Source organism: Corynebacterium sp. MSK218, assembly GCF_030232655.1.
Classification (GTDB): Bacteria; Actinomycetota; Actinomycetes; order Mycobacteriales; family Mycobacteriaceae; genus Corynebacterium.
Genome location: NZ_JASPGN010000013.1, coordinates 1 through 57325, shown reverse-complemented (window position 1 = coordinate 57325; position 57325 = coordinate 1). Strand labels below are relative to the sequence as shown.

Sequence of the window (57325 nt, the reverse complement as noted above, 5' to 3'; positions counted from 1 at the left end):
TGCGGTACACGCCAATCAGCAAGCCCATGAGCGCGAAGAGAGCACCAGAGGCGCCCACCGTGGGCGTGCCGAAATCCATCCACAGCACTGCAGCGGATGAGCCCACAATGGAGACGAGATAGGCCGCCACATACAGCGCGCTGCCGAGGGCGCGTTCTACTTCCCTGCCCACAAACAGCAGCATCACCATGTTGACCAGGAGGTGCCCGGCGTCGAGGTGCATAAAGCCCGCGGTAATGACAGTTATGGGGTGCTCGGACACCTCAGGGCCCCACAGCGTCCAGTCTTGGGCCAAGGTGCTGAGATAGTAGGGCGTGGAGAGGGATCGGGCTTGAATGGCCGTGGCCAACCAGGCACCGATGCACAGGACCATGAGCACCAGGGTGGCCGGTGCTGATTTCAGATAGTTCTTCACACAAGCTCCTTATACGCACCAAGCCCGCCACCACATGTCGTGGCAGCGGGCTCGGATGAAAAGCTATGAACGCTTAGGCGATCTCGATGGACTCGATGACAACGTCCTCAGCGGGACGGTCCATGCGGTCGGTGGAGACCTTCGCAATCTTGGATACAACCTCCTGGGAGGCGGCATCGGTAACCTCACCGAAGATGGTGTGGTGGTTGTTCAGGTGCGGGGTCGGCGCCACGGTGATGAAGAACTGGGAGCCGTTGGTGCCCGGGCCGGCATTAGCCATGGCCAGCAGGAACGGACGGTCGAACTGCAGCTCCGGGTGGAACTCGTCTTGGAACTGGTAGCCAGGGCCGCCACGACCGGTGCCGGTCGGGTCGCCACCCTGGATCATGAACTGGTCAATGACGCGGTGGAAAATAGCGCCATCGTAGAACGGGCCGGACTGCTCGCCCTTTGCGTTCTGGGTAGTGTAGTCCTTCTCGCCCTTAGCCAGGCCAATGAAGTTCTCCACGGTTACCGGTGCGTGGTTACCGAACAGGTCGATAACAATGTCACCGTAGTTGGTGTGCATCGTTGCAGTTGCGGTCTTCTGAGTCATGCCTGCCATTGTATGGAAATTTCGCCCAGCGCGTCGTTCCGGCGCGACGCTGTCAGCGATCTGCGTAGTGTGTCAAGCATGATCCGCGCTGTTCTCTTCGACCTTGATGACACCCTCATGGACCACACCGCTGCCATGCATGCGGCTGTGGAGGACTGGCTTCCGGGCGGGCATCAGGAGCGTTTTGCCGAAATAGAAAAGAAGTGGTTCGCCGCCTACGAACGTGGCGAGGTCACCCATCAGGGCCAACGAGTGGAGCGTTGCCGGGAGTTCCTGGGCCGGCCGGAGATGTCGGAACAGGAAGCTCTGGCGGAATATAGCACGTATCTGGCTGCGTACGAGAAGCACTGGTGCGCGGTGGACGGCGCGCGGGAAGCATTGGAGTACGTTCTGAGTTTAGGTCTCAAGGTCGGCATTCTGACGAACGGTGCACGAGACATGCAGGAAGGCAAGCTGCGCGCAGGCGGGCTCGACCTGCCTGGGATAGAGCTCTTTCCCACCGTGGAAATGGAGCATCCGAAGCCGCACCCGGAGGCCTACCTCGAAGCTTGTCGACGTATGAGCGTGGAGCCAAGCTCCACACTCATGGTGGGCGATTCTATAGCCAATGACGTCGAAGGCGCACGAGCGGCGGGGCTCAAGGCGCTGCACTTCGATAGGGACAAAAACGGAGACATCGCCGCGCTCAGTGAGCTCACGGCGATGAACGGTTTAAATCCAGAGATTTAAACCCCTAGAGGCTAGAGAGAACCTCGTCGCGGGCTAGGACCAGGTTACGCAGAGAGGCCTCAGTCTCCTCGTAACCGCGGGTCTTCAGACCGCAGTCCGGGTTGACCCACAGGCGCTCGACCGGCACGTTCTTCAGAGCGGCGCGGATGAGCTCGGCCATCTCTGCCACGGACGGGATGCGCGGCGAGTGGATGTCGTAGATGCCCGGGCCGATCTCGGAGTGGAACTTCTCATCGATGTCCTCGAGCAGCTCCATGCGGGAGCGGGCCGCCTCAATGGAGGTGACGTCGGCGTCGAGACCAGCGACGGCGTCGATAATCTGGCCGAACTCCGAGTAGCAAAGGTGGGTATGAATCTGGGTGGTCGGCTTGGCCTCAAGTGCTACGAGGCGGAAGGAACGCACGGCCCAATCCAGGTAAGCCTTGCGGTCCTGCTCGCGCAGCGGCAACAGCTCGCGCAGAGCGGGCTCGTCGATCTGGATGATGTCGATGCCAGCTTCCTCGAGGTCGCGGACTTCGTCAGCCAGCGCCACACCCAGCTGGTCCGCGGAGACGGACTGGTGAACGTCATCGCGCACGAAGGACCAAGCCAGGATGGTCACCGGGCCGGTGAGCATACCCTTGACGTGCTTCTCAGACTGGGACTGAGCAAACTTCGCCCACTCAGTAGTCATGGCCTCCGGGCGGGAGATGTCGCCGACGACGATTGGCGGACGGGTGCAGCGAGAGCCGTAGGACTGGACCCAGCCGTTCTCGGTGACGACGAAGCCGTCGAGGAGCTCGGCGAAGTATTGCACCATGTCGTTGCGCTCCGGCTCGCCGTGAACGAGGACGTCCAGGCCTAGGCGCTCCTGGAGCTCGATGACGCTCTTGACTTCGTTGCGCAGGGCTTCGGTGTAGTCGGCGTCGGAAAGCTCGCCCTTGCGGTGCGCGGCGCGGGCGGCACGGATCTCAGAGGTCTGTGGGAAGGAACCGATGGTGGTGGTCGGCAGCTGCGGCAGGCCGAGGGCTTCTTGAGCCTTGTTGCGTTCGGCGAACTCCGGCTGGCGCTGGACCTGGCCCTCCGGCAGCTGCGCGGTACGATCCTGCACTGCCTGGTTGTGGGTACGGGCGGACTCAGCGCGGGTGCGCACGGCACGGTCGGCCTGTGCGTAGGCGTCCGGGGCGTCGAGCGGGCCGGCAGCAAGGGCTACGACCTCACGAACCTTCTCGTCGGCGAAGGCGAACCAGGTGGCAACATCGACCGGCAGGGAGGTCTCTGCCTCGACGGTGTGCGGGACGTGCTGCAGGGAGACGGAGGTCGTCACGGAGACGCCCTCGCCTAGGGTCTCGAGCTTCTCGCGCAGGTCGCGCAGGTTTGCGGCCCAGACGTTGCGGCCGTCGATGAGGCCGGCGGCGAGGTGGGTTGCTTCGGCGAGCTTGGCGACGCGCTCGAGGTAGGAGTTGTCCAGCGCCAAGGTGCCCACGGAGAGATCGACCTGGGCGGCCTCCGGCTTAAGCTCAGCAATGGCGTCGAGGCCCGCGTTGAGGGAACCATACGGCGTGGTCAGGTAGACCTGCGGGCGCTTCTCAGCACCGAGGATGCGGCCATAGGCGGTCTTGAGGGCGGCGGCCAGGGAGGCGTCGTCAGCTGCGGCGAGGTCAGCAACGAGGGCCGGCTCGGCCAGCTGGATCCACTCCACGTTGGCGTCGGCAAGCTGCTCCAACACGGTGAGGTAGGACTCCACCAGCTCATCGAGGCGGTCGAGCGGCTGCTTCGTAGCGCCCTCAGCCTGCTTGGACAGTGCCAGCAAGGTAACCGGGCCCACGAGGACCGGGCGCACAGTGTGGCCGGCCGCGCGGGCCTCCTCCACAATCTTCAGTACGCGCTGCGGGCGGGCGGTGAAGGGCTGGTCATCGGTGATTTCCGGAACGATGTAGTGGTAGTTGGTGTCGAACCACTTGGTCATCTCCAGCGGCGCGGTGTCCTTATTGCCACGGGCCAGGGTGAACTCGTCATCGAGGCTCTCGCCCTCGACCGCACCCACGGTCAGCGCGGTCTCGAGGACGTGGTCGTAGTAGGCGACGTCGGCCGGGATAGCGTAATCCTCAGTGAGACCCAGCTCCTTGAGTCGAGCATAGGTATCAAGGCGCAGGGAGTGCGCGGCGGACTCGAAGGTCTCGGCGTCAATCTTGCCGGACCAGTAAGACTCCAGCGCGCGCTTGAGCTCGCGATGAGCGCCAACGCGCGGGTAGCCCTCAATCGTGGCCTTAGGGAAGGATGCGGTCATGGGGTGACTCCAATTCGATTCAGCAGGTCAGTCGTAATGTCAGGATTGTTGTGTGTGTAGATGTGCAGTCCATCGGCACCGGCGTTCAGCACGGATTGCGCCAATGAGGCTGTAATCTGCATGCCTATTTCTTGTTCTTCCTCGGGGGAGGTCGCTGCCGCGAGCCGGTCAAGGACCTTTGTCGGCCCATCCAGCCCGGACAGCTGGCACATTCGCTCCACCCGAGCACGACTAGTCATAGGCATGATCCCGGGGATGAGCGGAATGCGCACGCCCGCCAGCCGGGCGCGCTGGGCAAAGCAGACGTAGTCCTCCGCGTCGAAGAAGAGCTGGGTAATGGCGAAGTCCGCGCCGAGGCGCTGCTTGGCCAAAAGGACGTCGATGTCCTCGTCCGGCGTGGCGGACTCGGCGTGGCCGTTGGGGTAACAGGCCACACCGACCGCCAAGCGGCCCGCAGCCAAACGCGCCACGCGAGCGGATTCCCAGCGGCGGATAAGCCGGACGAGGGAGTCTGCATGCGGCAGGTGGCCTTCGGGCATGCCCTCCTCCGGGAGGTCACCGCGGAGGGCGAGGAGGCCGCGCACGCCGGCGTCGACAAGCGTGTCGATCCAGTTCACGAGCTCCTGCTCGGTACCGGCGGTGCAGGCCAGGTGAGCCAGCGGACGCATCGCGGTATCGCGGGAAATCTTCTCAATGAAGGCCGCGGTGCCCTTTAGCCAGCCAGAGCGCTGGGAGCTGGTCACAGCAATGTAGTCCGGGGTATACGCGGACAGGGTGGCGAGCAGGCGGTCGATTTTGGCGGCATCGGCGTCGTGACGCGGCGGGATCACTTCGAAGGAAAGCGCGGTGCGCTCAAGACGCCTAGGTGTATCTTCGCTGATTTGGTCTAGTGGCGCGGATGCGGAGAGTCGCGGGGACATGGTCACCTCCTCTGCAGGTTATCGGGGTAAGCCTTCGTTGCTGTTGATGAAAACGTACCAAGCTGTCCATTTTCACGGGAAGCATTTGACGATTGGTGATATCTTTCTACGCCAGCCAGCTGCACCGTTAGCAAAACCCGAGGTGAATAAAATATTCTCGATCCGTACAAAGCTGTCTATTTGGGGCGTACTGCTTAGCGCTCCCCACACTCAGTGGCGGGGCATGGCCGGCGCCACTACGCTGAAAGGGAGTACCCAGCGAAATAACACCGCTCCTCCCCTAACACACGCTATGAAAAGGAGAACCACTCCCGATGAACTCCACCGCTTTGTCCACCACCATCCAGGTGGCCTCCTCCCTGTGGAACCGTTTCCAGGACTACCGCGAGGAAAAGTCCCGCGAGGCCTACTCCGTTCTTGAAACCGCTGCCGCACGTATGGACGAGCGCGACCAAGACTGGTTCCCGGAGGCCCGCCGAGAGGCTGGTGCCGTAACCAAGGCCGCCCACTCCCGCCTCGAGCGCGCCCTGGAGGAGCTCAAGGAACGCAGCGAAAACACCGCCGAGAAGCTAGCCGCTGCGGCCGAAGACGCCCAGGACAAGGCCTCCACGCGCCTGAGCAAGGCACAGAAGCAGGCCGAAAAGAAGGCCGCCTCGCTGCGCAAGCAGACTGAAAAGAAGGCCTCCAAGGCAGACAAGAAAGCCCGTAAGAAGGCAGCTCAGGTTCAGAAGAAGGCCCGCAAGGCCACCGGCAAGGAGAAGAAGGGCTCAAAGGTATGGCTCATCTCCGCACTTGTGGCCGCAATTGGCGCCATCGCCGGTGGTGTGTACTACTTCTTCACCCAGAAGAAGAAGGAAGAATCCAAGGTTCCGCCGCGCGTGGAGGACTTCACCACCCCGTCTACCTCTGCACCGCAGGGCTCCACCTTGGTCTACACCTCCACCACCGAGGATGACGCTAAGGTCCCGGCGCAACAAGGCTCCGACTTGGCTGAGGATGGCGTCGTCGAGCGCGATGAGGAGCTGCTGGGTTCCCTCGATGAGCAGCTGGCCAAGCACCGCGAGGAAGAAACCGCTATCCAGGACGCCGTGGAAACCGAAATCGAGGTCAGCAACGCTGACAGCGAGGGCGTTGACACCTCCCGCATTACCGATGACCACGAGTCTGAAGGCAAGCACCGCCTGCGCACCGAGGATGAGAATTAATCCCTTCGCCAGCTAGGCCACCCTACCTAGCTCACACCTCAGGAACCCTCTCCCCCCGACTTTGGGGGAGAGGGTTTCGTTGTCTTGATCTCACTGCTTTGCCCCCGCGCGCGCGACCTGCTTGAATCGATCGATAATTGGCATCGATTGCCCAACGATCGGTGCCCGCGCGTTGTTTTCGCGCTGGAGTTTTAGTGGTAGCAGCACCCCCAAGGAGATTAGGACATGAGCTTCGAATCACTCATTGTCAAGCTCAAAGGTGGCGACACCTTTTACTTCCCCGCAGGTGCCGTCGCGGGCGACCCCTCCTCCCGCGTAGATAACCTGCGCTTCGCCATTGAGAATGGCACCCAATTCAACTCTGTTGACGACTACGGCGTGGAACGCGAGTTCAACGGCTACGACGTGGACAACTACCACCTCTCCTAAAAACTGTTATCTAAGTCACCATACATCGCTGCGGGGTAATAAGATGAGTCTTTATGACTCACTATCCGCGCATGAAGACGTGGTCGTGGTACCTTCCCGATGAACCACCTACGGGGGAGGTTTCTCTCACCGACACCACCGACTTCTCCCGCCCAGCTAAAGCCACATGGCGGCTGCTCGGTGCGCAGCGCACCGGCGTTATCGGCATCTTCATAGCCACCTTTATCAACGCCCCGCTGGGCGCGTTGGTCTCCGTTATCATCGGCCAGACCACGCAGTATGCCTTCTCCGATCCCTCCTGGCGCACCGTAGCCCTGCCGCTTGCGGCCACAGCGGTCATCCTCTACATCGCCTACATTTGCGAAGCCACGGCGGATGCGTTTACGGATCTGAGCCAGGCACGCACTACCCACACGCTGCGCCTTAATCTGCTGGATAAGTTGTTAGAGGCCTCGACCGCCGGGATTAATCCGGGCCGGCTTCTCAACACGATGGATGAGGATTCGCATTACGTCGGCCAGCTCAAGCAAATCCTCAACTTCCCGCTGGTCATGGTGGGCTACCTCTTAGGCGCAATGGTTAGCCTCGCCCCGATTTCCTGGCAGGTCTCCTGCGCGCTCCTCCTCGGCGCGCTCGCCACATCGTTGGCGTCCTGGGCCACGGCAAAGCCGCTGACTAAGGTAGCTGCGCGCCGCCGCCAGCTGGAAAACACCGCACTCTCCCTCGCCACGGACTTTGCGCAAGGCTCCCGCGTCATTAAGGGCCTCGGTGCCAAAGATATTGCCCGCCAGCGTTTTTCCGATGCCGCTCAGGACGCGCTGACCGCCATGCTCAAGGAAGCACAACGTGCATCCATCATGGCGTGGATTCGCCAGATGGTTCCCGCCGCCTTCGCCGTGGGCATTCTTGCGTGGACCTCCTGGGAAACCTTTGAGGGCCGCATTGCCCCCGGCGGCATGATGGCGATTACCATGCTCGTGCCGCCAGCACTGACCGTGTTGGGAGTCTCCCTGGGCCTACTTACTGAGAACTGGGCCAGGGCACAGGCCTCCGTGGAGCGCGTTGGCGAACTACTCGGTGACCTCTCCGCCAACACCACCGATACCGCCAGCGCGCCCATCGAGCTCTCCCCCGGCCTCCACGTGTGGATGCCCACCACCACTGAAGGTCGCACCACTGTGGACTCCTGGGCGCGTTACCTCAACGACCACGGCGCCTTGTGCCCACCGCACCGCATCTCCGTGCTGGAGGGCACCCTGCAGGACAACGTCGATCCCCTCCGCAGCGCTAGCACCGCACAGCTTCACGACGCCCTCCACGCCTCCGCCTGCGAGGACATCGTTATCCGTCTCGGTGGCTTCGGCCCCAACGGTGAGCTCCCCTCCGCTCCCATTGGCGAGGCCGGACTCAACCTTTCTGGTGGCCAGCGCCAACGCGTCGCCCTTGCCCGCGCACTCGCGCTCGACCCCGATGTCCTCGTGCTCGACAACCCCACGACGGGACTGGATTCGTTGACCCTGGCGGACGTCGCCAAGCGCGTGCGTGACTTGCGCGCCGGCAAGACCACCGTGATCATTACATCCGCCTCCACGTGGGCCGCCAACGCCGATGAGGTGGTGGAACTATGAGCACCGCACAAAAGAGCGCCACCATAGATCGCGCCGACGCCCTCGCCCCCGCTTCCCCACAGGAATGCCTGCGCTTCCTCAAGACCCTGCCCAGCGCGCCCAGCAGACTCGGCATCGCCCTCTTCTTTGGACTGTTTACCGTGACTGTCATCATGATGAACCTGGTTTCCCAAGTTCTCGGCCGCGTCGTGGACATCATCCAGGGCGTGGAGCTGCCCGTCCTCGGCACGGGGCGCAGCGCCATGGTGGGCGCACTTATCATCATTGCCGTGGGCTACCTCGTGGAGGTCACCGGCCGCACCCTGGGCCGCTACCTGGTCACCTCCACCACCCGCCGCCTCTCGGTGGATCTACGCACCTCAGCGCTGGATTCCACCCTCGGCGCTCCCGTGCCCGCCGTCATGGAGCTGGGCACCGGCAACGTCATCACGCGCCTGTCCAAAGACATCGACACCGTGGTGATGACCATCTCCATGATGGGTGACCGCCTCGTTCTCACCCTCTTCATGCTGCCACTAACTGCGGTCATGATGGTGTTCATCCACCCTGCCTATGCCCTGCTCTTCATCGCGGTAGGCTGCCTGCTCTACCCCTTTATCCGCGGCACCATGCGGGATATCCCCGCCGTGGCCAACGAAGTCTCCTCCGTGGAGGCCTACCGCAACAACGTACTGCTGGACACCATCCGCGCACTGGAAACCCTCCGCCAGTTCACGCTCAAGGACTGGGCGCATACCCGCATGGAGCGCTACTCCTGGGACACTGTGCAGGCCTGGGGCAACAAGGTCCCGCTCATTAACCGCATCGTCGGCCAGGGCGCCCTCGCCTTCGCGGTGCTGCTGCTGGGCTCAGTAGCCATGTCCGTGCCCATGGTCATGGCCGGCTGGCTTACCCAAGGCCAAGCCACTGCCGCGGTTCTGCTCGTCATGCGCCTCGAAGTCCACGTGTTCAACATCCTCTTCTTCGCCGGCGAGATCCAGCATTCCGTGACCTCCCTCGGCCGTGCCGTCGCTCTCGCCACCCTCGATGACACCGCCGGCACCACCAGCACCTACGGCGAAGGACACCACCAGGACACCCCGCGTCTCACCCACGCCCCCACCATCACCATTAAGAACCTCTCCTACAACTACCCGGGTGGCGCGCCTGTGCTTCGCGACGTCTCCCTCACCCTCACCGCCGGCACCACCACCGCCCTGGTGGGTACTTCCGGTGCGGGTAAATCCACCCTGGCGTCCCTCGTCGCCGGTCTGCAGTACCCTACCCAGGGCAGCATCAGCCTCGACGACATTGACACAGCCACCGTCCCCAACACGTGGATCACCGAGCACGTCGCGCTCATTACCCAAGAGGTGCACCTCTTCTCCGGCTCGCTGCGCAATGACCTTCTGTTGGCCAAGCCCGGTGCCAGCGATGAAGAGCTGTGGGCGGCACTCCACACCGTGGGTTTGGACGAGCACTCCCGTTGGCTGCCCCAGGGCCTCGACACCCTCATCGGTGCCGGCAATGAGGAAATTGGCGCGGAAGCCGAACAGCAGCTGTCACTAGCCCGCATGATTCTGCGCCAGCCTCCAGTCCTCATCATGGACGAGGCCACCTCGGAAGCCGGCTCCGAGCATGCCGAGGTCCTCGAACATGCCGCCAAGGCCGTCACCGAAGGCCGCACCGCACTCGTCGTTGCCCACCGCCTAGACCAAGCCCGTGAGGCCGACCGCATCATCGTCATGGAACAAGGCCAAATCGTGGAAGACGGCACCCACGCCGAGCTCATCGCACTAAACGGCCGCTACGCCAAGGCTTATGCACAGTGGGAGCACGGCAGCTAAGTGAAAGCACGGCAACTAGAACCAGCTTGGGAATAAGCGCGCATCTAAGCGAAAACGGTTTTCTTGATCGCCCGTCGAATCAATTCTGACCGGCTTACCTTTTCCTTCGCCGCAACTCGGTCAAGAGTGGTTAGCTCTTCTTGCGTCAACCTTACGGCCACGACCTTGGCAGGCTCAGAACTTCTTCCGGGACGTCCACGCCCTCGCTTTTTCAACTCCTGGGGGTCATAACCGCGCTCGGCTTCTGCGACCCATGCATCCAATTGCTTATCTGAAACTTCCACAGGCATGGGACTATCGTATAACGAAAAGTTGTCTCTGCCACCGTCTCGAACGAGCATACTTTCGGTCTCTACCATAGGAACTATGCATCTTCTCCCCTTGACTGAAGCCGACCGCACCTACCTCGCCCGCCTCAACTTCCTTGCCGATACGTTTGGCGATGAGCACAAAGCACTCCCTGATGGTTTTGAGGAGGGCTTTGACTACTACCTAGGCGGCTGGGAACCTTCCCGCGGCGGATTCATCGCCTGGGAAGGACACGTGCCCGCCGGCGGTGTGTGGCTCAACTGGGGCACGGCTGAGCGCCACGGCTTTGGTCACGTGGCTGAGGGCATTCCAGAGCTCGCTCTCGCCGTCGAATCTCGCTTCCGCGGCCAAGGTGTAGGCACCGTGCTTATCGACGCTGCCACGGACCTCGCCCGTGAGATGAACGCTCCCGGCATTTCCCTCTCCGTGGCCAAAGACAATGACCGTGCCCACCGCCTCTACCTACACCTCGGCTTTGAGCCGGTCAGCGAACGCGACGGCCACATCGTCCTAGTCAAGCGTTTCAGCTAAACCCCATACGTAACATAAGTAAACTTTCTTCACTCTAGTTGCGTGTCACTAGGCTTTTTATAGCTACAACCGAGCGAGAATTAGGGGTCGAATTGTCTCCGTAGAAGGTTGTCATGCGTCGAAACAGAATAATTACACACTCGCTCGCTGCCCTCACGCTTGCAGTCTCCACCGCACTGCCCAGCGTTGCCACCGCAGCTGAGCTTCCCACCCTCCCCCAACCAGGAATCCCGGCACCACAACTGCCGGTGCTTCCCGATGTCCAGAAGGAAATCGACCGGTTGGAACAGGACGCCTACAACGCCCTCCCAAAGGAACTGCAAGACAACCCCGTCTTCGCCGGCTCGTCTCGCCCCCAAACCAACGAATCGAAGGCCAAGACGAAGTCCGCGAACAAGAACGACAACCAAAACGCGAACAAGCGCAAAGAACAGAACAACCAGACTCAATCCGTAGCGGATGCAACATGTTCCAACTGCGTTGCCATCACCTACGATGACGGCCCAGGTGAGCTCACGAACCAACTACTTGACACCCTCAAGGCCAAGGACGCTCACGCCAGCTTTATGGTGCTGGCACCCAATGCCTACGCACACCCGGAGCTCCTTCGCCGAATGAAGGCCGAAGGTCACACCGTGGGCAATCACACCGCCTCACACCGCGAGCTCGACAAGCTTTCGCCCGGCCAAGTTGACGGTGAAATCAAGGCAGGAGCTGCCGCCATCAAGGCAGCCACCGGCGATAGCCCACGCTGGCTCCGTCCTCCCTACGGCGCTACCAACAACACCGTCAACAATGCCGCCAAGGCCAATGGCCAAGCACAAGCTCTCTGGTCTGTCGATACCTTGGACTGGAAGGACCGCAACACCGATCACGTTTGCAGCGCCGCTGTCGACGGCGCACACCCCGGTGCCATCATCCTCATGCATGACATCCATCCCACTACTGTCGCAGCTACCAACTGCGTCATCGACGGCCTACGCGCCAAAGGATTTGAGCCCGTCAGCCTCGACCGTCTCATCCCGAACTCGGAACCAGGAAAGCAGTACCTAAATCGCTAGGTGGCACAAGATTTAGTGTGACCACGAGGGAGCTCCCAGTAACTCGCAATACCAATATAGAAAAGAAGGCTCCAGCAACTTTGGTTGGAGCCTTTACCCTTCTATGGAATCAGTCAAAGGGTTAACTGGCAGAAGGCAAGAAGCGCCCCGCCTTACGGCGGGGCGCTTCTATTGGCTTACTCCGTTAGGGGCGGAGTGCCATCAGCTACCGGGGGATTAGAACGGGAGCTTGATGTTCAGAGCCTTGGCGATTGCCGGGAAGGCAGCAGCAACTGCAGCCAGAACACCAGCGACGATGCCGAAGATAGCGAGCGGGGTCGGCTTGCCGTTGTTGGACAGCTTGTCCTTAGCGGAGCCCTTGTCGCCCTTCTTGTTGTTGTCGTCCTTGCCGTTCTTGCCAGCGTTGTCCTTGCCGTCCTTGCCGTCGGAGCCGTTGTCGCCGCCCTTGTTGTTGCCCATGTTCTCGAGAGCGTTAGCGATGCGCTCGCGATCCTTGGCTTCCTTCTCAGCGCGATCGCGGTCGGCCTTAGCCTGCTCTTCAGCAGCCTTGGAGTCAGCGATCTCCTTCTGTACACCGTTGTCAGCGTTGACAACCTGGCGGTAGGCCTCTTCGTACTCGATGTTGTAGTTGTTCGGGCCGAACCACAGCTGCTGTGCAGCAACCTTGGCTGCTAGGTAAGCGAGGCGCTCCTCATCGGTGCCGCCATTCCAGACTGCGACCGGGGTCTTGCCCCACGGACGCTCCGGGTTCACGAAGTTGGCAGGAACCTGCGGAGTCCAAATACGGTTGCCGTCAAAGTTAGCCTTGTCGGTAGCCCAAGCCTTGAACTCCTCTGCCTTAAGAATCTGAGTCTTGTAGACATCGTAGTTGTAGTCCTTCGCGTCGGAGACGATACCGTGGCCGTGCGCGATAAGGTCTGCGTAGGCCTTACGCAGGGTCACCTGCTGACCGTCGATAACGACAGTTGCGTTGTCGCCAGCCTCGCGGAGCTCCAGCTCGCGAGCACCGATTGCGAACTCTGCCTCCATAGCGCGCAGGACGCGAACCTGGGCGTTGGCCTGGTCCAGGAAGCCCTGGCGTACGAGGATGTCAGTCTTCTGGGACTCGCGGGAAGCTGCGAGAGCTGCCTTACGGGCCTCTTCCAGCTCAGCAGAATCAGCCTTGAGCTGCTCAAGGAGCATTTCAGCATCGGCGATCAGGGTCTCCACCATCGGGATGTAGTCACGAGTGATGAAGTTGTCGCCTGCCTTGTCGGCCTCACGCCAACCAGTGTAATCCAGGCGCTCCTTGTAGACCTCGATGATGCGCTCCATCTCGATCAGGTTAGCCTTCGGAGTGTTCTGAACGCTGGAGTAGTCCTCCGGGTCAATTTCCTTAAGGTTCGGGAGCGGCAGGTCGGTGATCTGGGACTTGCCGGTCTTATTGCCGGCCGGATCCACAGCAAACTCGTGCAGCTCATCGTTGACCTTGTTGGTCGCGCCGTTGGCCTTCTCCAGGTCGCTACGCAGCAGGCCGAAGTGCTTGTACTCGTCGTTACCCGGAGTGGTCGTGTCACCGACGCCGGTGCCCTTCTTGTCGCCAATGATGTTGGTAACGGTGTTGTTGTAGTCGAAGGCCTTCTCTTCGTAGTTAGCCCAAGCCTGGTCAGCAGCCTTGTCGTTCTGCAGAGCGTAAGCTACGGATGCGCGTGCAGCCTGAACGTTCTTCTCGGCCTGTGCGAGCTGCTTGGTAGCCTCGTTGGCGGCTGCCTGGTATGCCTTGTGGTCAGCCTGCTCGGAGCGGTCGAGACCATCGGTGTTAGCAGCGGCAGCTGCTTCGTAGAGCTCACGGAACTGGTTGTTGTTGACGATGTAGTTGTGGGTTGCTCCTACGAGCTTAAGGAGCTGATCCTCGGTGACGTTCTCAGCGTCAACGTCCTTAGCCAGGGATGCATCCGGCTCGTTGAAGCCGCCGCCCTGGATGTTGGTGGCGGTGGTGTCCTCAGCGAAAGCCGGGACTGCAACACCGGAAACACCGGTGGCTACTGCGATAGCACCTGCGAGAGCGGCGGTGCGAACACGGTTCTTGAACATGTAATTCCCCTATGAGAGTTGAGGTCGGACTGTGAAAATTATCTTACGATAACCGTCGTGTAGGGCGACGCTAGCAATCGTTCTTTATGAATGATCTTCACATTCTCAACGAGTAGTGCAGCTTTTGTCGCTGTAGGCAAGATTATCGGAGTTCTGTCGCTCTTTCCAGTCAAACGCAACAAGTTTCCAAAGTTTTTCCAACCCTCTGTTGGCCGTCACCGGCTAATCAGCAGGTAGATGACAATGTTTTATACGAGAGAGGCTGGTGTAACTATTTCTAACCTCTGTGAATGCTGTGAATGATTTTACCCCTATCCGGGTAATAATTACATTTATGTCATTCGATAGGGAGGCAAACGCCATGCCATTTCTGGCGCTCTTAATCAGCTTCACCTAGCCCCGGATCAACCGGGTAGACCGATTGACCTTCTGGGCCACTTCCACGCGCACGTGGATTTGAAAAAATGAAGACGCCCAGCGTCCATCGCTAGGCGTCTTCATTTTTATGCTGTGGAGCATAGGAGAATCGAACTCCTGACCTTCTGCTTGCAAAGCAGATGCTCTACCAATTGAGCTAATGCCCCATTGTTCCGTGGTGGGCCTAGCTGGAATCGAACCAGCGACCTCATCGTTATCAGCGATGCGCTCTAACCGACTGAGCTATAGGCCCGTACCGGAACGAGTAGTTACTCTACATAGGACTGGCGATCTATTACAAATCGCCAGGTCAATGGACATTTCCTACGCAGTTTTAAGCCAATGCTGTTACGATTTCTTTGGTTATCGCTGCGGCTCGTCTTGTAGTCGCACCTTGAAGCCGCCAAATACGTCAACAATGGCGTTATATATAACAGCCATGATCGGCGCCAGAATCGTCATAAGTACGGCAATAATGGCACCGAAGAGAGCAGCTGCAGAGACTACAAGGCCGAAGCTGACTTCAAAGCCTCCACCAACACCGCCCACAAGGCTGTTGAGAGAATCCCAGATTCCTGCTTGGTCGAGGCCGAGGTACAGCAGACACACTGCGATAATCCAGGCGACCAAGCCAACGAGGGACATGGCGAGACCCACGCGGAAAGCCGACATCGGTGAAATCCGCGCTAGGTGAAGCTCTCGTCCGATCATGTCTTACTCCTCAGTCTTATCGTCGGCGGCCTTTACCTTATTGTCCTTGGTATCTTCGCCCAACTTGAGATGCTCGGGCTTGACGTCTTCGACGGACTTCTCACCCTTGGCTACTGCCTGGGCATCTTCCTCGCCGTCATCCTCAACGTTGCGGTCGATGGCAAGCAACTCAACGTCATCAGCCAGGTTAACTAGTCGAACGCCCATTGTGGCTCGGGAGCTCGGGCGAATCTGGTTGACCTCGGTACGGACGACACCGCCGGCAGAGGTGATGGCGAAGATTTCGTCATCCTCGTCCACAGCAATGGCAGCGATGAGCTTGCCGCGCTTCGGGGTGTACTTGAAGGTCATAACACCCAGGCCGCCGCGACCCTGCGGGGTGTATTCCTCAATCGCCGTGCGCTTTCCGTAGCCGCCAGAGGTTGCCACGAGCAAGAACTGGCCGTCGTTGACCACGGACATGGAGAGCAGCTGGTCATCGCCACGGAAGCGCATGCCCTTCACACCGGCGGTAGCACGGCCCATCGGACGCAGTTGGTCATCATCCGCGGTGAAGCGGATTGCCTGTCCTTGCTCAGAGGTGAGCAAGATGTCATCGCCTTCGTTAACCAGCTGTGCGCCGATCAGCGCGTCGCCTTCGTTGAGATTGATGGCGATGAGGCCAGCGGAACGTGCAGACTCATAATCGGTGAGACGAGACTTCTTCACGCGGCCCTGCTCGGTGGCCAGGACCAGGTAAGGAGCGTCCTCGTAGGACTGAATCTGAATGACCTGTGCGATCTTCTCCTCCGGCTGGAACTCCAGCAGGTTGGCCACGTGTTGGCCGCGGGCGGTACGGCCCGCCTCCGGAAGCTCGTAGGCCTTGAGGCGGTAGACGCGGCCAAAGTTGGTGAAGAACAGGATCCAGTCGTGCGTGGAGCAGACGAAGAAGTTCTTGACAATATCGTCCTGCTTGAGCTCCGCGCCGCGCACGCCCTTACCACCGCGCTTCTGTGCCTTGTAGGCATCCACCTTGGTGCGCTTGGCGTAGCCAGTAGCGGTGATGGTGACAACGACATTCTCGCGGGCAATGAGGTCCTCATCGGACACGTCACCGGAAGCGGCGACGATCTGGGTACGGCGCTCATCGCCGTACTTCTCGACGATCTCCTCCAGCTCATCGTGGACGATCTGGCGCTGGCGCTCCTCGCGGGCCAGGATGTCCTTGAGGTCCGCGATGATCTCCTCGATCTCCGCCAACTCATCAATGATCTTTTGACGTTCCAGGGCGGCCAGGCGACGCAGTTGCATAGCGAGGATGGCATCGGCCTGGACATCGTCGACGTCGAGAAGCGCCTTCAGGCCCTCGCGTGCCTCATCAACCGTGGGGGAACGGCGAATGAGCGCGATGACCTCATCGAGCATGTCGAGCGCCTTGACCAGGCCGCGCAGGATGTGGGCGCGCTTCTCGGCCTCATCGAGGCGGAACTGGGTGCGGCGGACGATGACCTCAATCTGGTGAGCCACGTAGTAGCTCAGCATCTGATCCAGGCGCAGGGTGCGCGGCACGCCATCAACGATGGAGAGCATGTTCGCACCGAAGGAGGTCTGCAGCTGGGAGTGCTTGTACAGGTTATTGAGCACCACGCGAGCCACGGCGTCACGCTTCAGGGTGACCACGATGCGCATACCCACGCGGTCAGAGGACTCGTCCTCGATCTTGGCAATACCGGCAATCTTGCCGTTGACCACGGACTCCGCGATGTTGGAGATCATGTTATCCGGGTTGACCTGGTAGGGCAGCTCAGTGATCACGATGGTCTGGCGGTTGCCCACCTCCTCAATGGAGGTCACGCCACGCATGCGGATGGAGCCGCGGCCGGTGGTGTAGGCATCCTTGATGCCTTGGTCGCCCACAATGAGGCCCGCAGTCGGGAAATCCGGGCCCTTAACACGCTCCATGCAGGCAGCCAAGGCTTCTTCCTCAGAAGCATTCGGGTTATCCAGCAGCCAGTAAATGGCTTCCGCCAATTCGTTGAGGTTGTGTGGCGGGATATTGGTGGCCATACCAACGGCGATACCGCCGGAGCCGTTCATCAACAGGTTCGGAACGCGGGAGGGCAGGATGGTCGGTTCCTGCGTCTTGCCGTCATAGTTCGGCGCGAAGTCGACGGTGTTTTCGCGGATATCACGCACCATCTCCATCGCCAGCGGCGTCATACGGCACTCGGTATAACGCATAGCTGCCGGGCCGTCATTACCGCGGGAGCCGAAGTTACCTTGGCCGTCGACCAGCGGGTAGCGCATGTTCCACGGCTGGGCTAGGCGCACGAGGGTGTCGTAGATAGCGATGTCACCGTGCGGGTGGAACTGGCCCATCGTGTCCGAGACCGGGCGGGCGGACTTTACGTAGCCGCGATCCGGTCGGTAGCCGGAGTCATACATGGCGTAGAGGATGCGGCGGTGGACAGGCTTAAGACCGTCACGCACCTCTGGCAGGGCGCGGCCGACAATGACGGACATGGCGTAGTCGATGTAGCTCGACTCCATCTCCTCATTGATGTCAATTGGTTGGATGCGATCGAAAAGATCACCGTTATTGTCGCTCATAATGCCCTATCCTACCTTCTAGGACCGTCTAAGGCCGTTTGTGGCACAGCTGTGGTATCACGGTGATACCATGTCCTCTATGGCTATGACGCTGCGCCTGACCCCGGACCAAGACCATGCGCTGACCTTGTTGGCTTCCGCGCAAGGAACCTCCAAGCACGAGGCGGTGGTCCGCGCCGTTGTTGCGGCGGCCGCGCGAACCCTCACCGATGCCGCCGTACAGGAGACAGCGCGCCGGCTGCTGCCTGGGCGTTCAGAATTAGAAGCGGAGATCCGCCAGGCCCGAGGCGCACGCCGGTGAACGTAGAACAACTGCTCCTCGTCGCCCGTGAGTTTTGCCGGGCCCATCGGGTACGGATTAGTAATTTCGCCGCGCTAGCCGCTGCGGCCGCCGCGAGCACGGCCACCATTGAGGGAATTGCCGTTCATGGCAACCGCGATGCGGCGGCGGAATCACTGGAGACGGTCTTGCGTTCTGTCCCCGCGCTCAGCGGAAAGAATGAAGAATTCGCGCGATTTTGCGCCGAGGTCTATCTTTCTGTTGCAGAAGTTATGTAAGTTAAACATGATAAAGAAGTCTCTATTCCCTTGCAGGAAGGAATCCCCCTATGCCCTCGAAGTCTTTGAAGAAGTTCCTCGCCGCCGGTGTCGTGGCCACCACTCTCGCTACTGCCGCAACGCCGGCTGCGAGCGCTAAGACCGCCGACAATGACTGGCAGAAAAACCCCGACTTCAAGCAGGGCGAAGCCGGCACCACCCTCACCGGTTCCTCGCCGTTCGACATGACGCTCATCATCGGCGGTAGCATCGCCGCCGCCGCAGCACTGCTCAAACTAGTGGTGGATAACGTCCCGGCGCTGCGCGCCCAGGTAGACGAGTTTGCCGCCCAGATCGGGATGGCCGGCTCCTCCGGTTCTTCTGAGAACAGCCGCCTCTACGAAGGTGGCCTCGACTTCGACCTCGAGCGCCTGGCCCGCACCAACGGCTTCCCGGAGATTGCTGACCAGCTCGCCGCGCTCAAGGCAGGCTCCACCGCACCGGCACAGTAAGCTCGCCTGTATGACAAACCTCACCCAACTTCTCCAATCCCCTACCCGCAACGCCGTAGTGGCGGACTTGGCCACGGCCGCCGATGACACCGTCTCTTCGCTCTCCGGCATTTCCGGAATGGCCTTCAAGGGCGCTCTAGCCGCCGCAAAGAAGGCAGATTCTAAGGTCTTGTCCAAGGGAATCAACCACATGCTTCCGGAACTACTCAATAGCCTGGATTCCTACTGGAAGGAATTCGAAGGCTCTGAGCAGTCCGACTTCGGTACCTACCTGGACGGGCGCAGCGCTGAGATTACCGCCGCCATCATGGCAACCGCGGACAAGGCCGCGGAGAATGTGAACGCGCCTGGCATCGCCCGCACCTACAAGTCCCTGCGTGGCAAGGCCTTCTCGATTCTGGAGCCCAACGTCGCGACCATCGGCAGCGTTCTGCAACGCCACATGGGCACTGTCTAAGAGCGCGCGCTTGACGACGAAAAAAGGCCAGTACCTCATCTGAGGTACTGGCCTTTGCGGGTTTTGGCCTAGCGTTTAGACGTCGAGGAAGCGTACGTCCTTCGCGCGGCGGGTAATGAAGGAGCGGCGAGCAGATACGTCATCACCCATGAGGATGGAGAAGAGCTCGTCGGCGCGCTGGGCGTCCTCCAGATCCACACGGCGAAGCACGCGGGTGGTCGGATCCAGGGTGGTCTCCCACAACTCGGAGGCGTTCATCTCACCCAGACCTTTGTAACGCTGGATGCCGTCATCCTTGTTGATCTTGCGTCCCTGCTCCAAGCCCTCAGCAAGCAGCTTGTCGCGCTCGGCGTCAGAGAAGGCATAGCCCGGCTGGCCCTTGCCCCACTTCAGCTTGTACAGCGGCGGGTTAGCCAGGAAGACGTGGCCATCCTCAACCAGCTGCGGCATGAAACGGAAGAGCAGGGTCAGCAGCAGCGTAGCGATGTGCTGGCCGTCGACGTCGGCATCGGCCATGAGCACGATCTTGTCATAGCGCAGCTTGGAAATGTCGAATTCTTCGTGGATGCCGGTGCCCAGGGCCGTGATGATGGCCTGAACCTCAGCGTTCTTGAGCACCTTGTCCATGCGGGCCTTTTCCACGTTGAGGATCTTGCCGCGCAGCGGCAGGATGGCCTGGAACATGGAATCGCGGCCGCCCTTGGCAGAACCACCTGCGGAGTCACCCTCCACGATGTAGAGCTCAGAAAGCTTCGAGTCCTTGGAACGGCAATCCGCCAACTTACCCGGAAGGCCACCGAGGTCACCGGCGGACTTGCGGCGTACCAATTCGCGCGCCTTTCGCGCCGCCACACGGGCGTGCGCAGAGGACACGGCCTTGTTGATGATGACCTTGGCCTCAGCCGGGTTGGCATCGAACCAATCGTTGAGGTGCTCGTTAACGGAGCGCTGGACAAATCCTCGAATCTCCGAGTTACCCAGCTTCGTCTTGGTCTGGCCTTCGAACTGCGGATCCCCAACCTTGACGGAAATGACGGCGGCAAGGCCTTCGCGGCAATCTTCGCCGGAAAGGTTGCCATCCTTTTCCTTGAGGAGCTTGTGCTCCTTGGCATAGCGATTCATCAGTGAGGTCAGCGCCGCGCGGAAGCCTTCCTCGTGCGTGCCGCCTTCGTGAGTGTTAATGGTGTTGGCGAAGGTGTGGACGGACTGCTTGTAGCCCTGGTTCCACTGCAGCGCGATTTCCACCTCATGATCCTCACCCTTAACGTCGAAGGCAACGATGGTGGGGTGGATGGCGGTCTTGTTCTTGTTGAGGTGCTCAACATAGTCCTGCAGACCGTTTGGGTAATGGTAGGTGACTTCCTTCTTCTTTTTCTTGGGCGCTTGGTCTTCGTCACCGTCGGCAGCCTCAGTGGACTCCCCCTTCTCATCCAGGCTGCTCAGGCTCACTGGGGCATCGCCAGCCTCGGCGATCTCCTCCAGTTCGGCCTGTTCCTTAGAGATGGCGCGCTCATCGCGCAGCACGATGGTCAGGCCCTTGTTCAGGAAGGCCATCTCCTGCAGGCGGCGAGCGATCGTGTCGTAATTAAACTCGACGGTCTCAAAGATCTCCGGGTCCGGCCAGAAACGGATGGTGGTACCAGTACCGCGAGCATTATCGCCTTCCACGAGTTCATCCGGGATGGCGTTGTTGAAGTTCTGGTACCAGTGCTTGCCGTCGCGCTTGATATCTGCCTCGACGCGGGTGGACAAAGCATTGACCACAGAGATACCCACGCCGTGGAGGCCGCCGGAAACGGCATAGGATTCGGAGTCGAACTTACCGCCGGCATGCAGCTGGGTCATGACCACCTGGACGGTAGGAACGCCAGAGGCGTGCATCTCCACCGGGATACCACGGCCGTTATCGATAACTTCGATGCCGCCGTCTTCGCGGAGGGTGACGATGACCTTGTCGGCAAAGCCCGCCATCGCCTCATCGACGGAGTTGTCAACGATCTCCCAGATCAGGTGGTGCAGGCCACGGGCACCGGTGGAACCGATGTACATGCCGGGGCGCTTACGGACGGCTTCGAGGCCCTCCAGAATTGTGATTGACCCCGCATCATATGCGTGTTGTTCAGCCACGGATTCGTGTTCTCCTTTTGGCTAGAGCTAAATCTAAGACTCTAGCCATTCTACACTGTGTCCCCCCACGCAAGGGCACTGCACGCCCGTGAGAGCCCCAAATTTGCGTGAATTTCGCGGTCACCCAGAATCAGCCGTACGTATCTTGCGAACCTTGCGGCTTGACCCATTGACGGCCCTCATAGTTGCGGTGCTGCTTGGGGCCCTGAATGTGCAGCTTAACCACCACGTCTGGGCCGAGGCGATCTGCAATCTTCTGCAAAATGGGGCGCTGCAGGTAGCGCAACTCGGTGGCCCAGCTGGAAGAATCGCACGCCACGTAGACAACCTGCTCCTTGATGGTGAGCGGTTGCGTGTGCGCGGCGATGCGCTCGCCGACGAGGTTCTCCCAATTACCCATGACCCAACCATGAGCCAATTCGTGTTCCCAGCCGCGTTTGCCAATCTCTCGTTGAATCTGTGCGCCGAGGCTAGGGATCTCGAGGCTGCGGCGCCGGCGGCGGCCATCGGGTCCGCTCGGCCGGCCACGCCGATACGGCGTTGGCTGTTGCTCCGAAGGAGTCGGCGTCAGGTTCATCTTGGGAGCCGGCTTGTTGAGCTTCGGCGGGTTCTTGGAATTACTTCGCGTGCGCTCGAAGAGCGCCTTGACCGGATCGAACTCCTGCTCAGTCATCCTCGTCACCGCCCGCCGTATACGGAGCGATCTCGGAGATTCGGCCCTCGTCGGTATCTCGCACTGTGACCGTAAAGCGTTCAATGGGCTGCAAGTTTCCGGGCAAATCCTCATCCACCGCCGCAGTAATGAGCACCTGCTCCGCACCCGCGGCGAGGTGAACGAGCTTTTCGCGCCTTTTCGCATCGAGCTCGGCGAAGACATCATCGAGGATGAGAATCGGATCAGTGCCGTCTTGGCGCAGCAGGTTGAACTCCGCCAGCCGCAAGGAGATGGCATAGGACCAGGTCTCGCCGTGGCTGGCAAAGCCCTTGGCGGGGCTCGTGCCAAGGTTGAGCACCAGATCGTCGCGATGCGGGCCAACGAGCGAGATGCCGCGTTCGATCTCTCGTTGACGCTTCGTGGCAAGCTCGGTGAGCATCATGGCCTCGATAACCTCGCGGTCTGAGATGTCCACGGTGGACTTGTAGTCAATGGCGGCCGGTCGCGACTCCGGGGCGAGCCCGGCATAAGCGGCGGGAATGTGCTCGCAGAGTTCGTCGACAAGCGCCAGGCGTGCCTGAATCACCTGCGCGCCGAGGGAAGACAGCTGCGTATCCCACACGTCGAGAGTGGCCAGCGCCGAGGCACCGTCACTGTCGCTGTAACCCCGGCGCAAGCTTGGCGACGCCGACTTCAACAACGCATTGCGCTGCTTCAGGACCTTGTCATAATCAGCTTTCACTCCCGCCAGGCGTGGCATGCGCGAGGCAATAATGTCATCCAAATACTGGCGGCGTGCTGCAGGTTCGCCGCGCACGAGGGACAAATCCTCCGGGGAAAACAACACGGTTTTCACCACTCCAAGTAGCTCGCGCGGGGACTTCAGGCGCGTGCGGTTGATCTGCGCCTGGTTGGCCGCGTGGGGTTTGATGAGCAAGTGCGCGGTGAGCTCTCTGCCCTGGTTCACCGCGGTGGCGGAGATGCGGGCATTGTGCGCGCCGTGGCGCACGAGGGGGGCATCGTGGGCCACACGGTGCGAAGAAAGATGCGCGGTATACCCGATGGCCTCGACGATATTGGTTTTCCCAAAACCATTGCGGCCGACGAATAGGGTAATCCCCGGCTTCAGCTGAAGGGTGAGCTCGGGCCAGGAACGGAAGTCCCTGACATCGAGATCGCGGATATACATACGGCCTAGCCTGGCAAGCGCACTGGCATCAGCAGGTAGGTGAAATGAGTCTCCGGAGTCGGGAACGAGCCGTCCTCGTTGGCCGCTGGTAGCTCCTCCGGCTCCGGAATCATGATCGCAGGCCGCGAAGGCTCGGTAAAGCCAAAGACCACGCGGTCCGTGTGAACCACAGCCAAACCATCCTTGAGGTAGGACGGGTTGAAGGCGATGACGAAGTCCTCACGGCCATTGAAAGCACAGGGAAGGGACTCGCTGGCGCGGCCAGAATCGGCGCCTGCGGCCAAGGTCACCTCGCCCTCGCGGAATTCCATGCGGATCTGCGCATTGCGATCCGTCAACAACGAGACGCGGCGAATGGCTTCCTGGAGCGGAGCAACCTCGATGCTGGCCATAGCGCTGTGGGTCTTGGGCAGCAAGGGTGCAACGTTGGGGAAATCCGCGTCCAGCATGCGGGTGGTGGTCTCGCGGTTATCCGCATGCAGGCCGAACAGGCCTTCCGCAGCGATGTTCTCACCAGTGCCCACGGCGATTTCAACCGGGATGTTGAGGTGCGTGTCCAAAGAACGGCCGGTCTCCTGCAGCGTCTTGGCTGGGACGAGGAGCTTGGCCTGGACATCAGGAGATACCGGCTCCCACTCGAAGGTGCGCATGGCCAGGCGGAAGCGGTCCGTTGCCGTCATTTCCACGTGGGAACCATTGATGTCGATGTGCACGCCGGTGAGCATCGGCAGCGTGTCATCCTTGCCGGCGGCGGCAACGACCTGGCTGATGGCTTCGACGAAGAGCTGCGGGTTAATGGTGCCGGTGACCTCTGGCAAGACGGGGAGTTGGGGGTAATCATCCAGCGGGATGAGCGGCAGCTCGAAGCGCGAAGAACCACAGGTCAACAGAACCTTGTTATCCTCCTGCGTCATCTCGATTTCCTTGTTGGGCAAGGAAGCAACGATGTCAGAGAGCAACTTACCGGCCACAGCGATGCGTCCCGGCTCATCCACCATGCCGGCGATGCGCACGCGGGTGGAAACCTCGTAGTCGAAGCCGGTGAATTCCAAACCATTGTCATCCGCGGTGATCAGCATGGCGCGCAGTACTGGTTGGGTGACCTTCGAAGGAAGGCTGCGCGCGACCCACGCTACGGCGTTAGCGAGATCATCTTTGGCAACGCGAAATGACACGGACTGCTCCATGATGGTGAGACGCTCCTCTAGTTGCGGATGGAAGATTCTTGCAAGCTCACTCCAACTTACAGGATCGGTGCCGAAGCACAGGATTTTGTCATTCACCTTCCCTGCTTTGCGATCCAAGCGCGCGACCGTGCAGGGCGCCGACGAATCACACACATCCTTTTTCTTCTTGGTTAGGGAGAAAACAAAATAGGAGTAGTAATAAGCGCTGTGGGATCTGTGGACAACCCGCTAAAAGCCAAGCTCTTCGCGGTGAAACGATCTGTGAGTCAGGGTGTGGGATCACTGTGATCAAATGACAAGAAATGTGAGTAACTGGGGCGGGGTCAAAGTTATCCACAATTCATCCCCAGATCTGTCTGCGCTGATCACAGGGTTAATCACAAGGGCGATGACCCTTCTGATCTGCTGTGGAAGAAGAAAACGTGATGAGGATCTACAAATTACAACAATGAAATTACACAGCTGTGAATAACGGTGTGGATAACTTTTGGGTGGATCGCAAAGACGCCCCTACCCACGCCCGCGGAATGGTTGTTGCGGGAGGAGGGCAGGGGCGTCGCCAAGCGCTGCGTGGTGTTAACGCTGGTTGTGGTTCTTCACGCGTTGGGTTAGGGCCTGGATCTCGTCGTACGTGTTGCGGTTCTCAGTCATCTCCTTACGGATCTTGCGGTCCGCATAGATGACGGTGGTGTGGTCCTTGCCGCCGAATTGATCACCAATCTTCGGCAGGGAAAGCTCTGTGAGCTCGCGGCACAGATACATGGCCAGCTGGCGGGCGTGGGCGACGGCGCGCTTCTTACCAGAACCGCGCAGGGTATCCACGTCGATGTCGAAGTAATCCGCTGTGACCTCGATGATGGCCGCTGCGGTGATCTGGCGATCCGCAGAATCCGGGGCCAGATCGTGCAGGGCAATCTCCGCCATCTCCAAACTGATCGGTTCATTGACCAGGGAAGAATACGCAGAAACACGGATGAGCGCGCCCTCCAGCTCGCGGATCGAGGATTCGAAGCGAGAGGCGATGAGCTCGAGGACCGAGCGATCGACGTCGGTCCCGTCCGCGGAGGCCTTCTTCATGAGGATGGCGATGCGCGTTTCCAGGTCTGGCGGCTGAATATCCGTAATCAGACCTCCCTCGAAGCGTGTGCGCAGGCGATCCTCCAGCGTGGTCAGCTGTTTCGGCGGGCGGTCGGAGGACAAAATGATCTGTTTATTGGCCTGGTGCAGCGCATTGAAGGTGTGGAAGAACTCCTCCTGCGTGGACTCCTTGCCCTCTAGAAACTGGATGTCATCGACCATGAGGATGTCCAGGTTGCGGTAGCGGCGCTTGAAGGATTCCTGGCGGTCATCACGCAGGGAATTGATGTAGTCGTTGGTAAATTCCTCCGAGGAGACGTACTTCACGCGCAGGCCCGGATGCAGGACCTGGGCGTAATTACCGGCCGCGTGCAAAAGGTGGGTTTTGCCCAAGCCGGAGCCGCCCCAAATGAAGAGAGGGTTATAGGCGCGGGCGGGGTTTTCGGCCACGGCCACGGCGGCGCCGTTGGCAAAACGGTTGGAGGACCCGATGACGAAGTTTTCAAAAGTGTGCTTCGGGTTGAGGGACTTTTCGCGGTTCGGGTTGTGCGCCGGTTCCTCGCGCGGGATGCGCGGCCCGGTTGCCTCGGGGTAGCCGTTCGGAACGCTGCTTTGCTGATCGCTGTAGTGCTGCGCCAACTCATCCAAGCTGGCCGGAGAATGCGCGGTGTCCCAGGAGCGCGGTTGATGGTGGCTTGGCGTCTCTGGCTGAGTAGGTGGAGTGGGCGGCATGGGTTGCTGGAAACCCTGTGCCTGGTGCCCCATGCCGTGCTCGGGCGCCTCGGTTTGGATGGGGCGCTGGGGTGCGGGCGCTTCTGGCGCTTCTTCGTGAGCCGGCTGCGGCGGCGCCGCAATGGTCACGGCCAAAGAACAAGGGCGCCCCATATGCTGCGACAAGGTGCGGGTGATGTACTCCCCCAGCTCGGCCTCGATGACATTCTTGGCGTTCTCGTGCGGAGCGGCGATCAGCGCGTAGCCATCACCGATCATGATGGGTTCTACAAGTTGAAGATTGAGGCGCTGGCTATGGGAGAAATTGGGTACGTCCGAACTTGGTTGTTCGGACTGAGCCAGTAAATCACTGACCACAGCTTTCCAGCTGGCCCGGAGGGCTGCTTGCGGATCAGACAAAACGCCTACCTTCTGTGTAGTTACAGTTCACGCGGTGTCATCGGCCGGGGCCGGCCACACCTACTCGGTTCCCTGAAGAAGAGGCCTTGGGAGCTGAGTATTTACTGCGTGACTGTGGGTTGGGGATCGGGGATGGACGGATGGATGAGGAGAGATACAGGATGAGAAATCACATGAAGTTGTAATTTCCACCGAAGATTCCACACGATGTTTTGGTGCGTAACCTCGGAATCCACAAAGTTATCCACAAGTGTGGATAGGTGGTTTATCCACAGCCTATCTCATAGCTGTGGATAACTGTACATCGGCTCCTCAATGCAGTTAACCTGCATAAACAGCGAAAGTCTCAAGTCTTCATTGAGAGTTATCCACACCCTGTGGGTGACTGTGGAATTCGATTCCTCAGTTGTACCGCGTTATGGGGGCGCTGTCTAACGCACTTTTATGCGCGCTCGGCACGGTGGCGCCAAGCGCGGCGCAAGAACGGCGAGAGGGGGCGCTTGCCGCGCAGCATGTGGGCAAAAAGTGGCGTTCTAGCTGCGGATAAAAACATCTTTGTAATTTCGGGGACACCCAGTGTGTCGATTTGTTTCGCGCACTATCTGTCACGTAACCTGTGATGGTCTATCGCAACAGTGCATGGTGCACATGTTGCATGTGGGAATGCCTCGCCACGCCTCACGGCGCTTCACGTGCGAAGCCACATCCCCACGTACACCATTCATCAGTGGATGTTTATGCCCACCGCCCTCACCGGCGTGTGGCTGTGCCATCCACCAACAACTTCAAGGAGTTAATCGTGGCAAAGGGTAAGCGTACCTTCCAGCCGAACAACCGTCGTCGCGCTCGTAAGCACGGCTTCCGTACCCGCATGAGCACCCGCGCCGGCCGCGCCATCGTCGCCGCTCGTCGCAAGAAGGGTCGCGCTAAGCTCACCGCTTAATTCATGCTTCCAGCCCAGCACAAGCTCACGTCCCCGAGGCAATTTCGGAGGACCATCAAGGGCGGGCGCCGGGCGGGCACGCGCACTGTCGTCGTGCATTTGCGCTTTAACGACGGTGAAGACGACATCGCGGCCACTGGGCCGCGGTTCGGCCTCATCGTGTCGAAGGCCGTCGGGAATGCCGTGGTTCGCCACCGCACCTCCCGGCGGCTTCGTCATGTGTGCATGTCCCTCATGCGCGAAGGCGTCAACGGGACAGTATTGCCCGCCAATGTTGACATTGTTATCCGCGCCTTGCCCGCTAGCGGTTGTGCCACCAGTGAGCGCCTTGAGCGTGATATCCGCAAAGCGCTAAGCACATGGGATATCTGAACTCTCAAGGAGAGGAAATTCCTGAAGCCCGCGGGTTCGGGAGAGTCCTAGTTCACGGGGTGCGCTTCTACCAAAAGCACTTGTCAGGCCTTAAGATGGTCTCCACCTGTCGTTTTGAACCGACGTGCAGTGCCTATGCCCTCGAAGCCATCTCCATCCATGGAGCCTTCAAGGGGACGGGCATGGCCCTCGCCAGGTTATGCAAGTGCGGTCCCTGGCACCCGGGCGGGTTTGATCCGGTACCGACCAAACAACAACTGAGGTAAACAACTCTCGTGCTTAATTTCATTTATTGGCCAATTTCAGCCGTCCTGTGGTTCTGGCATTGGCTCTTGAGCTTCGTCCTTGATTCCGCATGGGGCGGAACCTGGATCATCGCCATCGTTCTTCTGACATGGACGCTCAAGGCCATCATGGTCAAGCCGACGATCACGCAGCTGCGCTCTTCACGCAAGATGCAGGAGATCCAGCCGCAAATTCAGGAACTGCGCACCAAGTACGCCAATGACCAGACCAAGGCTGCCCAAGAGATGCAGCGCATCTACAAGGAAGCCGGCGTTCGTCCGGTGGCGGGCTGCCTGCCGATGTTCGCGCAGATCCCCATGTTCATTGGTCTGTTCCACGTGCTGCGCTCCTTTGACCGCACTGTTGCCGTCGCCGGTGGCATTGGGCACCCGGCGGGTGAAGCCATGTCAGAGGAGATGAACGCCTCCATTGCGAACTACATCTTCAAACCTGAGCTGGTGAAGCAGTTCGTAGACGCCAAGATTTTCGGTGTCCCGCTCGTGGCCAACCTGCGCCTCAACTCCGGCCTGGAGATTGTTAAGGAAACCACCACCGCACAGGCGGCCTTCATCATCGTGCCGCTCATCGCCATCATTGCGACGCTGACCCACTTCAACGCCCGCATGACGTTGAACCGCCAGGAGGCTCGCCGCGCAGCCGGCAAGACCGCTACCCCGCAGGGCCAAAATGCGGAGATGATGCAGCAGCAGATGGCCATGATGAACAAGATGATGCTGTGGTTTATGCCGGCAATGCTGGTGTTCTCCGGCTTCATCTGGCCCATCGGCCTGCTCTTCTACATGCTGGCCAACACCGTGTGGACCTTCTTCCAAACTCGCATCGTCTACGCCAAGATGGACCGCGAGGAAGAAGAAGAGGCAGCCGCCAAGGCTGAGCTCAAGCGCACTTCTGCCCCGAAGCCGGGCGCACGCAAGAAGGATCACCGCTCTAAGAAGCAGCGTCGCAAGAACAACTAGAACGTAACCCAGGAGTTTTCACAGTGACTGAATCTGTGTCCGACACTGTGCCACTGGACCCGTCTGACGTCTTCGGATCGCGTCTGCCGCTCGCGCAGAAATACCACGATTCGCTGGCTACGGATGGGTCCACCCGTGGTTTTATAGGCCCCCGCGAGGTCCCGCGCCTGTGGGAGCGCCACCTCATTAACTGCGCCGTGGTCGCGGAGGTAATGCCGCAGGGCGCCACACTTATCGACGTCGGTAGTGGCGCCGGCTTGCCCGGCATCCCGCTCGCCATCGCACGTCCCGACCTGAAGATCACTCTCATCGAGCCGCTACTGAAGCGCTCCACTTACCTCAACGAGGTCGTCGACCTGCTGGGCCTCGATAACGTCACCGTCATCCGCGGCCGCGCCGAGGAAGGCCCGGTGAAGAAGGCCGTCAAGGGCGCGGACATTGTGACCTCCCGCGCGGTGGCCCCGTTGGGCAAGCTGGCCAAGTGGTCCCTGCCGCTGGTTCGCAAGGGCGGAGAGATGATCGCTCTCAAGGGCTCCTCGGTGCACGAGGAGCTGGAGCGCGACGCAGCCGACATCAAGCGCGCCGGTGGCGGAAAAGCCGAGGTCATGACCATCCACGGCACCACCATTATCCGTGTCCCGCGCGTGAACTAAAGTAGACGGCATGACTCATCCTCGTCTTATCACCATCGCGAACCAGAAGGGCGGCGTGGGTAAAACCACCTCCGCCGTCAACCTTGCCGCCGCGCTCGCTGAGGCCGGCAAGAAGGTCCTGGTGATCGACTTGGACCCGCAGGGCAATGCCTCCACCGCGGTGGGCGCGGAGCACACCTCCGGCACCAAATCTAGCTATGAGGTTTTGTTGGGTGACTGCAGCGCGGAGGATGCGATGCAGCACTCCCCCGACGATGAAAACCTCTACTGTATCCCCGCCACCATCGACCTCGCCGGCGCGGAGATTGAAATGGTCTCCCTGGTTCGCCGCGAGTTTCGCCTGTATGACGCCCTGCACAACGGCTTCCTCGAAGAGCATGGCTTTGAGTACGTTTTTATTGACTGCCCACCGTCTCTAGGCTTGCTCACCATCAATGCGATGACGTGCGCAGAAGAGGTCATTATTCCCATTCAGTGCGAGTACTACGCCCTGGAGGGCGTGGGCCAGCTGCTGGGCAATATCTCCATGATCCGTGAGCACCTCAACGAGGATCTGCACATCTCCGGCGTGCTGCTCACCATGTTCGACGCCCGCACCAAGCTGGCAGAGCAGGTGGCCAATGAAGTGCGCGAGCAGTTCGGCGCCGTCGTTTTGGGCAACGTCATCCCGCGCTCCGTTCGCGTTTCGGAGGCGCCGGGTTATGGTAAGACGGTTATCGCTTATGACCCGTCGTCGACAGGCGCCCGCGCCTACGCCGCCGCTGCACGCGAGCTGGACAAGCGCGGTGATTACACGCCGCACCCCACCACAGGTGCTATTGGCGTGAGCCCGGAGATTTTCGCGGAACTGGAAGGATAGGAGCAACGGATGGCAAACAAGAAGGCAGAGCAGAAGCCGGAACAGCGTCAGGGTGGTCTGGGCAAGGGCTTGGCTGCGCTCATTCCGTCCGGCCCGGGTGCTCCATCCCGCAAGCCCCACTTGGGCGATTCCGCCGCGGACATCATTCTCGGTGCCTCCGCCGGCACACCAAAGGACGCCGGCACGAAGAAGGTCCAGGGCGCTCCGACCATTCAGCAGTCTTCCGGCTCAAAGAAGCGCCAGGCTAAACCTTCTGTCATTGGCGCGACTTACCGCGAGATTTCCGTCGGTGACATCCTCCCTAACCCGAAGCAGCCGCGTACCGTCTTTGACGAGGACGAACTGGCAGAACTGGTGCACTCCATCAAGGAGTTCGGTCTCCTGCAGCCAGTTGTAGTCCGCCCCTCCGAGGAAGGCGGCTTCGAGCTCATTATGGGTGAACGCCGCTGGCGCGCCTCCTCTAAGGCAGGTCTGGCCACTATCCCGGCTATCGTCCGCGACACCAAGGACGATGACCTCCTGCGTGATGCCCTGCTGGAGAACATCCACCGCGTGCAGCTCAACCCGCTGGAAGAGGCCCACGCCTACCAGCAGCTGTTGGAAGAATTCGACGTGACCCAGAACGAGCTTGCTGATCGCATCGGCCGCTCCCGCCCCCAGGTCACCAACATGATCCGCCTGCTCAAGCTGCCAGTCAACGTACAAAAACGCGTCGCTGCCGGCACCTTGTCCGGCGGTCATGCCCGCGCGCTGCTGGGCTTGCCGGATGCAGAAGCCATGGAGCTCATTGCGAACCGCATCGTGGCCGAAGGCCTGTCTGTGCGCGCCACGGAGGAAGCCGTCACCCTGTACAAACGTGAAGGTAAACCGGCCGAGCCTACGAAGAAGCAGGCCGCCCCACAGCCGCAGTTCTTCACTGACTCCGCTGAGCGCCTTGCCGATCGCTTCGACACCAAGGTCACCGTCACCATGGGCAAGCGCAAGGGCAAGATGGTCGTAGAGTTTGGTGACCAAGAAGACTTCGAGCGTATCTTGGCTCTCATTGAGGGAAACGAAAGCAGCTAGCTCCCAATCATGCTTATTGAGGCCGTCAAGGAAGGTGTTGCCATCAACCCCTTGGCGGCCCGATCCATTTTCTGGGAAATGAAGACCACGGTCGCTGATCCCGCCTTTGAGAAGGAAGCGTGGCTGAGCGCTACCTTGCTGAGCTACGGTGAGTGCGGTTTTACCGTGGGCGATGAGGCTACCGTCTTCTTTTGCCCACCGGAGCTTGCCCCCGGTGCGGCTAAGCTGCCCACCTCCCCGGTTTCTGAGGACGCCGTGTTGGTGTCTTCTTTGTTTGTGAAGTCGGAGCGCGCGGCGAAGGGCTTGGAAGCTGTGCTTCTCGACGCCACAATAATGCACCTCACCTCCCGCGATGCTACCGCGCTGGAAGCATTCGGTTACCGCGATGCCCGCCAGGCCGAGGACTTGTTGCGCGACAAACCCGGTCGCATTGGCCTGCTTCCAGTGGAAACCCTGGAGTCAGCTGGCTTCATGGTGGTGCAGGATCACCCCATTACGCCACGCCTGCGCCTTGAGCTGCCCCCTGCTTTTGATTTGCTCACCGCTGCCGCGGTGGAGGATCTCCTCGCCCGCGCCCTGGCGTAGGGCCTAGGCTTCAAAGACCTATTCAATGAACAGGCCCGGAAGTTCATTCTCACTGTTGCACGATGTTATTAAACCCCAGCATGCGCCTAGAAACCAACACAGAATAGTTCCCCAAAATCAACGCCCGGGTGTTACTCAATACTCACCCGGGCGTTACTGCTTGCTCACCACGGCGTTACTAAATCCGTGGTCCTAACACCCGCTGCGTTCGGCTTGGTCGATGTGGATTTGGTCAGGAAACCAGGATGAGGCCGCCGATCCAGCTAAGGAAACGGAAGGGGCCTATCGGTGCCAAATGGTGCCAAATGGTGCTACCCTAGTGTTATTGCCACCTGTTACGACAGGATCGGAAGAAGACCCTGGGACCCCAGCCGGACGACTGGACCCAGGGTCTTCGCCTGCCTCTAGAGGGAATCCGGGGTGGGACGTTTGAGGACCACTTTCTCGTGCAGCTTCTCCCAGTACTGCTCTTCCCCTAGATGGACGGAGTTCAGTGCTCCCAGAACGGCATCTGGAATCCAGAGCAGGGGATCATCGCCACCGCGTACGTGTCGCAGTCGGATGCCAGCACTTTGTCCCTGGCCCTGCAGGGCAACTATATGGGCGACGTCTCGTCTGTTTTGTACTTCTTGCCGGCTTTCCAAAGTGACGTTGTGGACGTGCATCTCGGAGAGCTCGAAGTACATCTGCTCCAAGCATTTCCTGCGGTGCCTCTCCGTCTTCTTGCTCACTTCACTCCGGTGGGTGATGATCGCTTGCATGGAGTCGATCTCAGAAAGGGTGTCCACGATTTTTCGGCGTCGGCTATTACGTTCGTCGGTCCAGTGAAGTTTGACCTGGCCAGGAAGTCGTAGTGGACGCAGCTCCTCGCGTATTTTTTCCAAGTCTTGAGAATCGATGATGGCTGCACACACCATGTACTCCTGCCGGTCTGGGGGTCTAAGGGCGGAGGACTCATCGATGTAGGCGACTAGCTGTGATTCCACCCTGAAATTGTAGCCTAGCCTTCAAAGACAACCTCCATATGGCGGGATGCAAGCCACGATCGCTGTGGTCAGAAAACAGCCACCAGGGAACTAGACAGCCGTTGTCTGTGTATAAAGAGAAGAAGGTGCCAAAGACCGTGCCAGTGAATCCGGCGCAAATTTCAATAAAATCTATCCCACACTTGCTCTGATCGCATATGTTTTGTTGTCCATCGGAGATGGAGAAAGCTGGCGCCGCAAGTTGACACTGTGATGGCGGACTTTCCAACCATCGAAGGCATAAGTCCTGAGAAAGATATGGGGTTCCCCGCTGAGTGGGGCGAGTTAGATATTTGGAATGGCGGAGAGCCAGAACAGTAGAGACCTATATTGTGCAGGAATTCTTGTTTTTGTGGAGCCACGTACCGTTGCCCCACTTCTCAAGAAGATCGCTCCGCGCGCAGGAGTTCGTCGAAGCGGTACGTGCCGGTCACGGCGGTGTCGTCATCGAGGAGATACAGGCGCTTGACGGCAACGACGATGGCCTCGGCGATGTCATCGCGGCAATCCGGGTTGGTGAGGATAGCCACGTCCTTGGGGCTGGTGAGGTATCCCAGCACCACCTGTACGACCGGCATCTGTGTCAGTCGCAGCAGCGCCCACGTGCGACCGTGGTTGCGGCAATTTCCCAGCTCAGTGCGTGCGACGATCTCACGCTGGATGAAACCGGAGAGTGTCTCGCCAATGAGGGAGGAGTTGCCAGACTCCGAGCCGAAGTAGAAGGTGGCCACGCCGTTGGCTTTCTCCGTGGGGTACTCATCGCAGGCAAGGGAAATGACAAAGTCGGCGTCGAAGGCGTTGGCTAGGCCAGCGCGGTCGCGTACGGAGGGATCGTCAGTACGCGGACGGGAGATGATGGTCTCCATGCCGGCGGCAATCATGCGGCCGGCGACGCGCTCAGCGAGATCCCAGAGGATTTCCTCTTCTGTGATGTCGCCATAGCGGCCTTTGACCGTGCGGCCGGTGTTGAAGCCGCCGAGGCTCGGGTCGATGACGACGCGCTTGCCAGCCAGCTTCGGGCCGGCGTTGCGCACGCGCTCACGCTCCTGGATATTGTGTGCCGAACCACCGGTGATGCGGCGGCCCAAAAGGCTGAGCGCGTTAATGGTGGCTGGGCCACAGATGCCGTCATTACGCAGGCCACAGTTGAGCTGGTATTCCGCCAAGGCGGCGTAGGTAGCCGGCCCAAAATGGCCATCAATGCGTTCCTGGTAGAAGCCGAGCTCCTGCAGCTGTTCCTGAAGTTGGGCGACGTCATCGCCCACCTGCAGGTTGCCCGGCTCGTAGGCCAGAACGCGGGCGCCCAAGGAATATGAGGCTTGGCGCAGCTCGCGCAGTGTCAGCTCATCGATGTCACCGCTGGGCACAATACCGCGCGACTGTTGGAAGGCCTTGAGGACTTGGGAGAGGTCAGCGTCAAACTGCTTATCGGTTTCGGAGTATTTCTGCTTCTTCCAGTCGGACAACGTCCCCTGGTAGTCCGTCATAAGACCGAGGCGGGCAAGGGTTGCGCGTGCTTCGGCGACCCGAACACTCTGGTCACCAACCCGTAGAACGCGGTTCACACCTACCCCTTTCGTGATCAAGGTGGGCGCACCTTGGTGCGCCGTCAACGAGTTAAAGAATACCAGTTAGAGCTGTTTCTTCACTTGTGCCACGATGTCAGCCTTGGAACGCAGGCCAACGAACTCATCCACCTTCTCGCCGTTGTTGAAGATCAGCACAGACGGGATGGACATGATCTGGAACATGGCACCCAGGGTGCGTTCCTCGTCCACGTTGACCTTGACCACGGAGACGTCATCGCCCAACTCTTCGGCGACTTCTTCGAGGATTGGGGATAGCTTCTTGCACGGCCCACACCATTCGGCCCAGAAGTCAACGACGACGGGTTTGCCTGCCTCCACGACGTCTGCGCGGAAGGAATCAGTAGTGACGTTCTTAATGTTGCTCATGTGATTACTAACGGTTATCGGCGAGGAAATGTTCCGCATCGATGGCCGCGCGGCAGCCGGAGCCCGCGGCGGTGATGGCCTGCTGGTAGTGGTCATCCACGAGGTCACCACAGGCGAAGACACCCGGCAGCGAGGTCTTGGTGGAAGGCTGCTCCACCACAACGTAGCCCGCCTCATTGGTTTCGACCTGGCCGTTGAGGAATCCGGAGCGCGGCTCGTGGCCAATGGCCACGAACATCGCGGTGACATCAAGCTCGCTGGTCTCACCAGTCAGTACATTCTTGACCTCAAGGCCACCGACCTTGCCGTCCTTCTCCAGGACGCGCTCTACGGTGGTGTTGGTAAGCCACTTAATCTGCTCGTTGTCCTTGGCGCGCTCCAGCATGATCTTGGAGGCGCGGAAGTTCTCCGAGCGGTGAATAATAGTGACGGTTTCGGCGAACTTGGTGAGGAAGGTGGCCTCCTCCATGGCGGAATCGCCACCGCCGACGACGGCAATGTTGTGGCCCTTGAAGAAGAAACCATCGCAGGTGGCACATGCGGAGACGCCGCGGCCGGCCAACTCGGATTCGCCCGGAATGCCCAGGTAGCGCGGAGCGGCACCGGTGGCCAGGATGACCGTGCGGGCCTCAAAGACTTCGTCACCGACGTGCAGCTTCTTCACGTCTCCGTCGAGCTCGATGGAGTCCACAACTTCCATGCGCAGGTCTGCACCGAAGCGAATAGCCTGGGCGCGCATTTCCTCCATGAGCTCTGGACCCATGATGCCCTTCTGGAAGCCCGGATAGTTCTCCACCTCGGTGGTGTTCATGAGCTCGCCGCCGTATTCAAATCCTTCGAAAACGATGGGCTTGAGCTCAGCACGCGCAGCATAGAGGGCTGCGGTGTAGCCGGCGGGGCCGGAGCCGACGATGGCAACATCGTGGATAGTCACTAAAAACTCCCTTGAGACGACAATTCCTGTAGAGAATCTGATCATGCCCGCGCATAAGGCGCAAAGGACACTGAGATTGTACTCGGGCCTAGTCTATCGCCGCACGCAGAACCTGTCGGGCCCGGGCACGCCGCGATTTCACCGTGCCAGGAGCCACGCCTTGGACCTTGGCCACCGTATCTATGGGATAGCCGGCGACGTCAGTCAGGTACAGCGCTTCGCGCTGGTCCTCGCGCAAGGTCTGCATGGCTTGGGCCACCGTGATGCGTTCCGCGAGGTGCTCGCTGGGATTGTGCGCGAGGGCGTAATTGCGGTCATCCTCAATAATCTCCGCATCCAGCGAGGCATTTTCCCGGTTGGAGCGGTGGTTGAGGAAGTCATATCCGGAGTTCATCACTAGGCGGTGCAGCCACGTGCTCAGTGCGGCATCATGCCGGTAGGACTGCATATTGCAGCTGGCTTTGAGCAACGCCTCCTGCACGATATCCTGCGCATCATCATCGTTGCGTGTGTAGCGCCGCGCCATGGCGGTCAGGCGCGCGCGATGCTTCTCGACGATTGCCGAAAAGGCCTTGGTATCTCCGCCAATGAAGGCGTCGACGAGTTCACGATCGGTCGGCTGAGCTGACAAGAAGAATCCCCCCGGAAACTACAGATGACAAACGGGTCACCACATGCCCCGGCCGCAGCCTGCTGGTGTGTGATTGTCCCCCCGTTAATGTGTCTGCGAGTCTACGGGAAGATTCTTCTGTCCGCTACGCGAAGCTTCCGCTTCGCAATGCAGTAAGTAGGATGCTTACTGCGTGGAATTCAAGTTCAATGTGTAGGTTAGCCGAATAAGAAGCTCTGGCAGATGGTGGGGTAACTCTGCTCTGGCATCTGGATCTTGGGATTAAGACTGGTCACGTGTGAGAAGGTTTCGTGTACAACTAGTGACATGAACTTTTTATTGCTCGGTGGTACCGGTTTCCTTGGAGGACACATAGCGGCTGCAGCAGTCGAGCGAGGACATGAAGTTACTTGCCTTGCACGGGGTAACGGGAAGGTTCCCAACGGAGCTGACTTTGTGAGTTCGGACCGTGACCGTGACGGTGCGTACGATGAGGTTGCGGGGAAAACTTGGGACACCATTGTGGATCTGACGAGTCAGCCGAAGCATGCGCGGGATGCGGCGGCGAAACTCCAGGCCAAGCATCGTATATTTGTGTCCTCGAGCAGCGTATATGAGGATCAGGGAAGTATTTCTTCTGAGTCTGATTCCGTAGTCGCTCCGCTTGAAAATGACTACATGGAGAACATGGGGCAGTACCCAGCCGCAAAGTCTGCTTGCGAAACGATATATCACAGGACAAAACGGTCGGTAATGGTAGTTCGACCCGGTCTGATCGCCGGCTACGGTGACGAAACAGGGCGCAGTGGTTACTACCCGTGGCGCTTCGCGCATCCCACGGGTGAGAACGTTATCGTCCCAGACCCAGCGTTTCCCGTCGCTATGATTGATGTGAAAGACCTTGCAGACTGGATAGTTGAGTCTGCAGAAGCTGGGACTTTCGGAACCTTTAACGCCACGGGCTTTGCTACTTCCTTGTCCGATGTGTTCAAGATTTCACGTGAGTTAACCGCATCGAAGGCTGCAGCGCGACCTTTTTCCGATGAACTGCTTCTCGCTTGTGATGTAACCCCGTGGATGGGCTCAAATTCGTTGCCGTTGTGGGTACCAGGTGAACAGTTTCGCAACATCGCGCTACTCGATTGCGCCGCAGCCTACGAAGCTGGCCTGCGGATTCGTCCGTTGAAGGAGACATTGGCGGATGCGCTGCGATTCGAAGAAGAACGACAGGGCGAAAGACTTGCTGGACTCAGCGATGAAGAGGAAGTCGTGCTTCGCCAGCGGTTAGAAAATGGTATTTAGTTTCGGCAGGAACAGTTTTAGTTGCAGTCGGGACCGTGGTCCCCGTGGTTCACATTTCACCTTGGTTCCAGAGTACCAAGATCTGCGGCGCTGGCGCTCGTTGGTGAGTTTGCGTGCCGCACCGAAGCTTTATGTACTTCTCGGTCCAATTCGTCGTGAGCATTGAGCAGAATTGGGTCCATCGCTAACGGGGTGTAGTGCTCCGCGAGTGACCGCTCGGGGTGTCGCTCGCGTGCCCGCAGAACCTATATGTGTTTCTGTGCACCTCCATATGTTGTCTGTTTTAGCGGTATTTCGTTGTAGATTCCGCAATTGCGCATCGAATAGTTATTTATTGCACGGCACGGACGTGGGCCGCTCGGCGCAGGGCGTCCTGGCATTCCAGCAGCACGCGGCGCAGCGCACGTGGGCGCTCGGTCGCCAAGAAGTCGCTCGTGGCGGAGTCGGCAAACTTAACGTCAGGGTAGAGGCCGCGCACCAGGCGGTTGGCAATCTCGATGGGGTGCTCCTCCCACAGCTTTGCTAGAGAATCGAAATACTCTTGAGCAAAGGCCTCGGTGAGGTGGGCCGAGCGCGGGGCGTTAAAGGCAGCGAGGAGGGAATCCACCTCGGCGTTGGAGTACTTACCCGGCGTGCGCACGAGGTCGAAGACCTCCCGCTTGACCTCCACTGACGGGAAGGCGTGGGAGGCGCCGAGGAAGGCGGCGGCACCGGTGAGCGTGTTATCGCGCTCCTTCTCAGCCTCCAGCTCTTCGGTGCTGACGGCATCGCGGGCGGCCAGCGCGCGCAGGATGGCCCAGCGAATGTCCGGGTCGAGGGCGAGGCCGTCGAGGGATCCGTCGAGAAGCGCGCGCAGGCGCTGCGTGCCGGACTCCTCCGGGGTAGCCGCGAGCGCCTGGATGGCGGCGCGGGCGAAGGTGAGCTGCGCGTCGGAGCCTGCCGGGGCCTGCTCCAGAACCTCCCACAGGCGCTCGGCATAGTCGGCGCGAATCTCCTCGCGCGCCTCCTCGCTCACGAAATGGTCGATGGCATAGCCGGCATTGGCAAAAGCAGTGGTCAGAAGCGTCGGGTTGGACTCCGCCGGGGCGTGGTTGAGCACGGTGTCGAGGTAGGAGCGCACCGGCCACTCGGCATCGCGGGTGAGGTTCCATAAGGAAGTCCAGATGACCGCGCGGGAGAGCTCATCGGGCACCTCGGAAAGCCGGGTGCGGATGGTCTCCAGGGAGGTCTCGTCGAAGCGGACCTTGGCGTAGGTGTGGTCGCCGTCGTTAAGCAGCAGTAACGCTGGGGCCTGGAGGCCGGATACCTCGTCGAGGATGGTGCGCTCGCCTTCCAGGTCCACGTCGAGGGTGGCGTACTTGTTCAGGGAGTCATCGAACAGCGCCACGTTGAGGCGGTGCGGGCGTGTGGTGTCCTCGGCGTCGACCGTGATGGCGAGCTCGTGAATCTTATCTCCGTCCGTGTGCAGCTCCGGGGTGAGCGTGTCCGGGCCCCACGTGCGCAGCCAGGCTGTGGACCAAGCGTCGAGGTCACGGTCGGTGTGCTTCTTCAACGCCTTGAGCAGATCCTCGAAGGTCGCGGCACCGAAGGCATGCTCCTGGAAGTAGTCGCGCGCGCCGGCGTAGAAGTTCTCGCGGCCGACGTAGTGCACCAGCTGCTTGAGCACCGCCGCGCCTTTGGCATAAGTAATGCCGTCGAAGTTCTGGCGCGCGGCATCGACGTCTGGGATCTCGGCCTTGATGGGATGCGTGGTGGGCAGCTGATCCTGCAGGTAGGCCCAGTTCTTGCGCTGGCCGGCGAAGTTGACCCACGCCTCGGTGTACTCGGTGGCATGCACCGAGGAATCCGCACCCATGAACTCCGCGAAGGACTCCTTGAGCCACAGGTCATCCCACCACTGCGGGGTGACCAGGTCACCGAACCACATGTGGGACATCTCGTGCAGGATGGTGTTCGTGCGCCCGGCATGCTGCGCGCGGGTAGCGGCGGAACGGTACAGGTAATGCTCCGTAAAGGTCACCAGGCCGGGGTTCTCCATCGCACCCAGGTTGTATTCCGGCACGAAGATGGAATCGTACTTTCCCCACGGGTAGGGGTAGCCATAGTTGTTGTGGAAGAAGTCCATGCCTTGTGCTGTGACCTGCAGGATTTCATCATCCAGGTGCTCCGCCATGGAGGCGCGGGCAAAGGCGCGCAGCTCCACTTCCAAGGACTCATCGGGTGCGGTCCAGGTGCTGTGCTTCTCGACGTACGGCCCCGCCGCAAACGCCGTCAGATACGTTGACAGCAACGGGGTCGGCGCGAAGTGCGCTACTTCCCCTCTATCCGTTTTCTCGCGGCCAACCTCCGGCTGGTTGCTGAGGAGCTGCCAGCCTTCCGGGCCGGTGAGGTGCACCTCGTAGCTGGCTTTGAGGTCCGGCTGGTCAAAGCAGGGGAAGATGCGGCGCGCATCAGATGGCTCGAGGTGCGAGTAGAGGTACGTGGTGTCATCGGCTTGGTCGTGCATGCGGTGCAGGCCCTGGCCGGTGCGTGAGTAATAGGAGGAGCCGGTGATCTCCACGGTGAGCTCCTCCCCTACTGGAAGATTGCTCAGGTAGACCCGTCCGCCGTCGAAGGTGTTTTCCACCTCTTCGCCATTGACGCGCACTGCATGCACGGCCTTGCCCAAGTAATCCACGAAGGTTTTGGGCTCGGTGGTGGTGAAGCTAATGCGCGAGGTGACCTCGTAAGAGTCGGCGTCGGTGGGCGCGCTCGTGACATCGAGGTGCAGCTCGTAGGTGCTCAAACGCAGCGCGGCGCTGCGGGCGGTGGCTTCTGCGTGGGTGAGGTTTGCGGTAGTCATGCGCTACATCTTAAACTCCGCTGCGGTGCGCATCACAGGGCGGTCAGGAAAGAACCCACCGTGTGTTGGGCCCGCGCTGTGGGCCATCAGGATCGATGCGCGCTTGGCCTATAGTCCGCAGGTGACGCAGTATTCCCGTGACAATTGCCCGGTCTACTCCCAGTTCTTCGGCGATTTCGCGCGTGGTCAGTGCAGCTCCTTCTTTGAGTTGAGCCAGGATCCAATCCTGAACGGAGGTCGCTGCAATGTGTCCTTCTATGTGAAGCCCCATCAGCGATCGGGCCTTGGTGGTAAGTATCCACTCTCGCGCTTCCCGTAGTTGTTCTACGAAACCGAGGCTCTCATACCACCGAAGGGTATCCGCAGCCTGATCTTCGCTGACTTGCATGAGTTGGGCAGCAGTGTGGCACAGCAGGATCTGGTTGTCCATAAGGTGACGGGCAATGATGAGGCCATTGACGCTGTCGAAAGGCTCAGCGCCGAAAGCGCCTTTGAGTTCGGTCAAGGCCTTAACAAACGTGGTGTCAACGCGCCCAGAGGACAAAATAACTTCGACGAAGGATTCCTCTGCGCGAAGCTCCGGAATATGGCGACCACTCGACAGCATGGATGCCCACATGCGGTCGAATCCGCGGGAGGACTCCTCTGCTAACCCCAGCATCCTTAACGCCGTCATAAGGCGGGGGTTTCGGGGAATGGATTGTGTTGTGAGAACCCGATCGCGTTGTACACCTGTGGGAAGACCACCGGGAGACCATACAGAGAAGGCTATGGGAGATTGATCGATGACTACCGCAGCCGACGCGTCCCAGTCGCGATGGGCTAAGGCATTAGAGACAAGCTCGTCGACAGCGGTGTCTGGGAAAGCCTTGATCGATACTTCTTGACCCGTGGCAAGTGCGATGCGCTCCACTTCTTGCTGGGCATTGACTCGAACTAGCTCTTTCAACCGCAAGTATGTGGTGATGAGGGGTGCAGAGATTTCCGTTGTTCTCGGCTCACCGCCAGGGACAAGACGGAGGAGGTGTCGAACTGTAACCTGCTGGGATACCGGAGGCATGAAAAGGATTTCGGCCGCGTATGTGGGGTTTTGTGAGCCATCGAGCAGCCCTAGTTCTCCCAAAAGTTCGCGGGCTGTTGCGGGAACAGGTTCTTGGGAACCGGACATTGCCCTCGCTTGGGCTAGGAGGTGTCGGGCCTGATCGACGGCCGTCATATCGAGTTCCTCAAGTCCTCGACGGGAGGGGTGAGCGGTGTAATCCGGGTTGGCACGTTCAAAAAAGAGTGCGCGGCGTTGATGCTCGGTGAGGGGTACGCAGCGAGTGCCAACCCGCTTGCTTGCCTGTCCCTTTGGGCGCTGATACAGCGTGATGCCACGGGGAACGCGCAAGACGATGAGCCGGGCTCCGCACCACTCCAGTTCTTCTGCTTCGACGTGGATGTTGGGCTGTGTTCCTTCGAAGATCTTTCTTATGAGCCAGTCCAATTCGCGCTGGGTGCCTGTAAATGCCTCTGGTCCAGACTTCTTGTCTGCGACTCCAAGCACAATGAAAGCGTTCCCGTTATCGGCATTGGAAAAGCACACGGCTTCATCGATGAGGAATTCAACAAGGGACGCGTCTGGATTGCGATTTCGTGGGTGGACGGCGGGATCCTCTTTAAAATCGAGAATTTCGGATTCCAGGCTATCGGCGGTTGCGCCGGCTTCAATCGAGCGCAGTGCCTGGATGATGAAGTCGAGTTCGTCCTCTCTCATGGCCCCGTAGTGTAGCAGAGTTGTTTCAAACAACTCCGCAACAACTAATAAACAACTAATGGCTAATATGGCAGCTTCTGGCGCAGAAATATTCTAGAATATGCAGGCCAGAACGTTGTTCAAGTTGTTTGGGAGTTGTTTCAGAGTTGTTTATTACTCCATTGCCGTGCCTCTTGTTGTTAAAAAGTTGTTGCCCGCAGTACCGGAATGGGCACTACGGGCAACAACTAAAAACTACGTCTCAAGGCGAGGTATCGCGCTTGATGGCTTACTGCTTGATGGCAGAGACCTCGAGCTCGATCTTGATCTCCTCGGAGACCAGTACGCCGCCGGTCTTCAGCGGGGCGTTGAAGTCAATGCCGAAGTCGGTGCGGTTAATAGAGGTCTTGGCCTCGAAGCCCAGGCGGGTGTTGCCGAAGGGATCCTCGGCCACGCCGGCCTCTTCTACCTTGAAGTCAACGGACTTGGTGGTGTCTTTGATGGTGAGGTCACCGGTGACGGTGCCCTCACCCTGCTCGTTCACGTTGAAGTCGGTAGCGGTGAAGGTCATCTCCGGGTACTTCTCCACGTCGAAGAAGTCCTCGTTCTTCACGTGCGCATCGCGGTCGGCGTTGTTGGTATCGATGGACGCCGTCTTGACGGTGGCGGTAGCTGCGGACTCGTTAATGTTCTCCCCTACCTTCAGGGTGCCCTCGAACTCAGTGAAGTTGCCGCGCACCTTGGTGATCATGGCGTGGCGAGCAACAAAGCCAATGGTGGTGTGGGATGGGTCCAGTGCGTAGGTTCCTGCAGGGATGGTCATGGGTTCCTCATTTCATAATAATGTTGACGTGACAACAAGAATTGTACGCCCCTTCGCTCAGCTGTCAAGGGTTCTTTTCCATCGAAAGCCATATCCCCAGACCTGCAACCCGAAACCTGCAGGTGGGCGTCGTCAAGCGCGCGATGCGTCTGAGTCAGCGAGCAGGGAGTTGCGGGTTCCAGGTCTGGGGATATGCGTGAGACCGTTCCTGTGGAGGTGCGTCAGTTGGTGGGGATACCCACCAGGGTGGCCTCCTTCAGGGTGACCGAACCGGACTTGGGCATGTCGGTGAACATGATGAGGGCGCCGTCGAAGGCCACTGGCTTCTGCTTGAGCTCGATGTCCTGGCGCGTGCTGGTCAGGGTGCCATGCGCGAGTTCGGTGAGCGTGCTGGACTTGGGGTTCTTCGGATCGAAGTCCTCAGTCTTGACGCCGTAGACCACGTACTTCGCGCCGATGGAATCCTTCTGTTCCAGTGGTAGGACGTGCAGCTGCGTGGGCTTATCGATGCTGAGCAGTAGGCCAGCGTCGGTGTCCTTGGTGGTCCAGGAACCGTCCACGTTCTTGCCTTCCGGAACCGAGGTGCTCTTTACGTCCTTGAAGAGCACAGCTGGCACGTTGGGGAACGTGGTTTCCTCGGAGGCTTCGCTCTTGGTCACCACCGGGGAGGTCTGTTCATCGGCGACCTGGGAGAGAATCCACACGCTGAGTGCTGCCATGGCCACGACGAAGACGGTGGCCAGCACGCCTAGGACGATGGTACCGGAGCCTGAGTAGCCGCGGCCGCCGAAGCCGGGGGCCGGGGTCGGATCCTCTTTGCGTGGGGATTCTTCCACGGGGACCTGCAGGGTCTCCTCGCCGTCGTCGCCATCGCCGGCGAAGGCCGATAGGCGGTGGGCGATGTCCTCCAAGTCGGCATCCTCCCCCGCCTCAGCATCGCTGGCGATGTCCTGGAGTACTTCTGGGGTGGGCGTGGTGGACTCCACCAGCAGGGAGATGGCAGAGGACAGTGCGGAACGGTCGGTCTCTTCATCGTTGCTCTGCAGAACCGCCGGGAAGGCCAAGGTGGCCACGCCCTCGGTGGAGATGCGGATACGGTTGCGGTTCTCAATGCCCAGCACGTGGCCCGCGGCATGGGCAGCGGCGGTTGTGCGGACCAGCGGTGCCAAGGCATGGGCCACGGCGCGTGGATCAAGGTCCTTATCTTCTGAGACCGTCTTGAGCGAGGTTCCTTCGACCCAGTCCGCCACGACGAGACAGCCCTGGCGGTAGGACAGGATGTCGATGTTGGTGGCGACTGCGTCGAGTTCCATCTCCGCTAGGCGGCGGGTAGCGCGGGAAACCTCCGCCGAGCGGCGAGCTGCCACGGCCGGGGTGGCCGGCGCCATGGGAGCCTCGCCCGTCGTATCGACGAAGGTAAGGGATACGACGCGTCCGGTGGCCTGCTCGCGGGCCTTCCAGAAACGGGTGCCTGGGGCAGAGCCGTAGTCCTTGAGGAGGCGGAAGCGGCCATCGGACACCGGTGCGCCCGGAACCAAGCGCGGGCCGCGGACGATACCGGCGGACATGGGCGGCGGAACTGGCGAGGAATTGAAGGCGTCCACGCTGAAGATGGGCTGGAACTCGAGCTGCTCCGGTTCCTCGACCTCGATGGCCTCGGCGTTCTCGATCTTGATGATGCGGGACATGCCGGGGATGCGCTGTAGCTGGCGGCCCAAGTTAATGACTTCCGGCAGGCCGGAGCGCGACAGCACGATGCCGGTCACGATGACAAAGACGATGCCGACCACAGCCAAGCGAATCAGGTGCACCACGGCAGGCAGCGAGGCCGGCAGCACAAGGTTCAGCGCCCAGTTGAGGGCGTAGGCCACGATGAGGCCTACGACCGAGGAGAGCACCGACCAGATGGTGGTGGCAATGACAGCGCGGCCACCCAGGCTGCCGAGCTTGCGCTTGAGCAGGAAGCCACCAATGACAGCACCGGCCACAAAGCCGAAGCCGTTCGCCGTACCCAGAAGGACGACCACGCGGTCGGGGGAATCCGCCACGTGTGGGGCAAGCAGGGAGAGCACCGACTTGGTCAGCGTGATGCCGGCGATAATAAACGTCGGCGTCCACGCTTCCTCGCGGGCATAGAACACGCGCAGGTGCAGCAGCACGAGGGCGTACGGAATCAGGGTAAAGGCGGAGAAGCTCAACGTGAGGCCGAGGAGCTCGGCGGCTTTGGCGTTGAAGGCACCGTATTGGAAAAGGCCGCGGGCAATGGGGATGCCGAAGCCCGTCATGAAGATGACGATGGGGATAAGCGCGATGAAGGTCAGCTTGGTACCCAGAGTGAGGTCACGGACCACGGCCTTGACGTCACCGTCGGCAGCGTTACGGGACAGGCGCGGCATAATCGCGGTAAGCAGTGTGACGCCGATGACGCCGTAGGGAACCTGCAGAAGCAGCCATGCCTGCTGGTAGATAAACGGCGCACCGTCGTCTGCAAGTGCGGCCACGCGGGACGTAATCACATACCCCAATTGGGAGATGGCCACGTAGGCCACGATGGCCAACGCCATCCCGCCGAACTGCTTGAGCCTGTCATCTAAGCCCCAGAGCGGCTTGAGGTTGATGCCCGCCTTCTTGAGATATGGGAACAAGATGAGGCATTGCACCACCACGCCGGCGGTTGTACCGAGGGATAGAAGGAGCACGTGGCCATCGGTAATCGGCGAAGGCGCATCGGGATGCAAACTGCCCGGTACCAGCTGATAGGCCACGAGCACCGAGATGGAAATGAGGTTGTTGACCACCGGTGCCCACGCGCCCGGCCCGAAGATATTCTTCGTATTGAGCACCGCTTGGAAGAGCGCGAAGAGCCCGTAGAAGAAGATCTGCGGCAGTAGAAGATAGGCAAACGACGTGGCCTGGATGGCGTTAACCTCGCCGTCGTCCGGCAGCATCACGCGGGTAATCTGCGGGGCAAAGATACACGACAGTACCGTAATCGTGGCCAGCAGCGAGAAGGCCAGCGTGAAGAGGCGCCGGACAAAGGCCTCGCCGCGGTCGGAGTCTTCCTTCTCCGCACGTACCAGCACGGGCACCACGAGCGAGGTCAACACCGCACCCAACACGATTTCCGTGATGAGGTTCGGCAGTTGGTTCGCCGTGCCGAAGGCAGAAGAAATGGCGGGGCCCAGAGTGGAGCCAATGAGCACCATGCGGATGAAACCCGTAATACGGGAAATCATTGTTGCCAAGGCCATGGAGCCGGTGGCACGCACGACGGCGCTGTCGGAGTTTGCTTCGCCGGAGGTATCGCTGGCGGTGGCCTGCGCCTCTCCCTTCAGTCCCGAGCGGTCTTCCTGCTCGTCGTCGACTGCCACGACGCCGCTTGGCGCACGTTTTTCCGGGACCGGTGCCGGCGGCGAGGGCGTGACAATGCGTCGACGGGCACCAGACAAAGGTTCATGTGTCATAGAGAAAACTATCCGTGAGTGTTCTTTTTCTTCCGCTTACCCAGCCGGAACAGTGCGGCTAGGACGAGGACGAGCGCGGCGGCGATGCCGGCTCCATAGACGCTAACGATACCGGCCCGCGTCTGCACGGTGATATCGATAGGATCCGAAATCAGGTGCCCATCGGGATCGGTGGGCACGCTGGGCGTTGCCAGCCACAGCCGCAGGGACGTACGGTCGGCGTCGCTAGGCAGGTCAGCGGTCATGGACACGGTAATGGATCCCTTGGCCGGGATGTGAACCGAGTCTGGTGTGTTGAGTGTAGAACCGTCAGGGGCGTCGTAGGCCAGGTGGGCGTCGACAGGCAGCGGCAGCCCATTCTCCGCCACAATGAGCAGCGGCGAGGACTCCGAGACACGCGTGTAGACATTGCCTGGCGGGATCAATGAGACGGAGGCGCGCAGCTCACGCAGCATATCCGCGTTCTTCTCCAAGCGTGTGCGGCTCTCCTCCACCGCTGGGCGGAAGCCGCGCAGGCTGGTGCGGCCGGTGTCACTGAGCACGGCGAGCAGGTCGCGGCGCAGCGGCACCGTGAATTGGTAGCGCGTCATGGCGATGCCGGGGTCATTGACCATGATGGACATGAGCTCATCCGTGTAGCGTGACTGCTGTCTGACCTGCGTAATTTCCGCGTCATGGAAGGCCGCGGGGTTGGTGTATGGGCTACCAGGCTCGCCCTCGCTGGTCTCCATCGGCAGCGCGGTGACGGGCCGCGGCGTCATGTGCCCAGAGTCCAAAAGATGCTGTGCGGCCTCCACCACGGCGCGTGCGGCGGCGGGATCCTGATAGTTCGGCAGCTTAGCCACCACACCGTCGCGTTCACCTTCACTGGCCTGCTCCACTTCGTGTGCCGCCACGCTTATCGACGCCCCCGCCGTCAGCGCCCTCGCCTGCTCCGAGTCCTCTGCAAAGTCATAGCGTAGTTCCGGGTTGGAATAGCCCGTCGTCTGTGGGTAAGACCCGGTTTGGGCGAGCAGGGCGCCCAGGGAGGCGTCGAACGTCACTGCTTCCCCAGCCCACGCAGAGTTATCCGCAAGAAGAAGCGGCACGGTGAATTTATGCTCACTCGTGCCCGAAGCTGGCGCGGTGAGCGTCGTGTTGAGAGGAGCTCCCAGCACCCGCTCGATGGTCTCCTGCCCCTTTTCCACGGCCTCATGCGTGAGCCACTCATTGCCCACGCGGGCGACGGCATCCGTATTGGCATTGGCCCACGGCAGAAGCATGCGGCAATCCACGCCCTTGAGTTTTTCCAACCAGGCAGCGGCATCCTTCGAACCGGTTCCCGGCTCACCGCGGTCCGAATCAGAACCGGAGAACCAGGAATCACGCAAGCGCTTCGGGCGTTGCGCGATGGAAGGCCGAGTCTCGTGGACGGTGTAGCCGGAGGCGATGCGGTCGGCGGCGTCGACAAGCGCAGGGTCCACCGCCACACACCCGGAACCGTGCAGATCGTGCTCCAGGTAGGCGTTGAGCAACTGGTCCAAACGCCCACCCGGTGCCATCTGTTGCGGCAGTTGTTCGCTTTCCAGGATGAGATCCTGGCCGCCGGTATCACCCGGCACCACATCAACCTGTGCGGTGAGCGGATAAATAAGGGAGAAGGCGTGAGGTTTCTCTGGGGCCTCCCGGTCCCCTTGAAAATCTAGAATCGTCCGTTCTTCCGCAAAGCTTGCCGCCTGGCCATCACGAGTACCGGTCAGGGTGAAGAGCAGCGGGTACGCGCCGGGTTCCGTAATGGCGAGTGTGGAATCCTCCCCCAATGCCGTAGGCACGGCAACGGTGACCTCGCGGCTCTCCCCCGGCTTGAGCTCGCCGGCCGTGGCGGAGGGCCCATAATAAGGAAAAGAACCCGCAGCCAGTTCTTGGCGGGCCTGCGTGGTCGAGCCCACCGCATCGCTGCGTCGAGTTGTCACCTGCAGGTTTTCCACTGCGCTGTTGGTCGGGTTATGGATACGCAGCGTGACCTCACCGGTCTCCCCTACCCGTGCTTCACTGGCGCTGAGCAGGCTGAGTTCCAGCTCATCAGGGCCTCGGGAGCCCAGCCAATACTGCGAATCCGCCAGGCTCTCGTCGGGAGTTTCTGCCTGTGCCACCGGGGCGAGGCCCCCGAACGCTAGTGCCGCAGCCAGCGCTATGCGCCACCCATGCCGGCTCACCGCGGGGTCGCCTTTCCTGCGGCGGCTTCCTTTCGCGCGAGATCCGGCAGGAGGTCATGGGCAATGCGCGCGAGCTTGCGCTCATCCGCATAGGCCAGGTGCTCGATGAGCTCAGAGACAGGGATCCAGGAGACCTCGGTGACCTCCGGGTCCTCATCATTCATGATGCCGTCCTCAAAGCGCAGCAGATGATGGTGCACAGTCTTGTGAATGCGCACGCCATCGGAGACGAACCAATAATCAATCATGCCTAGGTCTGCGAAGACCTTGCCGTGGATTCCGGTCTCCTCCCACACCTCGCGTTCGGCGGTGAGCTCCTTAGGTTCGTCATTTTCCACGTGGCCCTTCGGCATGGACCACAGCAGGCGGCCGCGGCGGTCCAACCTGCCAATGAGCGCGACATAAATCTGGGAAAGGTCCACGTTGCCGTCCTCATCGACGGCCTCGGCCAATCCGGACACGACAAGACCGCCCGCGGACGTCTCATCCCGCGTGGTCATGCGGTTAGTGGACGTGCGCTGCGGGCGTCCCGAGCGGCGGTTCCGGTTACCCGCGCCCCGCCGGCGGCGGCGCTTGGGCCCTGGCGTGTTCTTAGTCATCCCTGCTAATCGTAGTAGACTTCGATCCGTGAATTTTCAGGACACTCAGCTAATCGGCGTACTCGCCCGCGCAGACGCCTCCCTCAACCAGCTCAGTGGCCTCCTCCAGGGGCTGGTGGATCGCTTTGCGCTTCACGACGCCCCCCTCTACCTCGTCGGCGGCTCCGTCCGCGACGCACTCCTAGGCCGCCTGGGCAACGACCTCGACTTCACTACCCCGGCTCGCCCGGACGTGGTGTACTCCATCCTCGAGGAGTGGGCAGAAACCGTGTGGGACACGGGCATTGACTATGGCACCGTCTCCGCTGCGTATAAGGGCCAGCAGATCGAGATCACTACCTTCCGCTCCGATAGCTACGATGGTGATTCCCGCAACCCCGAGGTCGTGTACGGCGATACCCTCGAAGGCGATCTTGTGCGCCGCGATTTCACGGTCAACGCCATGGCCATCGAGCTGCGTCCCGACGGAACCCGGGAATTCCACGACCCGATGGGAGGCCTCAAGCACCTGGCGGACCGGGTCCTCGATACTCCCGACGCCCCTGAAATCTCCTTCCACGATGATCCCCTCCGCATGCTCCGCGCGGCACGATTCGCGGCGCAGGTGGAGTTTGACGTCGCCAAGCGCGTGCGCGACGCCATGACCGACATGGCTGGCGAAATCCAGCGCATCACCGTGGAGCGCGTGCAGGTCGAGCTCAACAAACTGATCTGCGGCACTGCGCCGTGGAAGGGCATTGACCTGCTCGTGGAGACTGGGATTGCGGATTACATCTTCCCGGAGATTCCGGCCCTGCGTATGGCTCCCGACGAGCATGCGCAGCACAAGGATGTCTACGCCCACTCGCTCACCGTGCTGCGCCAGGCCATGGAGCAGGAAGAAGATGGCCCCGATCTCATTCTTCGGTGGGCCGCCCTGCTGCACGACATTGGCAAGCCGGATACCCGCGACACCACCGATGGCAAGGTGAGCTTCCACCACCACGAGGTCGTGGGCGCGAAGCTTACCCGCAAGCGCCTTCGTAAGCTCAAGTTCCCTAAGTCCACCACGGAAGACATTGGCCAGCTGGTCTACCTGCACATGCGCTTCCATGGTTTCGGCGATGGCCAGTGGACCGATTCCGCTGTGCGCCGCTATGTCACCGATGCCGGGGATTTGTTGCCACGCTTGCACAAGCTGGTGCGCGCCGACTGCACCACCCGCAACGAACGCAAGGCACGCCGCCTGCAGCGCACCTACGATGAGCTGGAGGAACGCATCGCGGATATCGCCGCCAAGGAGGATCTCGCCCGTGTGCGCCCTGATCTCGATGGCAACGAGATCATGGAGATCCTCGGTCTCCAGCCCGGACCCGAGGTGGGCCAAGCTTGGTCCTACCTCAAGGAGCTGCGCCTCGAAGAAGGTCCGCTGGAGCGCGACGTTGCTATTGCGAAGCTGCGCGAGTGGTGGAATTCTAGATAGGGATGTACGCAGATAGACTCTTCAACGCCCTCGAGCGCAACGACCCAGCTCCTGGCCAGCTCCTTGTTGCGGCTCCCGACGTCCTCGTGCCGCATTACAATCGCTCCGTTGTCCTCATCACGGAGCAACACGCTGGGCGCACGTATGGTGTTGACCTAACCAAGCGCTCCGAGATGGCCGTCTTTAACGTCATGCCGGAGTGGTTACCTGTGGTGGCTAAGCCGCAAGCCCTTTACATTGGCGGCCCGCATAACCAGCAGGCAGCCATTGGTGTGGCCATGACGCGCCAAGGCGTGGACATGGAGAAGCAGCCTTCGCTGAGCCGCCTCGCTCCCCGTGTGGCGCTTGTTGATTTGCGTGTGGGTCCCGATGCCGTGACCGAACTGGTGGAGGGTATGCGCCTTTTCGCGGGTCACTTCGAATGGGGTCTCGGCGAACTCGATGAGGAAATCGATCGCGGCGAGTGGTACGTTGCCCCCGCCCTTCCCCAGGACGTGGTGTCTTCCGGTTCGACCGACACATGGTCGGACGTCATGAAGCGCCAGGCCATGCCCTTGCCGCTTTTCTCTACCTTCCCGCGCTACATCGACGAAGATAATTAGGCCCTCGCATCGCAACGTGAACTAGCATTTTCTCCATGCGTTCGGAGATAGCTGCGGCAGTGAAGACCTGCATGGCCATCGCGGTGGGCGTGGTTCCGCTCGGCTTGGCCTTCGGTGTGCTCATGGTTCAAACCGGGTTTGACTGGTGGTGGACCCCAGTCTTCTCCATCGTTATTTATGCAGGTTCCATGGAATTTCTGGCAATATCTATGGTCACCGGCGGAGTTACCCCGGGGGTCGCGGCGCTTACCGGTTTCATGGTGAACTTCCGCCACCTCTTTTATGGCCTTACCTTCCCGCGGGATGCGATACGCAGTCCACTCGGCCGTGCCTGTTCCACCTATGCGCTTACCGACGAATCCTATGCCGTCCTCTCCGCCCTCCCCCGACATTCGCGCCCTAGTGGCACCTTCGTGTTTTCGGTGCAGTTGTTCTGCCAAATCCTGTGGGTCGGTGCCGGCATCATCGGTGCGCTAGCGGGTCAGGCTATTCCGCCCTCGGTAAAGGGCCTCGACTTCGCCCTTGTCGCTCTCTTCGTTGTCCTAGCGATTGATTCCTTCCAGAACAACAAGGACTACTCGCTTCCGTTGTCTGCGGCGGCCCTAGGCATCCTCGCCGGATTCCTCTTTCCCGGTCAGCTGCTCATGGTGGCGCTGACTGCGTACTTCCTCGTGCTCGTCGTGCGCTACCTCTCCCCGCGCTTAGATACCGCGATGGTCCTGCGGAAGGAGTCGCCATGCCGGCCGGAGTGACCCTTTCTACTATCTTGGCAGTCCTCATCCCTGTCGGCATCGTGACGGTGCTATTGCGCTGGCTGCCCTTTGCCTTCGTCAAAGCACTTAAGGGAAGCCAGTTCATCTCGATGCTGGGGTTCACAATGCCCGTAGGCGTTATGACCGTTTTGGTGGTCTATACCTTATTTGGTGCATCCCGTGACATGGGAAGCTTCATCGCCCCCTTTGCCGGTGCTGCTTTTACCGCGGCTCTTCACCTGTGGCGCCGGAACTCCGGTCTCTCCATTTTCGGCGGTACCGCGTTTTACATGATCCTTGTGAATGTGGTCTTCTAGATCTCACCGTAGAGAGCAGTAGCTTCCGTCCACAAGGAATGGAATTGGAGAGCACTGACAAACTCTGATTCAATATCCGGAAACTCATCGTAGGTGTTGGGGTGTGGAACTACCTGCTGCGGAATATCGGCATTGCCTACCGACGCCTGTGGGGTCGCTGCTCCCACGATGGAATCATTCGGCGCGAGCGCAATCATGCGCTGCATGGAACAGGCGGAGTCACTAATTTCTTGCATTTCCGCAATGTGGATGGCTGTTCCGACCTCCGGGAGGGTCATGGTCGTTCGAACGTAGAGAGTTTTCATGGTGCCTCACTCTACCCGCGCATAGCGCGACGCCACAGACGCGCAGATCATGAGCTGAACCTGGTGGTAAATCATGAGCGGGAGGATGAGCAGTCCCAGCGACGTGCTGCCGGAAGCAAAAATAACCGAGGCCATCGGCAGGCCCGTGGCAAGAGACTTCTTCGATCCACAGAACTGGATGGCAATAGTGTCTTCCCGGCTAAACCCGAGTTTTGTGCTTATGGCCTTGGTGAGCCAAAGCATGAAGAACACGAAGACTGTAGAGAAGAGAATCTGGAAGAGGATTTGCCAGACGCTAATCTGCGACCAAATGCCATCTACCATTCCTTTTGAAAAGGCTGCGTAGACGACCATGGCGATGGAACCTCGGTCCACCACTTTTGTGGCCTTACTTGCGGCGAGCGTGCCGACCCACCTGCGCGTGAGCTGGCCCAGTGCGAAAGGCAGGAGCAAGAGTACTGAGATCTCGAGGAAGACCGAGCTGTCGATGTGGATTCCATTTCCCGCACCCATGAGTGCCATAACGAGGAGCGGGGTGAGGATGACGCCCGCCAAGTTCGACGCCGATGCTGACACGATTGCGCCAGCGACGTTACCCTTTGCAACGGACGTGAATGCCACGGAGGACTGCACGGTTGATGGCACAAGCGTGAGGTACAGGATGCCCAAATAGAGGTCGTTGGGTATGAAGACCGTGAGAGGTCTCAGGGCGAGACCGATAAGGGGATATACAGCAAAGGTAAACGCGAGGATGGTGAGATGCAGTTTCCAGTGCTTGATGCCATTAATCGCCTCGCGCGTAGAGAGTCGCGCTCCGTACAGAAAGAAGAGGAGCGCGATGCCGATATTAGTAAGGACGTCGAAGGCGTCTGCGAATTCACCACGGGCTGGGAACACGATCGCAATGGCGACGGCGCAGAGGATGAGAAGTATGAGGGGGTCGAGGTTTTTGAGGCGCTCAAGCATATATCAGAGTGTAGACGTCCCTCATATGTTTCACGTGAAACGCTGTGACGACGTTAGCTGCTGACGTTCCTTACCGTTCCGCCGTCGTTTTCAACGCCGTACTCCGTGAGTGGCTTGGGGCTTGGGCCGCCAGTGACTTCACCGGTAGCCAGGTCAAAGCTTGAATAGTGGCTCGTGCACGTCGCCGTCAGTCCCTCAATCTTGGTAATGAGGGATTGCTGGTGTGGGCAGGTCTGGGAATAGGCCTTAAACTCGCCTTCGGTCGGCTGAGCGAAGATCACCTTGTCGACGATAATGGCAGAACCAACTGGAATCTCTGTGGCGGCGATTTCAGCCGAAGGCTCCTTGCCGCAGGCTGCGAGGTATGCGCCTGCAAAGGTGGTGGCGGTGCCAAGGAGGAACAGGCGACGAGAACACGTAGTCATGGGCCCTACTCTATCCGATCTCACCCTCCCACACAGGAAGCTCGCGTTCGGTGCTACCGCTAAAGTCATAAGAGCCGTATGAGGTTCCCACATCGCTGTAGATTGTTCCGGCTTGCGCTACCGTCTTTGTGCCGCGTGTATCGGCGGCCATAGCGTAGGAGGCACCGGCGCCCAAGGCGGTGAGGCTCAATGCCGCTGCGGCGACAATCTGAAGGGTCTTGTTTCGCTTAGTGTTAGTCATGAAGACCATCGTCCTCTGCAATCCTACCACTGTCACGTACTAGGCCCAGTCTCCCACTCACTTGTGGCTAAGTTGACAGCTAACGCCCAGATGTAAGAAAACGGACCCTCATCAATGATGGATTGTACCTACCATCAGGAGGGTCCAACTATGATTTCGTTATGACGTAAAATGGCCTATTGGCATGGGTGGACACATTACGTCACAGTGTTGTAATTATTTGCCTGCGCCATCGGAGTGTTTGGCAGCTGCGCGGACCGCGGAGACGTCGACAGCCGGCGGTGTGTCATCCCCACATCCGTCATCGCCACAGTTGCAGGAATCCCCGCAGCCTTCGTCTTCTTTGTGCACTTGGTCCCACAGGTAGGCCGCGCGGGCGCCCATGTTAGAGCCGATGGACAACAGTAATACCGCAACGATGAACGTTGCGGCTGGGATAAGCCACATCCAGCCTTCTGCCCGCAGAGCTACGAAGCCTCCAAAGATAAGCGCGACACCACCGAGCGCCCAGAAAGGACCGGCAACCGCGTGCGCGTTATCCCATGCCTCCCTACTCTTTCGGATTTCTGCCAGGCGAAGACCGACGACACTATTGCCTGGAAGCTTGCGCAATGAAGCGAGACCGCCCACGATCACAAAAACTGCGGCGAGGATGAAGAAGAGGATTCCGACTACGAGCATGTGCACTAGTCTATCTCTCCCGCTGCCCGGCGAGAAAGCCGGTTCAAATTATGAGATTGCTCCTGTAATATACATTTCGTGTCGCTCGGTAGATAATAAAGCTTTTATTACCCAGCGATGGAAATCCACGTGGTTCCAACCATAGAAAAGAATCAATCATGTCATTCAAGAGTGTTCTCAACTCTCTGTTGTTCAAGATCATTGTCGCGATTATCTTGGGCATCATTGCAAGCCAGTTTGCTCCCGAATGGTTCGGTAGAACCTTCGCGACGTTTAACGGGCTGTTTTCAAATTTCTTGGGCTTCTTTATCCCGGTTTTGATTTTTGCCCTCGTGGCACCAGCTATCGCCGGTCTTGGCCGCGGCGCAGGTAAGTGGCTGGGCATCACCGCAGGCATTTCCTACGGTTCCACCATTGTTTCCGGCTTGGTGGCCTATGGGCTTACCCAGGTCCTGTACCCAGTCATGCTCAAGGGCCAAACGCTCAATACCGATGTTGCCGATATTGATGAGGGTGCCCTCAAACCATACTTTGAGGTATTAATGCCGGCACCTTTTGAGGTGATGACGGCGTTGCTTCTCTCCTTCTGCGTCGGCGTGGCTATGACAACGGTCAAGTCCGATAATCTCTACGCCCTTTCGAAGGAGTTTGAAGGGGTCGTCATTAAGGTTATCTGGGGTTTCGTTATTCCGCTCTTGCCGATCTACATCTTCGGTATCTTTCTGACCCTCGGTATGAACGGCAACATTGGCACGGTAATGGCTGCTTTCGCCAAGGTTCTCCTCCTTTCAGTGGTCATGACTCTGGTCTACTTGGTTTTTCAGTATCTGGTTGCCGGTGCTATTGCCGGAAAGAATCCGTTTACAGCAATGAAGAATATGGCGCCCGCCTACTTCACTGCGTTGGGCACTTCGTCTTCCGCCGCGACCATTCCGGTTTCTCTTGATTCCGCTCTGAAGAACGGCATTTCCAAGCCAGTCGCCGGTTTCGTCATTCCGCTCTGTGCCACGATCCACTTGTCTGGCTCCATGATGAAATTGACTTTGTATGCCTTCGCTATTGTCTTCATGTCTCCAGATATGGAGGGAGATCTCGGAAAGGCTTTGAGCTTCATTCTGCTGCTGGGGATCATGATGATTGCCGCTCCGGGCGTTCCTGGTGGTGCTGTGATGGTGGCGGTTGGCCTCTTGCAGTCCAATATGGGCTTCGACGATTCCATGGTGGCGCTGATGATTGCTGCATACATCGCCATCGATTCTGTTGGTACCGCGGCAAACGTCACTGGCGACGGAGCTATCGCGATGATTGTCGATCGCTTTGCCCGCGACAAGATCGACGGCATCGACTCTAAATCGGAGGCTAAGGTCGCCGACGGAGAGGCCGCTACGGCCTGAGTTTCACGTGAAACTTCCACCCCCTTCCCTACTGGGTTGGGGGTTCGCTCGTTTTCCCGCCTAACCGTGAAGCTCCGTCGAGAATTCTGGGTTTGCTCGATGGTGCAGTCAACGCAGTGCTTAGCGACGCCTTCTCTGACCTTGTTTCTGGCCGTTATTGTGTGGTGTTTGTCACAGTTTGGTGTGGGGTGTTTGATAATCCGCCGTCTATATGTGGTGCTGGGGAGAGTATGTTCGAATGGGTGTGTTGTTTTGGTCTAGTTGTGGTGGTGTGCTTCGGGGTCTGGTGTGGTGTTGGGGCGGTTGGGTAGTGTGGTGGCTAGAAAGGGTGTTCGTATTGTCTAGTATTTAAGGGGGTGTCACTTATGGTGGCAACCA

Annotated in this window: 54 protein-coding genes, 2 tRNA genes and 1 pseudogene (1 of these 57 cut by a window edge); 25 read left to right on the top strand and 32 right to left on the bottom strand. The window is 59.8% G+C overall.

Going from position 1 to position 57325, the window contains the following annotated elements; all coding sequences use genetic code 11:
* Together QP922_RS10595 and QP922_RS10590 are read right to left on the bottom strand one after the other, a co-directional pair.
* Positions 1-415 carry the 5' portion of a rhomboid family intramembrane serine protease gene (locus QP922_RS10595; RefSeq protein ID WP_284809411.1) on the bottom strand. It extends 230 nt beyond the left edge of the window, so the window shows 415 of its 645 coding nt (coding positions 1-415); its start codon is at positions 413-415; its stop codon lies beyond the left edge, outside the window.
* Positions 416-488: 73 nt separating this feature from the next.
* Positions 489-1019, bottom strand: a complete 531-nt coding sequence (locus QP922_RS10590) for a peptidylprolyl isomerase (protein ID WP_039672975.1) — start codon at positions 1017-1019, stop codon at positions 489-491.
* Positions 1020-1088: 69 nt separating this feature from the next.
* Between QP922_RS10590 and QP922_RS10585 the strand changes: the two genes are divergently transcribed.
* Positions 1089-1739 (top strand): HAD family hydrolase, encoded by a 651-nt coding sequence (locus QP922_RS10585; protein ID WP_284809409.1) that lies wholly within the window; start codon positions 1089-1091, stop codon positions 1737-1739.
* Between the two features lie 4 nt (positions 1740-1743).
* Here QP922_RS10585 and metE read toward each other — a convergent pair whose 3' ends face one another.
* Entirely contained in the window at positions 1744-4008 is a 2265-nt protein-coding gene (gene metE / locus QP922_RS10580; protein ID WP_284809408.1) for a 5-methyltetrahydropteroyltriglutamate--homocysteine S-methyltransferase, read from the bottom strand.
* On the bottom strand, positions 4005-4928 hold the full coding sequence (locus QP922_RS10575) for a methylenetetrahydrofolate reductase (RefSeq protein WP_284809406.1): 924 nt from the start codon (positions 4926-4928) through the stop codon (positions 4005-4007). The genes metE and QP922_RS10575 overlap by 4 nt, the downstream gene beginning before the upstream one ends.
* A gap of 314 nt (positions 4929-5242) precedes the next feature.
* Between QP922_RS10575 and QP922_RS10570 the strand changes: the two genes are divergently transcribed.
* From QP922_RS10570 to QP922_RS10555, 4 genes are all read left to right on the top strand, one after another.
* Positions 5243-6133: a hypothetical protein gene (locus QP922_RS10570; protein ID WP_284809405.1), complete on the top strand. Its 891-nt coding sequence runs from the start codon at positions 5243-5245 to the stop codon at positions 6131-6133.
* Positions 6134-6358: 225 nt separating this feature from the next.
* On the top strand, positions 6359-6562 hold the full coding sequence (locus QP922_RS10565; protein ID WP_070669459.1) for a hypothetical protein: 204 nt from the start codon (positions 6359-6361) through the stop codon (positions 6560-6562).
* 53 nt (positions 6563-6615) lie between these two features.
* The gene (locus QP922_RS10560) at positions 6616-8190 is read left to right on the top strand and encodes an ABC transporter transmembrane domain-containing protein (protein ID WP_284809403.1); all 1575 of its coding nucleotides are present in this window, start codon (positions 6616-6618) and stop codon (positions 8188-8190) included.
* Positions 8187-10016 (top strand): ABC transporter ATP-binding protein, encoded by a 1830-nt coding sequence (locus tag QP922_RS10555; protein WP_284809401.1) that lies wholly within the window; start codon positions 8187-8189, stop codon positions 10014-10016. The genes QP922_RS10560 and QP922_RS10555 overlap by 4 nt, the downstream gene beginning before the upstream one ends.
* 44 nt (positions 10017-10060) lie before the next feature.
* On the opposite strand, the gene QP922_RS10550 is transcribed toward QP922_RS10555, so the two are convergent.
* Positions 10061-10306: a ribbon-helix-helix protein, CopG family gene (locus QP922_RS10550; protein ID WP_284809399.1), complete on the bottom strand. Its 246-nt coding sequence runs from the start codon at positions 10304-10306 to the stop codon at positions 10061-10063.
* A 76-nt stretch (positions 10307-10382) separates the two neighbouring features.
* Between QP922_RS10550 and QP922_RS10545 the strand changes: the two genes are divergently transcribed.
* Positions 10383-10856: a GNAT family N-acetyltransferase gene (locus QP922_RS10545; protein WP_284809398.1), complete on the top strand. Its 474-nt coding sequence runs from the start codon at positions 10383-10385 to the stop codon at positions 10854-10856.
* Positions 10857-10969: 113 nt separating this feature from the next.
* A complete protein-coding gene (locus QP922_RS10540; protein WP_284809397.1) occupies positions 10970-11917 on the top strand; it encodes a polysaccharide deacetylase family protein in 948 nt (315 codons plus the stop codon).
* A gap of 216 nt (positions 11918-12133) precedes the next feature.
* Here QP922_RS10540 and QP922_RS10535 read toward each other — a convergent pair whose 3' ends face one another.
* The 5 genes from QP922_RS10535 to gyrA all read right to left on the bottom strand — a co-directional run bounded on the left by QP922_RS10535 (position 12134) and on the right by gyrA (position 17707).
* The gene (locus QP922_RS10535) at positions 12134-13990 is read right to left on the bottom strand and encodes a hypothetical protein (protein WP_284809396.1); all 1857 of its coding nucleotides are present in this window, start codon (positions 13988-13990) and stop codon (positions 12134-12136) included.
* Positions 13991-14501: 511 nt separating this feature from the next.
* Positions 14502-14574, bottom strand: a tRNA-Ala gene (locus QP922_RS10530).
* Positions 14575-14583: 9 nt separating this feature from the next.
* A tRNA-Ile gene (locus QP922_RS10525) sits at positions 14584-14660 on the bottom strand.
* Positions 14661-14770: 110 nt separating this feature from the next.
* Positions 14771-15118 carry a DUF3566 domain-containing protein gene (locus QP922_RS10520; RefSeq protein WP_284809394.1) on the bottom strand — a complete coding sequence of 116 codons (348 nt, stop codon included), beginning with the start codon at positions 15116-15118 and terminating at the stop codon, positions 14771-14773.
* A gap of 3 nt (positions 15119-15121) precedes the next feature.
* Positions 15122-17707 (bottom strand): DNA gyrase subunit A, encoded by a 2586-nt coding sequence (gene gyrA, locus QP922_RS10515; RefSeq protein ID WP_284809393.1) that lies wholly within the window; start codon positions 17705-17707, stop codon positions 15122-15124.
* 79 nt (positions 17708-17786) lie between these two features.
* On the opposite strand from gyrA, the gene QP922_RS10510 reads away from it, so the two are divergent.
* From QP922_RS10510 to QP922_RS10495, 4 genes are read left to right on the top strand one after another with little or no spacing between them, the layout of a single operon-like run.
* Positions 17787-18008, top strand: coding sequence for a CopG family transcriptional regulator (locus QP922_RS10510; protein ID WP_070521978.1), 222 nt, complete (start codon positions 17787-17789; stop codon positions 18006-18008).
* Positions 18005-18265 (top strand): cell filamentation protein Fic, encoded by a 261-nt coding sequence (locus tag QP922_RS10505; RefSeq protein ID WP_070521964.1) that lies wholly within the window; start codon positions 18005-18007, stop codon positions 18263-18265. Before QP922_RS10510 ends, QP922_RS10505 begins: the two co-directional genes overlap by 4 nt.
* A gap of 50 nt (positions 18266-18315) precedes the next feature.
* Positions 18316-18756: a hypothetical protein gene (locus tag QP922_RS10500; RefSeq protein WP_193628714.1), complete on the top strand. Its 441-nt coding sequence runs from the start codon at positions 18316-18318 to the stop codon at positions 18754-18756.
* Positions 18757-18766: 10 nt separating this feature from the next.
* The gene (locus QP922_RS10495; protein WP_284809392.1) at positions 18767-19213 is read left to right on the top strand and encodes a DUF6918 family protein; all 447 of its coding nucleotides are present in this window, start codon (positions 18767-18769) and stop codon (positions 19211-19213) included.
* A gap of 75 nt (positions 19214-19288) precedes the next feature.
* On the opposite strand, the gene gyrB is transcribed toward QP922_RS10495, so the two are convergent.
* The 5 genes from gyrB to dnaA all read right to left on the bottom strand — a co-directional run bounded on the left by gyrB (position 19289) and on the right by dnaA (position 26579).
* Positions 19289-21340, bottom strand: coding sequence for a DNA topoisomerase (ATP-hydrolyzing) subunit B (gene gyrB, locus QP922_RS10490; protein ID WP_284809390.1), 2052 nt, complete (start codon positions 21338-21340; stop codon positions 19289-19291).
* A gap of 130 nt (positions 21341-21470) precedes the next feature.
* A complete protein-coding gene (locus tag QP922_RS10485; RefSeq protein WP_284809389.1) occupies positions 21471-22013 on the bottom strand; it encodes a DciA family protein in 543 nt (180 codons plus the stop codon).
* Complete coding sequence (recF, locus tag QP922_RS10480) at positions 22006-23184, bottom strand: DNA replication/repair protein RecF (protein WP_284809387.1); 1179 nt, start codon at positions 23182-23184, stop codon at positions 22006-22008. The genes QP922_RS10485 and recF overlap by 8 nt, the downstream gene beginning before the upstream one ends.
* Before the next feature lie 5 nt (positions 23185-23189).
* Positions 23190-24371, bottom strand: a complete 1182-nt coding sequence (gene dnaN, locus QP922_RS10475) for a DNA polymerase III subunit beta (protein ID WP_070533586.1) — start codon at positions 24369-24371, stop codon at positions 23190-23192.
* Positions 24372-24947: 576 nt separating this feature from the next.
* Positions 24948-26579 (bottom strand): chromosomal replication initiator protein DnaA, encoded by a 1632-nt coding sequence (gene dnaA, locus QP922_RS10470; protein WP_144014694.1) that lies wholly within the window; start codon positions 26577-26579, stop codon positions 24948-24950.
* 799 nt (positions 26580-27378) lie between these two features.
* On the opposite strand from dnaA, the gene rpmH reads away from it, so the two are divergent.
* From rpmH to QP922_RS10430, 8 genes are read left to right on the top strand one after another with little or no spacing between them, the layout of a single operon-like run.
* A complete protein-coding gene (gene rpmH / locus QP922_RS10465; protein WP_003847033.1) occupies positions 27379-27522 on the top strand; it encodes a 50S ribosomal protein L34 in 144 nt (47 codons plus the stop codon).
* A 3-nt stretch (positions 27523-27525) separates the two neighbouring features.
* Positions 27526-27894, top strand: coding sequence for a ribonuclease P protein component (gene rnpA / locus QP922_RS10460; protein ID WP_193633909.1), 369 nt, complete (start codon positions 27526-27528; stop codon positions 27892-27894).
* On the top strand, positions 27882-28160 hold the full coding sequence (yidD, locus tag QP922_RS10455; RefSeq protein ID WP_070444526.1) for a membrane protein insertion efficiency factor YidD: 279 nt from the start codon (positions 27882-27884) through the stop codon (positions 28158-28160). The genes rnpA and yidD overlap by 13 nt, the downstream gene beginning before the upstream one ends.
* Before the next feature lie 9 nt (positions 28161-28169).
* Complete coding sequence (yidC, locus tag QP922_RS10450) at positions 28170-29156, top strand: membrane protein insertase YidC (protein ID WP_070533594.1); 987 nt, start codon at positions 28170-28172, stop codon at positions 29154-29156.
* A gap of 23 nt (positions 29157-29179) precedes the next feature.
* A complete protein-coding gene (gene rsmG / locus QP922_RS10445) occupies positions 29180-29809 on the top strand; it encodes a 16S rRNA (guanine(527)-N(7))-methyltransferase RsmG (protein ID WP_070524939.1) in 630 nt (209 codons plus the stop codon).
* Positions 29810-29819: 10 nt separating this feature from the next.
* The gene (locus QP922_RS10440) at positions 29820-30668 is read left to right on the top strand and encodes a ParA family protein (protein ID WP_070521927.1); all 849 of its coding nucleotides are present in this window, start codon (positions 29820-29822) and stop codon (positions 30666-30668) included.
* Between the two features lie 9 nt (positions 30669-30677).
* Complete coding sequence (locus tag QP922_RS10435) at positions 30678-31733, top strand: ParB/RepB/Spo0J family partition protein (RefSeq protein ID WP_284809381.1); 1056 nt, start codon at positions 30678-30680, stop codon at positions 31731-31733.
* A 9-nt stretch (positions 31734-31742) separates the two neighbouring features.
* Positions 31743-32318 carry a hypothetical protein gene (locus QP922_RS10430; protein ID WP_284809380.1) on the top strand — a complete coding sequence of 192 codons (576 nt, stop codon included), beginning with the start codon at positions 31743-31745 and terminating at the stop codon, positions 32316-32318.
* Positions 32319-32722: 404 nt separating this feature from the next.
* Here the strand turns inward: QP922_RS10430 and QP922_RS10425 are convergent, their stop codons facing one another.
* The 5 genes from QP922_RS10425 to QP922_RS10405 form a co-directional block, all read right to left on the bottom strand.
* On the bottom strand, positions 32723-33304 hold the full coding sequence (locus QP922_RS10425; protein ID WP_284809379.1) for a hypothetical protein: 582 nt from the start codon (positions 33302-33304) through the stop codon (positions 32723-32725).
* A 419-nt stretch (positions 33305-33723) separates the two neighbouring features.
* Positions 33724-34908, bottom strand: a complete 1185-nt coding sequence (locus tag QP922_RS10420; RefSeq protein WP_284809378.1) for an N-acetylmuramoyl-L-alanine amidase — start codon at positions 34906-34908, stop codon at positions 33724-33726.
* Between the two features lie 66 nt (positions 34909-34974).
* Positions 34975-35298, bottom strand: a complete 324-nt coding sequence (gene trxA, locus QP922_RS10415) for a thioredoxin (RefSeq protein ID WP_070669482.1) — start codon at positions 35296-35298, stop codon at positions 34975-34977.
* A 7-nt stretch (positions 35299-35305) separates the two neighbouring features.
* On the bottom strand, positions 35306-36232 hold the full coding sequence (trxB, locus tag QP922_RS10410; RefSeq protein ID WP_284809376.1) for a thioredoxin-disulfide reductase: 927 nt from the start codon (positions 36230-36232) through the stop codon (positions 35306-35308).
* A gap of 88 nt (positions 36233-36320) precedes the next feature.
* Positions 36321-36863, bottom strand: coding sequence for an RNA polymerase sigma factor (locus QP922_RS10405; RefSeq protein ID WP_284809375.1), 543 nt, complete (start codon positions 36861-36863; stop codon positions 36321-36323).
* Positions 36864-37169: 306 nt separating this feature from the next.
* On the opposite strand from QP922_RS10405, the gene QP922_RS10400 reads away from it, so the two are divergent.
* A complete protein-coding gene (locus QP922_RS10400; protein ID WP_284809374.1) occupies positions 37170-38144 on the top strand; it encodes an NAD-dependent epimerase/dehydratase family protein in 975 nt (324 codons plus the stop codon).
* A gap of 56 nt (positions 38145-38200) precedes the next feature.
* On the opposite strand, the gene QP922_RS12945 is transcribed toward QP922_RS10400, so the two are convergent.
* From QP922_RS12945 to QP922_RS10370, 7 genes and pseudogenes are all read right to left on the bottom strand, one after another.
* The gene (locus QP922_RS12945; RefSeq protein WP_350309358.1) at positions 38201-38386 is read right to left on the bottom strand and encodes a type IIL restriction-modification enzyme MmeI; all 186 of its coding nucleotides are present in this window, start codon (positions 38384-38386) and stop codon (positions 38201-38203) included.
* An 89-nt stretch (positions 38387-38475) separates the two neighbouring features.
* Positions 38476-40986 carry an aminopeptidase N gene (gene pepN, locus QP922_RS10395; RefSeq protein ID WP_284809373.1) on the bottom strand — a complete coding sequence of 837 codons (2511 nt, stop codon included), beginning with the start codon at positions 40984-40986 and terminating at the stop codon, positions 38476-38478.
* Between the two features lie 43 nt (positions 40987-41029).
* The gene (locus QP922_RS10390) at positions 41030-42742 is read right to left on the bottom strand and encodes an RNA/DNA-binding domain-containing protein (RefSeq protein ID WP_284809372.1); all 1713 of its coding nucleotides are present in this window, start codon (positions 42740-42742) and stop codon (positions 41030-41032) included.
* A gap of 268 nt (positions 42743-43010) precedes the next feature.
* Positions 43011-43544, bottom strand: coding sequence for a YceI family protein (locus QP922_RS10385; protein WP_284809371.1), 534 nt, complete (start codon positions 43542-43544; stop codon positions 43011-43013).
* Between the two features lie 221 nt (positions 43545-43765).
* Positions 43766-47008 carry a murein biosynthesis integral membrane protein MurJ gene (gene murJ, locus QP922_RS10380; RefSeq protein WP_284809370.1) on the bottom strand — a complete coding sequence of 1081 codons (3243 nt, stop codon included), beginning with the start codon at positions 47006-47008 and terminating at the stop codon, positions 43766-43768.
* 8 nt (positions 47009-47016) lie between these two features.
* Positions 47017-49203: a DUF6049 family protein gene (locus tag QP922_RS10375; RefSeq protein ID WP_284809368.1), complete on the bottom strand. Its 2187-nt coding sequence runs from the start codon at positions 49201-49203 to the stop codon at positions 47017-47019.
* A pseudogene (locus QP922_RS10370) lies at positions 49200-49775 on the bottom strand (NUDIX hydrolase); the annotation flags it as partial. The gene QP922_RS10375 and the pseudogene QP922_RS10370, both read right to left, overlap by 4 nt.
* Positions 49776-49830: 55 nt before the next feature.
* Between QP922_RS10370 and QP922_RS10365 the strand changes: the two are divergent.
* Genes QP922_RS10365 through QP922_RS10350 form a run of 4 tightly spaced genes read left to right on the top strand, consistent with a single transcriptional unit; the run spans position 49831 to position 52935 of the window.
* Complete coding sequence (locus QP922_RS10365; RefSeq protein WP_284809367.1) at positions 49831-51264, top strand: CCA tRNA nucleotidyltransferase; 1434 nt, start codon at positions 49831-49833, stop codon at positions 51262-51264.
* A 2-nt stretch (positions 51265-51266) separates the two neighbouring features.
* Complete coding sequence (locus QP922_RS10360; protein WP_284809365.1) at positions 51267-51866, top strand: YqgE/AlgH family protein; 600 nt, start codon at positions 51267-51269, stop codon at positions 51864-51866.
* A gap of 35 nt (positions 51867-51901) precedes the next feature.
* On the top strand, positions 51902-52618 hold the full coding sequence (locus tag QP922_RS10355; RefSeq protein ID WP_284809363.1) for an AzlC family ABC transporter permease: 717 nt from the start codon (positions 51902-51904) through the stop codon (positions 52616-52618).
* A complete protein-coding gene (locus QP922_RS10350) occupies positions 52603-52935 on the top strand; it encodes a branched-chain amino acid transporter permease (RefSeq protein ID WP_284809362.1) in 333 nt (110 codons plus the stop codon). The genes QP922_RS10355 and QP922_RS10350 overlap by 16 nt, the downstream gene beginning before the upstream one ends.
* Here QP922_RS10350 and QP922_RS10345 read toward each other — a convergent pair.
* The 5 genes from QP922_RS10345 to QP922_RS10325 all read right to left on the bottom strand — a co-directional run bounded on the left by QP922_RS10345 (position 52932) and on the right by QP922_RS10325 (position 55553).
* Positions 52932-53240, bottom strand: a complete 309-nt coding sequence (locus tag QP922_RS10345; RefSeq protein ID WP_284809361.1) for a hypothetical protein — start codon at positions 53238-53240, stop codon at positions 52932-52934. The genes QP922_RS10350 and QP922_RS10345 overlap by 4 nt on opposite strands.
* A gap of 6 nt (positions 53241-53246) precedes the next feature.
* Positions 53247-54206 carry a bile acid:sodium symporter family protein gene (locus QP922_RS10340; protein ID WP_284809359.1) on the bottom strand — a complete coding sequence of 320 codons (960 nt, stop codon included), beginning with the start codon at positions 54204-54206 and terminating at the stop codon, positions 53247-53249.
* Between the two features lie 53 nt (positions 54207-54259).
* On the bottom strand, positions 54260-54631 hold the full coding sequence (locus tag QP922_RS10335; protein WP_070669984.1) for a Rieske (2Fe-2S) protein: 372 nt from the start codon (positions 54629-54631) through the stop codon (positions 54260-54262).
* Between the two features lie 10 nt (positions 54632-54641).
* Positions 54642-54872 (bottom strand): hypothetical protein, encoded by a 231-nt coding sequence (locus QP922_RS10330; protein ID WP_141754551.1) that lies wholly within the window; start codon positions 54870-54872, stop codon positions 54642-54644.
* A gap of 216 nt (positions 54873-55088) precedes the next feature.
* Positions 55089-55553: an SdpI family protein gene (locus QP922_RS10325; protein WP_284809357.1), complete on the bottom strand. Its 465-nt coding sequence runs from the start codon at positions 55551-55553 to the stop codon at positions 55089-55091.
* 158 nt (positions 55554-55711) lie between these two features.
* On the opposite strand from QP922_RS10325, the gene QP922_RS10320 reads away from it, so the two are divergent.
* Positions 55712-56947: a dicarboxylate/amino acid:cation symporter gene (locus QP922_RS10320; RefSeq protein WP_284809356.1), complete on the top strand. Its 1236-nt coding sequence runs from the start codon at positions 55712-55714 to the stop codon at positions 56945-56947.
* Positions 56948-57325: the final 378 nt, after the last annotated feature.

Bases quoted from the DNA above. Each gene is read 5' to 3' on its own strand.
- QP922_RS10335 (WP_070669984.1), bottom strand. From the start codon at position 54,631: ATGACTACGTGTTCTCGTCGCCTGTTCCTCCTTGGCACCGCCACCACC.
- QP922_RS10360 (WP_284809365.1), top strand. From the start codon at position 51,267: ATGTACGCAGATAGACTCTTCAACGCCCTCGAGCGCAACGACCCAGCT.
- QP922_RS10355 (WP_284809363.1), top strand. From the start codon at position 51,902: ATGCGTTCGGAGATAGCTGCGGCAGTGAAGACCTGCATGGCCATCGCG.
- trxA (WP_070669482.1), bottom strand. From the start codon at position 35,298: ATGAGCAACATTAAGAACGTCACTACTGATTCCTTCCGCGCAGACGTC.
- murJ (WP_284809370.1), bottom strand. From the start codon at position 47,008: ATGACACATGAACCTTTGTCTGGTGCCCGTCGACGCATTGTCACGCCC.
- dnaN (WP_070533586.1), bottom strand. From the start codon at position 24,371: ATGGAGCAGTCCGTGTCATTTCGCGTTGCCAAAGATGATCTCGCTAAC.
- QP922_RS10495 (WP_284809392.1), top strand. From the start codon at position 18,767: ATGACAAACCTCACCCAACTTCTCCAATCCCCTACCCGCAACGCCGTA.
- QP922_RS10590 (WP_039672975.1), bottom strand. From the start codon at position 1,019: ATGGCAGGCATGACTCAGAAGACCGCAACTGCAACGATGCACACCAAC.
- QP922_RS10540 (WP_284809397.1), top strand. From the start codon at position 10,970: ATGCGTCGAAACAGAATAATTACACACTCGCTCGCTGCCCTCACGCTT.
- QP922_RS10585 (WP_284809409.1), top strand. From the start codon at position 1,089: ATGATCCGCGCTGTTCTCTTCGACCTTGATGACACCCTCATGGACCAC.
- pepN (WP_284809373.1), bottom strand. From the start codon at position 40,986: ATGACTACCGCAAACCTCACCCACGCAGAAGCCACCGCCCGCAGCGCC.
- QP922_RS10560 (WP_284809403.1), top strand. From the start codon at position 6,616: ATGACTCACTATCCGCGCATGAAGACGTGGTCGTGGTACCTTCCCGAT.
- QP922_RS10325 (WP_284809357.1), bottom strand. From the start codon at position 55,553: ATGCTCGTAGTCGGAATCCTCTTCTTCATCCTCGCCGCAGTTTTTGTG.
- QP922_RS10500 (WP_193628714.1), top strand. From the start codon at position 18,316: ATGCCCTCGAAGTCTTTGAAGAAGTTCCTCGCCGCCGGTGTCGTGGCC.
- recF (WP_284809387.1), bottom strand. From the start codon at position 23,184: ATGTATATCCGCGATCTCGATGTCAGGGACTTCCGTTCCTGGCCCGAG.
- QP922_RS10535 (WP_284809396.1), bottom strand. From the start codon at position 13,990: ATGTTCAAGAACCGTGTTCGCACCGCCGCTCTCGCAGGTGCTATCGCA.
- QP922_RS10575 (WP_284809406.1), bottom strand. From the start codon at position 4,928: ATGTCCCCGCGACTCTCCGCATCCGCGCCACTAGACCAAATCAGCGAA.
- QP922_RS10330 (WP_141754551.1), bottom strand. From the start codon at position 54,872: ATGACTAACACTAAGCGAAACAAGACCCTTCAGATTGTCGCCGCAGCG.
- gyrA (WP_284809393.1), bottom strand. From the start codon at position 17,707: ATGAGCGACAATAACGGTGATCTTTTCGATCGCATCCAACCAATTGAC.
- QP922_RS10320 (WP_284809356.1), top strand. From the start codon at position 55,712: ATGTCATTCAAGAGTGTTCTCAACTCTCTGTTGTTCAAGATCATTGTC.
- rnpA (WP_193633909.1), top strand. From the start codon at position 27,526: ATGCTTCCAGCCCAGCACAAGCTCACGTCCCCGAGGCAATTTCGGAGG.
- QP922_RS10440 (WP_070521927.1), top strand. From the start codon at position 29,820: ATGACTCATCCTCGTCTTATCACCATCGCGAACCAGAAGGGCGGCGTG.
- QP922_RS10345 (WP_284809361.1), bottom strand. From the start codon at position 53,240: ATGAAAACTCTCTACGTTCGAACGACCATGACCCTCCCGGAGGTCGGA.
- metE (WP_284809408.1), bottom strand. From the start codon at position 4,008: ATGACCGCATCCTTCCCTAAGGCCACGATTGAGGGCTACCCGCGCGTT.
- QP922_RS10510 (WP_070521978.1), top strand. From the start codon at position 17,787: ATGGCTATGACGCTGCGCCTGACCCCGGACCAAGACCATGCGCTGACC.
- QP922_RS10485 (WP_284809389.1), bottom strand. From the start codon at position 22,013: ATGACTGAGCAGGAGTTCGATCCGGTCAAGGCGCTCTTCGAGCGCACG.
- QP922_RS10400 (WP_284809374.1), top strand. From the start codon at position 37,170: ATGAACTTTTTATTGCTCGGTGGTACCGGTTTCCTTGGAGGACACATA.
- QP922_RS10390 (WP_284809372.1), bottom strand. From the start codon at position 42,742: ATGAGAGAGGACGAACTCGACTTCATCATCCAGGCACTGCGCTCGATT.
- QP922_RS10385 (WP_284809371.1), bottom strand. From the start codon at position 43,544: ATGACCATCCCTGCAGGAACCTACGCACTGGACCCATCCCACACCACC.
- yidD (WP_070444526.1), top strand. From the start codon at position 27,882: ATGGGATATCTGAACTCTCAAGGAGAGGAAATTCCTGAAGCCCGCGGG.
- QP922_RS10430 (WP_284809380.1), top strand. From the start codon at position 31,743: ATGCTTATTGAGGCCGTCAAGGAAGGTGTTGCCATCAACCCCTTGGCG.
- QP922_RS10555 (WP_284809401.1), top strand. From the start codon at position 8,187: ATGAGCACCGCACAAAAGAGCGCCACCATAGATCGCGCCGACGCCCTC.
- QP922_RS10340 (WP_284809359.1), bottom strand. From the start codon at position 54,206: ATGCTTGAGCGCCTCAAAAACCTCGACCCCCTCATACTTCTCATCCTC.
- QP922_RS10435 (WP_284809381.1), top strand. From the start codon at position 30,678: ATGGCAAACAAGAAGGCAGAGCAGAAGCCGGAACAGCGTCAGGGTGGT.
- QP922_RS10565 (WP_070669459.1), top strand. From the start codon at position 6,359: ATGAGCTTCGAATCACTCATTGTCAAGCTCAAAGGTGGCGACACCTTT.
- QP922_RS10570 (WP_284809405.1), top strand. From the start codon at position 5,243: ATGAACTCCACCGCTTTGTCCACCACCATCCAGGTGGCCTCCTCCCTG.
- QP922_RS10550 (WP_284809399.1), bottom strand. From the start codon at position 10,306: ATGCCTGTGGAAGTTTCAGATAAGCAATTGGATGCATGGGTCGCAGAA.
- QP922_RS10520 (WP_284809394.1), bottom strand. From the start codon at position 15,118: ATGATCGGACGAGAGCTTCACCTAGCGCGGATTTCACCGATGTCGGCT.
- QP922_RS10350 (WP_284809362.1), top strand. From the start codon at position 52,603: ATGCCGGCCGGAGTGACCCTTTCTACTATCTTGGCAGTCCTCATCCCT.
- QP922_RS10545 (WP_284809398.1), top strand. From the start codon at position 10,383: ATGCATCTTCTCCCCTTGACTGAAGCCGACCGCACCTACCTCGCCCGC.